This is a genomic window from Massilia sp. MS-15, assembly GCF_020176695.1.
GTDB classification, from domain to species: Bacteria; Pseudomonadota; Gammaproteobacteria; order Burkholderiales; family Burkholderiaceae_D; genus Telluria; species Telluria hydrophila.
Genome location: NZ_JAIWIA010000047.1, coordinates 1 through 47,012 on the forward strand (window position 1 = coordinate 1; position 47,012 = coordinate 47,012).

General features: G+C 67.8%; 38 protein-coding genes, 1 tRNA gene, 1 other RNA gene and 1 riboswitch. Of the genes, 11 read left to right on the plus strand and 29 right to left on the minus strand.

Features of this window, described 5'->3' with window-relative positions; translation table 11 throughout:
- Positions 1–331 precede the first annotated feature (331 nt).
- A complete protein-coding gene (locus LCI23_RS17545; protein WP_224947743.1) occupies positions 332–586 on the plus strand; it encodes an AlpA family transcriptional regulator in 255 nt (84 codons plus the stop codon).
- Here LCI23_RS17545 and LCI23_RS17550 read toward each other — a convergent pair.
- The gene (locus LCI23_RS17550) at positions 583–1,440 is read right to left on the minus strand and encodes a nucleotidyl transferase AbiEii/AbiGii toxin family protein (RefSeq protein ID WP_224947744.1); all 858 of its coding nucleotides are present in this window, start codon (positions 1,438–1,440) and stop codon (positions 583–585) included. The two genes, LCI23_RS17545 and LCI23_RS17550, sit on opposite strands and share 4 nt — an antisense overlap.
- On the minus strand, positions 1,437–2,042 hold the full coding sequence (locus LCI23_RS17555; protein ID WP_224947778.1) for a type IV toxin-antitoxin system AbiEi family antitoxin domain-containing protein: 606 nt from the start codon (positions 2,040–2,042) through the stop codon (positions 1,437–1,439). The genes LCI23_RS17550 and LCI23_RS17555 overlap by 4 nt, the downstream gene beginning before the upstream one ends.
- Before the next feature lie 203 nt (positions 2,043–2,245).
- Between LCI23_RS17555 and LCI23_RS17560 the strand changes: the two genes are divergently transcribed.
- Positions 2,246–3,982 carry a methyltransferase domain-containing protein gene (locus tag LCI23_RS17560; protein WP_224947745.1) on the plus strand — a complete coding sequence of 579 codons (1,737 nt, stop codon included), beginning with the start codon at positions 2,246–2,248 and terminating at the stop codon, positions 3,980–3,982.
- Positions 3,983–4,042: 60 nt separating this feature from the next.
- Here LCI23_RS17560 and LCI23_RS17565 read toward each other — a convergent pair whose 3' ends face one another.
- From LCI23_RS17565 to LCI23_RS17580, 4 genes are all read right to left on the minus strand, one after another.
- Entirely contained in the window at positions 4,043–5,269 is a 1,227-nt protein-coding gene (locus LCI23_RS17565) for a site-specific integrase (RefSeq protein WP_224947746.1), read from the minus strand.
- A 177-nt stretch (positions 5,270–5,446) separates the two neighbouring features.
- Positions 5,447–5,536 (minus strand) — tRNA-Ser (locus LCI23_RS17570).
- A gap of 48 nt (positions 5,537–5,584) precedes the next feature.
- Positions 5,585–7,630, minus strand: a complete 2,046-nt coding sequence (locus tag LCI23_RS17575) for a bifunctional diguanylate cyclase/phosphodiesterase (protein ID WP_224947747.1) — start codon at positions 7,628–7,630, stop codon at positions 5,585–5,587.
- Between the two features lies 1 nt (position 7,631).
- Positions 7,632–8,804 (minus strand): EAL and HDOD domain-containing protein, encoded by a 1,173-nt coding sequence (locus LCI23_RS17580; RefSeq protein ID WP_224947748.1) that lies wholly within the window; start codon positions 8,802–8,804, stop codon positions 7,632–7,634.
- Positions 8,805–9,060: 256 nt separating this feature from the next.
- Here LCI23_RS17580 and LCI23_RS17585 point away from each other — a divergent pair, with 256 nt between their 5' ends.
- From LCI23_RS17585 to LCI23_RS17600, 4 genes are all read left to right on the plus strand, one after another.
- A complete protein-coding gene (locus LCI23_RS17585) occupies positions 9,061–11,127 on the plus strand; it encodes a carbon starvation CstA family protein (protein WP_224947749.1) in 2,067 nt (688 codons plus the stop codon).
- On the plus strand, positions 11,127–11,333 hold the full coding sequence (locus LCI23_RS17590) for a YbdD/YjiX family protein (RefSeq protein ID WP_224947779.1): 207 nt from the start codon (positions 11,127–11,129) through the stop codon (positions 11,331–11,333). The genes LCI23_RS17585 and LCI23_RS17590 overlap by 1 nt, the downstream gene beginning before the upstream one ends.
- 198 nt (positions 11,334–11,531) lie before the next feature.
- A complete protein-coding gene (locus LCI23_RS17595; protein ID WP_224947750.1) occupies positions 11,532–14,378 on the plus strand; it encodes a response regulator in 2,847 nt (948 codons plus the stop codon).
- 1 nt (position 14,379) lies between these two features.
- Positions 14,380–16,542, plus strand: coding sequence for a bifunctional diguanylate cyclase/phosphodiesterase (locus LCI23_RS17600; protein WP_224947751.1), 2,163 nt, complete (start codon positions 14,380–14,382; stop codon positions 16,540–16,542).
- Positions 16,543–16,555: 13 nt separating this feature from the next.
- Here LCI23_RS17600 and LCI23_RS17605 read toward each other — a convergent pair whose 3' ends face one another.
- Positions 16,556–18,973: a penicillin acylase family protein gene (locus LCI23_RS17605; RefSeq protein ID WP_224947752.1), complete on the minus strand. Its 2,418-nt coding sequence runs from the start codon at positions 18,971–18,973 to the stop codon at positions 16,556–16,558.
- Positions 18,974–19,123: 150 nt separating this feature from the next.
- Here LCI23_RS17605 and LCI23_RS17610 point away from each other — a divergent pair, with 150 nt between their 5' ends.
- Entirely contained in the window at positions 19,124–19,408 is a 285-nt protein-coding gene (locus LCI23_RS17610) for a hypothetical protein (RefSeq protein ID WP_224947753.1), read from the plus strand.
- Here the strand turns inward: LCI23_RS17610 and LCI23_RS17615 are convergent.
- The 10 genes from LCI23_RS17615 to LCI23_RS17660 all read right to left on the minus strand — a co-directional run bounded on the left by LCI23_RS17615 (position 19,308) and on the right by LCI23_RS17660 (position 29,399).
- On the minus strand, positions 19,308–20,219 hold the full coding sequence (locus tag LCI23_RS17615; RefSeq protein ID WP_224947754.1) for a DUF2334 domain-containing protein: 912 nt from the start codon (positions 20,217–20,219) through the stop codon (positions 19,308–19,310). The genes LCI23_RS17610 and LCI23_RS17615 overlap by 101 nt on opposite strands.
- Entirely contained in the window at positions 20,206–21,336 is a 1,131-nt protein-coding gene (locus tag LCI23_RS17620) for a glycosyltransferase family 1 protein (RefSeq protein ID WP_224947755.1), read from the minus strand. Before LCI23_RS17620 ends, LCI23_RS17615 begins: the two co-directional genes overlap by 14 nt.
- Before the next feature lie 99 nt (positions 21,337–21,435).
- A complete protein-coding gene (recR, locus tag LCI23_RS17625) occupies positions 21,436–22,026 on the minus strand; it encodes a recombination mediator RecR (protein WP_224947756.1) in 591 nt (196 codons plus the stop codon).
- A 13-nt stretch (positions 22,027–22,039) separates the two neighbouring features.
- Positions 22,040–22,366: a YbaB/EbfC family nucleoid-associated protein gene (locus tag LCI23_RS17630; RefSeq protein ID WP_121561271.1), complete on the minus strand. Its 327-nt coding sequence runs from the start codon at positions 22,364–22,366 to the stop codon at positions 22,040–22,042.
- Positions 22,367–22,407: 41 nt separating this feature from the next.
- Positions 22,408–24,597, minus strand: a complete 2,190-nt coding sequence (locus LCI23_RS17635; protein WP_224947757.1) for a DNA polymerase III subunit gamma/tau — start codon at positions 24,595–24,597, stop codon at positions 22,408–22,410.
- 62 nt (positions 24,598–24,659) lie between these two features.
- Positions 24,660–26,135, minus strand: coding sequence for a methyl-accepting chemotaxis protein (locus tag LCI23_RS20645; protein WP_224947758.1), 1,476 nt, complete (start codon positions 26,133–26,135; stop codon positions 24,660–24,662).
- 232 nt (positions 26,136–26,367) lie between these two features.
- An RNA gene (gene ffs / locus LCI23_RS17645) (signal recognition particle sRNA small type) lies at positions 26,368–26,466 on the minus strand.
- Between the two features lie 51 nt (positions 26,467–26,517).
- Positions 26,518–27,204, minus strand: a complete 687-nt coding sequence (locus LCI23_RS17650; protein ID WP_224947759.1) for a type 1 glutamine amidotransferase domain-containing protein — start codon at positions 27,202–27,204, stop codon at positions 26,518–26,520.
- Positions 27,205–27,280: 76 nt separating this feature from the next.
- Positions 27,281–28,765 (minus strand): 4-hydroxy-3-polyprenylbenzoate decarboxylase, encoded by a 1,485-nt coding sequence (gene ubiD / locus LCI23_RS17655; RefSeq protein ID WP_224947760.1) that lies wholly within the window; start codon positions 28,763–28,765, stop codon positions 27,281–27,283.
- A 385-nt stretch (positions 28,766–29,150) separates the two neighbouring features.
- The gene (locus tag LCI23_RS17660) at positions 29,151–29,399 is read right to left on the minus strand and encodes a hypothetical protein (RefSeq protein WP_224947761.1); all 249 of its coding nucleotides are present in this window, start codon (positions 29,397–29,399) and stop codon (positions 29,151–29,153) included.
- Between LCI23_RS17660 and LCI23_RS17665 the strand changes: the two genes are divergently transcribed.
- Complete coding sequence (locus tag LCI23_RS17665; RefSeq protein ID WP_224947762.1) at positions 29,398–30,168, plus strand: transglycosylase SLT domain-containing protein; 771 nt, start codon at positions 29,398–29,400, stop codon at positions 30,166–30,168. The genes LCI23_RS17660 and LCI23_RS17665 overlap by 2 nt on opposite strands.
- Positions 30,169–30,349: 181 nt before the next feature.
- On the opposite strand, the gene nusB is transcribed toward LCI23_RS17665, so the two are convergent.
- The 3 genes from nusB to ribBA all read right to left on the minus strand — a co-directional run bounded on the left by nusB (position 30,350) and on the right by ribBA (position 32,498).
- Positions 30,350–30,820, minus strand: coding sequence for a transcription antitermination factor NusB (gene nusB / locus LCI23_RS17670; RefSeq protein WP_224947763.1), 471 nt, complete (start codon positions 30,818–30,820; stop codon positions 30,350–30,352).
- 24 nt (positions 30,821–30,844) lie between these two features.
- Entirely contained in the window at positions 30,845–31,324 is a 480-nt protein-coding gene (gene ribH / locus LCI23_RS17675) for a 6,7-dimethyl-8-ribityllumazine synthase (protein WP_224947764.1), read from the minus strand.
- A gap of 67 nt (positions 31,325–31,391) precedes the next feature.
- Entirely contained in the window at positions 31,392–32,498 is a 1,107-nt protein-coding gene (gene ribBA / locus LCI23_RS17680; protein WP_224947765.1) for a bifunctional 3,4-dihydroxy-2-butanone-4-phosphate synthase/GTP cyclohydrolase II, read from the minus strand.
- Positions 32,499–32,858: 360 nt separating this feature from the next.
- On the opposite strand from ribBA, the gene LCI23_RS17685 reads away from it, so the two are divergent.
- The gene (locus LCI23_RS17685; RefSeq protein ID WP_224947766.1) at positions 32,859–35,525 is read left to right on the plus strand and encodes an EAL domain-containing protein; all 2,667 of its coding nucleotides are present in this window, start codon (positions 32,859–32,861) and stop codon (positions 35,523–35,525) included.
- 95 nt (positions 35,526–35,620) lie between these two features.
- On the plus strand, positions 35,621–38,545 hold the full coding sequence (locus LCI23_RS17690; RefSeq protein ID WP_224947767.1) for a pitrilysin family protein: 2,925 nt from the start codon (positions 35,621–35,623) through the stop codon (positions 38,543–38,545).
- Between the two features lie 32 nt (positions 38,546–38,577).
- Here the strand turns inward: LCI23_RS17690 and LCI23_RS17695 are convergent, their stop codons facing one another.
- The 9 genes from LCI23_RS17695 to glyA form a co-directional block, all read right to left on the minus strand.
- Positions 38,578–39,225, minus strand: coding sequence for a riboflavin synthase (locus LCI23_RS17695; RefSeq protein ID WP_224947768.1), 648 nt, complete (start codon positions 39,223–39,225; stop codon positions 38,578–38,580).
- A 4-nt stretch (positions 39,226–39,229) separates the two neighbouring features.
- Positions 39,230–40,384, minus strand: a complete 1,155-nt coding sequence (gene ribD / locus LCI23_RS17700; RefSeq protein ID WP_224947769.1) for a bifunctional diaminohydroxyphosphoribosylaminopyrimidine deaminase/5-amino-6-(5-phosphoribosylamino)uracil reductase RibD — start codon at positions 40,382–40,384, stop codon at positions 39,230–39,232.
- A 63-nt stretch (positions 40,385–40,447) separates the two neighbouring features.
- On the minus strand, positions 40,448–41,005 hold the full coding sequence (locus LCI23_RS17705; RefSeq protein ID WP_224947770.1) for a GspH/FimT family pseudopilin: 558 nt from the start codon (positions 41,003–41,005) through the stop codon (positions 40,448–40,450).
- Positions 41,002–41,481, minus strand: coding sequence for a type IV pilin protein (locus LCI23_RS17710; protein WP_224947771.1), 480 nt, complete (start codon positions 41,479–41,481; stop codon positions 41,002–41,004). Before LCI23_RS17710 ends, LCI23_RS17705 begins: the two co-directional genes overlap by 4 nt.
- Positions 41,482–41,492: 11 nt before the next feature.
- Entirely contained in the window at positions 41,493–42,269 is a 777-nt protein-coding gene (locus LCI23_RS17715) for a pilus assembly protein (RefSeq protein WP_224947772.1), read from the minus strand.
- Positions 42,270–42,276: 7 nt separating this feature from the next.
- Positions 42,277–43,212: a PilW family protein gene (locus LCI23_RS17720; RefSeq protein ID WP_224947773.1), complete on the minus strand. Its 936-nt coding sequence runs from the start codon at positions 43,210–43,212 to the stop codon at positions 42,277–42,279.
- Entirely contained in the window at positions 43,209–43,724 is a 516-nt protein-coding gene (gene pilV, locus LCI23_RS17725) for a type IV pilus modification protein PilV (protein WP_224947774.1), read from the minus strand. The genes LCI23_RS17720 and pilV overlap by 4 nt, the downstream gene beginning before the upstream one ends.
- Before the next feature lie 239 nt (positions 43,725–43,963).
- Positions 43,964–44,422 (minus strand): transcriptional regulator NrdR, encoded by a 459-nt coding sequence (gene nrdR, locus LCI23_RS17730; RefSeq protein ID WP_224947775.1) that lies wholly within the window; start codon positions 44,420–44,422, stop codon positions 43,964–43,966.
- A gap of 50 nt (positions 44,423–44,472) precedes the next feature.
- The gene (glyA, locus tag LCI23_RS17735; RefSeq protein ID WP_224947776.1) at positions 44,473–45,720 is read right to left on the minus strand and encodes a serine hydroxymethyltransferase; all 1,248 of its coding nucleotides are present in this window, start codon (positions 45,718–45,720) and stop codon (positions 44,473–44,475) included.
- Positions 45,721–45,810: 90 nt separating this feature from the next.
- Positions 45,811–45,927: riboswitch (ZMP/ZTP riboswitch) on the minus strand.
- A gap of 133 nt (positions 45,928–46,060) precedes the next feature.
- On the opposite strand from glyA, the gene LCI23_RS17740 reads away from it, so the two are divergent.
- The gene (locus LCI23_RS17740; protein ID WP_224947777.1) at positions 46,061–46,810 is read left to right on the plus strand and encodes an SDR family oxidoreductase; all 750 of its coding nucleotides are present in this window, start codon (positions 46,061–46,063) and stop codon (positions 46,808–46,810) included.
- Positions 46,811–47,012 lie beyond the last annotated feature (202 nt).

A 47,012-nucleotide genomic window follows, 5' to 3' on the forward strand; every position in this document is an offset into this window, starting at 1 on the left:
GGGGATGCATTACCCAAGTTGGTCGTTGTGCAGTAGAGGTGCGAAGTGGGTTTAAGCTCGCAACAGGTTAACAATCTAAGACATCAGTCTATCCTGCCCGAAGAACCAAACCCTCAAAGGCAGTCCTCAATGCATTCGATTCGCATGCGAACGGCGCCGAGACCGGGATTTGCGCAATACCTCAGCATTCACCGGGAGGCAAACTGCCGCTCAGCGCCTGCACCAGATGACCCTGCCAGGCGCTCTTACGCATCTGCGAAGCGACGCAATACTGAATCAATTTGGCCGGCGCGACCATAGGCAACTTCTCAGTTCACACTTGGAGGCATACATGGATCAGCAAGCGATTGACACCGCTATCGAGCGTCGCGCGTCAAGCAACCGTGCCGACATTCGGTTCATCAGGTTGAAGGAGGTGATAGCGATCTGCGGGAAATCGCGCAGCAGTGTGTACGACGCGATAAAGAGGGGCGCTTTCCCAAGGCCGGTAAAGCTCCAGGGTCGATCGGCGGCATGGATCAAGAGCGAAGTCGAGCAGTGGGCCGTGCAGTGCATTCGTGCTAGCCGCCGAGACTGCAACTCCTAGCCTGCCGCCCCACTGTCGAGTAAGCCCAAGAGTCGCCGTAGTTCCGCTGTCACTTCTGCTAAGTCCGGCGCCATGAGTTTGCTCTTCGAGAGAAATGCTCGCCACTGCTGCTGTTTGGATGGACTCGCCGCAAAAGCGTCAGACAGTCCGAGCGGCGCGGCCTGGGGCACCTCAGTTCTCCGGCGGGCGAACGTGGCCTGGACCGCCTGACGGAGAATAGCCTCATCGATCTCGGCATAGATCGCAAGGAACCACAGGTCGAAGTAATCCTTCAGGCGCGTGTTCGCCATACCCAAGCTGACGATCGCTTCATACTTTTCGGCGATGACGGTGTACATTGGATAGGCACGCAACGATGGTGGCGCGACATCCTCCAAAAGCGCTGGAAACTGCACGAGTTCCGCTGCAGGCGTCACGGCATCGCCGTATCCAACGTCGATCTGCACCGAGCAGCGCGCACCATCCAGTGTGCCGAGCAGTGTAACTCGCACGCCTTCATAGTTGGCTTCCTTGCGAATCCGCGCCGCGTGCACGCTGCCCCGGTCGAAGACCATCCCGTCATCGGATGGCTGAACACAGACCTGCTGAAAGACCTCGATCAGGTCGTCAAGCTCGGAAGACCCGAAGCCAAGCAAGTCGATATCCCGGGTTGGCCGGTGCGGCTGGTCGAACCACAGGTCGAAGAGAAGCGCCCCCTTCAGCATGAACTGATCGGCCCAGGGCGACACGCTCAAACGGTACAGCAGCCGCTCGAGCGAATACCGCGTCAGGATCAGGTTGAAGTCCGTCCTGTCGGCCCGTGCGCGGTTCAGAAGCCGTGCGCGAACCGATGCGGCACGATTCGCTGCTTTCATGCCGCCCCCACAGCTTCCAGATACGGACGCATGACGTTTGCTACCCTGCAGATCTCCGCATAGCGCCACAGTTCGTCCATTGTCGCCCGCTTATCGTTCCAGGCTTCGCGCAGGGCTTCGAGCGCAACATCGAGGCCAATCTTGTTGCGGAACTTGAAACAGTCAGCAACCGTCTTCGCCACGCTGAACACGCGCACCTGGGCGCCAGCGATGTCTGCAATGTCGACGCCCTCGGTCATCGCCGGTCCCGACATGCGGACTACCCGTAGCGGCGGATAATCGAAACGCGGAGCACGAGCCTTGTGCGGTATGGCGAGCCAGACGTCGGATGACTGCTGCGTGGTCAGATCATGAAAACGCAGCGCGGAAAGCAGGCATAGCACGCCGCTTGCGCTGCGTGTCGTTACCTCGGCAAAGCTCTCGTACTCGGACGCAGAGCGGTCGGGCAATGTGTACAGGCCTCGGCCGAGTTTAAGCAGCCGGCCTTCGTCGGTCAGCGAGGCCAGCAGTGCACGCGATGCACCGGCACTGTCCACATCCCGTGTACGCAGTATGCCTTTGGACCGGGCAAGCTCAAGAATTCGTTCAGCTTGTTGACTCATGAAGCCAGTGTACACAAAACATCGGCACTTATCCATATATGCCGACATTTTGTTCAATATCTCCTATTACGGAGTGCCTGAACCGGATGCAGACTGAAGGCATCGCATCCATTGGATTTGCATACGATTGCAAACATATCGATTGCTCTACGGCAGCATGCTTCGGCATACAATTGATGAGTCGACAAAATATACTGAAGGTCATGCAGACCATTCCTCACTACGATCAGAACGCCGAGCAGCTTGTCTCCCAGTACGAATCGCTGAGCTTCGAGCATGTGCACCCTGCCCTGCTGGATCTGCTGCCACCGCCCGGCGCGACGATTCTTGACGTCGGCGCCGGTTCCGGAAGGGACGCCGCCTGGTTTGCGGCCAAAGGATACGATGTCGTTGCAGCCGAGCCCTCGGAAGCGATGCGTACGCTGGCGCGCCAGCGTCATCCTTCGCCACGCATTCACTGGGTGGCTGACAGCCTGCCGGACTTAGCCCAGGTACGCCGGCTGGGACTTACCTTCGATCTGATCCTGCTCTCTGCGGTCTGGATGCACGTTCCACCGGCTGCACGCCAGCGTGCCCTGCGAAAGCTGGCGACGCTGCTGTCGCCAAATGGACGCATCGCCATCAGCCTTCGCATCGGTCCACCCGATACCGATCGCGCTATGTACGAGGTGACGCTGCCGGAGCTGACGGCGATGGCCCAGCAGTTCGGCCTCAGGCTGGTACACACCGACGACAGCCCCGACAGGCTGGGCCGGCCGGGCATTTCGTGGACGACTGCGGTCCTTGGGCTACCGGATGATGGCTTGGGCGCACTCCCGCTGCTGCGCCACTTGATCCTCACCGACGGGAAGTCATCGACCTACAAGATTGCACTGCTGCGCATCCTCGCCAGGATCGCCGATACCGCGGCCGGAGCTGCCCGCCACGAACCGGACTTCGTTGTCCTGCCAATGGGCCTGGTGGCGCTCTTTTGGCTACGCATGTACAAGCCGCTCATCGAGGGTGGGCTTCCTCAAATGCCGCCCAACCGGGCCGGGAACGCACCGGGATTCGTCACCAACAACTTTACGGCCTTGCGTCCGATTCGCCCGGTGGAGCTCCGTGCGGGGATGGCGTTCTACGACGACACAGCGCGGCACCTTCACGGCAGCCTGTGGGAGATCTCCAGGCTGATACGCGAAATGCCGGTCAAGTACCTGCGCTGGCCGGCGAGCGACGAGAACATCTTCCACATCAGGCACCAACGCCGTACATCGACCCCATCGAGCCTGCGCATCGATGACCCTTTCCTGTGGAGCTTCGGCGAATTTCATGTTCCGCTCCAGATCTGGGATGCGCTCAGCCACTACAACGTGTGGGTCGAGCCGGTCCTCGTTGCGGAATGGGTGCGCCTGATGGAGTCCTACGCGGGGCAACTTGGCCCGGCACTCGGCCAAACTGCGTATTCGCTGCTTGCCTGGGCAGATCCCGAGCGCGACACCAGCTTCGCGCGTGCCGCCGTCGAACGGCTTCGCACGCGAGGCAAGTCCATCTACTGCGTCTGGTCGGGCCAGCGCCTGCGGGATGAGTACGACATCGACCATTGCTTTCCCTTTGCCGCGTGGCCCTGTGGAGATGCCTGGAACCTGATGCCCGCATCGAAGCGGATCAACAACGAGAAGTCGAACCGCCTGGTCACCCAGACCGGACTGGAACGCGCCAGCGATCGCATCACCGAATGGTGGGAAGAGGCCTTCCTGTCGGCGGGAAGCGAGGCGCGTCACCGCTTCTTCCTCGAAGCCGAGCAAACCCTGCCGATGCTGGAGACTGCCGCTTCTCCGGCAGACCTGATCGATGCGATGAAGGTACAGCGCATTCGCTTGGCAAAGGATCAGGGTTTGCGCCCATGGGAGTCAGGCGCAATCAAAGAGCAGCTTGTACTTAGCCCTGACTACACTTGACTGGCACTGCGGCGCAGCTGACTACGTCATGACGTAATTCTCCAGAGTGTCGAAAGCCACTCACCCGCGTTCTTGCGCGATTAACGCCGCGGTTTGGTCGCTTGCGCAATAGTCGGCCCATGCCTGCATCAGGATCATACGCTTGTCGAGCAGGTCTCCGCGCCTGTATGCCGCCTCCACCCTGTCCGGCAGGTTGTGCGCCAGTGCGTGTTCGCATACCTCACGCGGGAACGAGTTGCCCTCCCACTCCGCGCACCAGTCGCGGAACGTCGAACGGAAACCATGAACAGTAATGTCACTGCGCTCCATTCGCCGCAGAACGGCCGTCAGGCTCATGTCCGACAACGTCGTTTTCGCGTCTCGCCCTGGAAAAACAAAGCCCCCACGGCGCTTCAGCGCACGCAGGAGAGCTATCGCACCGGTGGACAGCGGAACGCGGTGCTCCTTCCCTGCTTTCATGCGCCCGGCGGGGATGGTCCACAGCTTCGCTTCAAGGTCGATCTCATCCCACGTCGCGCCGCGCACCTCACCCGACCGGCACGCCGTCAGGATCGCGAACTCGATCGCACGAGCCGAGACGCCATCGCGTTGCCGCAGCTCCGTCATGAAGCTGCCCACTTCACGCCATGGCAGCGCGGGATGGTTCTTCACCGGTGCGATCTTGTTCGGATTGGCGAGCAGGTTTTCCAGGTGCCCGCGCCAGCGCGCCGGATTTACGTCATGACGTAGTTTGCGCGTGGCCGCCCAGTCCAGGATGCTCTCGATGCGTCCGCGCAAGCGTGTCGCGGTTTCAGTCTTTGTTTTCCAGATAGGGCTGAGCACTTTCACGATCAGGTCCGTGTCCACGTCGGCCACCGGCAACGAGCCGATGACAGGGCTGGCATACATGGCGAGCGTGGTCTCCCACTGCGCCGCGTGTTTGGCACTCTTCCAGCTGCCACGGTGCGCGTCGATGTACGATGCAGCGCATTCGTCGAAGCTCACGCCCTTGGCCTGGCGCTGCGCATGCTCGGCGCGGGTTTTATCCCGTTCTTCCAGCGGGTCGCGCTTATCCAGCAAAAGCAGCCGGCATGCACGCGCCTTCTCACGCGCGAGCGCCAGGTCGACGGTGATGCATGATCCAAGGCCCATCTCGCGACGTCGGCCGGCGAGATCGTAGCGGAAGATCCAGCTTTTGGAACCGCTCCGGGACACCTGCAGCCATAATCCGCCGCCGTCGCCGTAAAGCCCTGGGCGCGTCACGGAACGCACCTTGATCGCAGAAAGCTTGTTGATCGTGTAGCTCATCGGTGTACCCACCTTTCGACCACATTCTTCACTCTCAAACCTACCCACCGCCCTACCCACTCAGACGAGCGGGATGCAGGTAGATTCTAGTGGACGTCGGTGGACACCGATTTTGACATTTCTCCTATGAGGAGACGAAAAAAAGCCCCAACTTGTGGGGCTCTTGTTCAGTATGCTTGGCGGAAGCGGTGAGATTCGAACTCACGAACGGGTTCCCCCGTCGGCAGTTTTCAAGACTGCTGCCTTCAACCACTCGGCCACGCTTCCCTTGAGGAACCGGCATTATACATAAACCATCCGCGCCGGATAGCAGATTCAGGCCACCAGCAGCCAGTTCTCGCGCAGGCTGCGTTCGAAGTCGTCGGCCGGCAGCGGCTTGCTGTACAGGTAGCCCTGCACTTCGTCGCAGCCCGATTCGCGCAGGAAGGACAGCTGCTCCACCGTCTCCACCCCTTCCGCGATCACGCGCAGCCCGAGCTGCTGCGCCATGCTGACGATGGTGCCGGCGATCGCGCAGTCGCTCGGGTCGCCCGGGATCCCGGTGGTGAACGAGCGGTCGATCTTGAGGGTGTCGATCGGAAAGCGCTTCAGGTAGGACAGGCTCGAATAGCCGGTGCCGAAATCGTCGAGCGACAGCGCCACGCCCAGCTGGTGGATATCGTCCATGATCGCCGTCACGCGCTCGAAGTCGTGCATCAGGGTGCTCTCGGTGATTTCCAGCTCCAGCCAGGAGGCGTCGAGCCGGTAGCGCGCCAGCGTGGCCGCCACGCGCGCCGGCAGCGAAGCGGTGAACTCGCGCGCCGACACGTTCACCGCCAGCCGGAACGGCGGCAGCCCGACGCGCTGCCAGAGCGCGGCCTGGGCGCAGGCCTGTTCCAGCACCCATTCGCCCACCTGCACGATCAGGCCGGTGCTCTCGGCCAGCGGGATGAATTCGCCCGGCGGCACGATGCCGCGCGCCGGGTCCAGCCAGCGCACCAGCGCCTCGGCGCCCACCAGGCGATCGGTGCCGATCTCGAACTTGGGCTGGTAATACAGGATCAGTTCGCCGTTGCCGAGCGCCTGGCGCAGCCCGGATTCGATGCGCATGCGGTCCTGCATGCCCTGGTTCATGTCCTGGCTGTAGAAGGCCACGCTGCGGTCCGGGTCGGCGTCGAGCTGCTTGGCGCGCTCCATCGCGATGTCGGCCAGGCCGAGCAGGGTCTCGGCTTCGTTGCCGTCTTGCGGGTAGACGCTGATGCCGATGCTGGCGCCCACGCGCAGGTCGTGGCCGCCGATCAGGAAGGGGGCGTCGAGCGCGGCCTGCAGTTTCTGCGCCACGGTGGTGGCCTCGAAATGCTGGCGCATGTCGAACAGGCCCACCGCGAATTCGTCGCCGGACAGCCGCGCCACCACGTCCTCGTCGCGCAGGGTAGCGCGGAAGCGCTGTGCCACTTGGCGCAGCAGCTCGTCGCCGATGCGCCGGCCGAGGGTGTCGTTGATGCGCTTGAAGCGGTTCAGGTCCACGAACAGCAGGCAACCCGCGGTCTCGTTGCGCTGGGCGACGATCAGGGCCTGGTCGACCAGGCGCGCGAACAGCGTGCGATTGGGCAGGCCGGTCAGCTCGTCGTAGTAGGCCAGGTGGTGCAGCCTCTCCTCGGCCTGCTTGCGTTCGGTGATATCGGTGAGGTAGGCGATCAGGCCGATCGGTCGCTCGGCCAGGTCGCGCAGCGGCGAGAGCGACAGGCTGGCCCAGAACACCTCGCCCGATTTTTTCCGGCGCCGCACCTCCATCATGCGCCCGCCCTGCTCCACGAAGCTGTCCTCGAAACCTTCGTCCTCGTCGGCGTACAGGAACAGGATATTGCGGCCGATCGCTTCCAGCGCGGTATAGCCGAACAGTTCCTCGGCGCCGCGGTTCCAGCTGGTGATGTAGCCCATCTGGTCCATGGTCAGCACCGACTCGTGGATCTGGTCCAGGATCTGCGACTGGTGCGCCAGCTGCGCTTCCATCTGCGCGTAGGCGTGGGTCGAGCGCACCGCCAGCGAATGCACCTGCAGCAGCGAAGCGGTCAGGTGGGCCAGGCCGGCCAGCTGGCGCGCGTCCTCGGCCGAATAGGCGGCGCGTCCGGCCACCTCGTAGATCCCGAACTGCTCCGCGCTGCCGGCCACCGCCTGGCGCAGTAGCGGCCCGCTGCCGGCCGGCGCGCCAATGCCGGCGCCCGGCAGGAAGCGCCCGACCGGACTGGCCAGCAGCGCGGCCGCGATCCGGCCCAGTTCCGCATGCAGGGCCTCGCCGCGCAGGCGCAGGACGGCGTCGCACACGGCGGTCGAACCGCCGACGAAATTCACTGCTGCGTCAACTGGTGCGACCTCGTGCATGTCAGACGTTCCGCCCTACCTGGATCGCCCAGTGATAGGCCTGCAACTGGCTGTACCACCAGTCCGCCGCGTCGATCTCTGCCTCGTCGAGCGCCGCTCGGGCCGGATGGGCTTCGGCCAGCCGCAGCCAGCGCCCGAGGACGCCGCCGCGCGCCAGCAAGGCATCGGTGACGTGCGGCGGCAGGTGCAGGTCGGCGACGATCTCGCGCATCGGCATGTGCAGCAGGCGGTCGAGCAGCGAGAACACGCCGGTCATGTAGGCCAGGTCGCACTCGTCGCGCTCGCCGCCGTCCTGCCTGCACAGCGATTCGAGCTGGGCGCCGCGGCGCGCCGCCAGCGGCAGCAGCAGGTTGGGCAGGCCATCGGGCTGCTGGCGCGCGTACAGCAGCAGCTGCAGCCAGCGCTGCAGCTGGCGCCGGCCGAGCAGGCTGATGGCCTGGTGGAAGCTGGTGATGCGGGTGCTGACCGCGAAGGCGGCCGAGTTCACCAGCTTCAGCAGGTGGTAGGACAGGGTCGGATCCTGCTTCAGCTGCAGTTCGATCTCGCGCGAGTCGGCGTCGCGCGACAGCAGGCCGAGCAGGGTCAGGATGCGGCGGCGCGAGCTGCCGTCCTGGTTTTCCCCGGCGGCCAGGGCCGGGTCCTGCGGATAGGTGCCGCAGAACCAGTCGAAACCGGCCATCTCGCTGTCGGCGAAATGGCGCGCGGTATCGACGCCACGTGCCAGGTGCGGGCCGAACAGGGCCGCCAGACGTCCCGCCGGCAGCGGCGCGCGGGCGCAGTCGTGCGCGACGGTACGCAGCGCGGACGGTGCCGCCACGCCGGGCGGCAGCGGGCCGTCCAGCCACAGGCGGTAGCCGAGTTCGTGCAGTTCAGTGAGCCGGCGCGCGACGCCGTCGAGGGCGAGGACGCTGGCCGCCACCACGAAGCCGACGCGGTTGGCCGGCAGCAGGGCCAGCACCGGCGGCGTCAGCGCGGCGGGGTCGTCCAGCAACAGCAGGGCGTCGAGCGGCGCGATCGCGGCCAGCAGGTCCGGCGCGCCGAACATCGCCTGCAGGCGCCGCGGCAAGCCCTCCCCCGCTTCCAGGCGCAGGCACAGGGCCACCCACTCGTTCTGCCCATTGGCGACCGGGTCGATTGCTACCAGTGGAAATGGGGCGGGGTCCAGCGCGGCCATTGGATGGGCTCTCAATAGTATTTGGGCAATCTTATGCGACCGATTATGAGAACGCAACTATTTTGTTTCTCCACGGATACTTCCTGTCAATGCAGGAAAATAACCATGACGCGGACGGCGCAGGCGCCGCATCCTGGGCGCGTAATCATGCGCTTGCGGTGCTGATAATCGTGCAACATACTGCAAGCCAGGCTGTCCAATCTGCGGCGGCCGGCAGGCCGTCCCAGCCTGTCGCTGCCATCTTCGGAGGAGCACCATGAAACAACTGTCGAGTACGCTCGGCTGGATTGCGCTGGCGGTCCTCGGCGCCTTTTCGCTCGGCTTCGTCGCGGTCAAGCGCGGCGAGACCATCAACGCGATCTGGATCGTCGCCGCGGCCGTCTGCGTCTATCTGATCGCCTACCGCTTCTACAGCCGGTTCATCGCCTACCGGGCGCTGGGCCTGGACCCCAGCCGCCAGACCCCGGCCCACAAGTACAACGACGGCCTCGACTACGTACCGACCAATAAGTACGTACTCTACGGGCACCATTTCGCGGCGATCGCCGGCGCCGGCCCGCTGGTCGGCCCGGTGCTGGCCGCCCAGATGGGCTACCTGCCGGGCATGATGTGGATCCTGGCAGGCGTCGTCTTCGCCGGCGCCGTCCAGGACTTCATCGTGCTGTTCATGTCCACCCGCCGCGACGGCCGCTCGCTGGGCGACCTGATCAAGTCGGAGATGGGCGAGATCCCGGGCCTGATCGCGCTACTCGGCTGCTTCATGATCATGGTGATCATCCTGGCGGTGCTGGCCCTGATCGTCGTGAAGGCGCTCACCGGCTCGCCATGGGGCACCTTCACGGTCATGGCGACCATCCCGATCGCACTGTTCATGGGCCTGTATTCGCGCTTCGTGCGCGTCGGCCGCATCGGCGAAGTCTCGCTGATCGGCTTCGTGCTGCTGATGCTGGCCATCGTCGGCGGGCAGTGGGTGCACGATTCGCCGACCTGGGGCGCGGCCTTCAATTTCACCGGCACCCAGCTGACCTGGATGCTGATCGGCTACGGCTTCGTGGCCTCGGTGATTCCCGTATGGCTGCTGCTGGCGCCGCGCGACTACCTGTCGACCTTCCTCAAGATCGGCACCATCGTGGCGCTGGCGATCGGCATCGTGATCGTCGCCCCCGACCTGCGCATGCCAGCCGTCACCAGGTTCATCGACGGCAGCGGCCCGGTCTGGTCGGGCAACCTGTTCCCCTTCCTGTTCATCACCATCGCCTGCGGCGCCGTGTCCGGCTTCCACGCCCTGATTTCCTCGGGCACCACGCCCAAGATGATCGAGAACGAAACCCACGCCCGCTTCATCGGCTACGGCGGCATGCTGATGGAATCCTTCGTCGCCATCATGGCGCTGGTGGCGGCGGCCACCATCGACCCGGGCGTCTACTTCGCCATGAACAGCCCGGCCGCGCTGCTGGGCACCACCGCGCAATCGGCCGCGGCCGCCGTATCGCAGATGGGTTTCGTGATCACGCCGGAAACACTGGACCAGATGGCGCGCGACGTCGGCGAACACACCATCATCTCGCGCGCCGGTGGCGCCCCCACGCTGGCGGTGGGCATGGCGCACATCCTGTCGAACGTGATCGGCGGCCAGGCCATGATGGCCTTCTGGTACCACTTCGCGATCCTGTTCGAAGCGCTGTTCATCCTGACCGCGGTGGACGCCGGCACGCGCGCCGGCCGCTTCATGCTGCAAGACCTGCTGGGCGCCTTCTCGCCTTCCCTGAAGCGCACCGAGTCGCTGCCGGCCAACCTGCTGGCCACCGGCCTGTGCGTGGCGGCCTGGGGCTACTTCCTGTATCAGGGCGTGGTCGATCCGCTGGGCGGCATCAACACCCTGTGGCCGCTGTTCGGCATCGCCAACCAGATGCTGGCCGCGATCGCGCTGATCCTCGGCACCTGCGTGCTGTTCAAGATGAAGCGCGCCCAGTACGCCTGGGTGACCATCGTGCCCACCCTCTGGCTGCTGGCCTGCACCCTCACCGCCGGCTGGCAGAAGATCTTCGACGCCAACCCGAAGGTCGGCTTCATGGCCCACGCCAGGAAGTTCCAGGAAGCGCACGATGCCGGCACCGTGCTGGCCCCGGCCAAGACGGTGGAGCAGATGGAGCGCATCATCTTCAACGACTACGTCGACGCCGCGCTGGCCGGCTTCTTCATGGTCGTGGTGCTGGCGGTGCTGGTGTACGGCATCCGCACCGTGCTGGCGGCGCGCGCCAGCAGCGGCCCGACCGTGAAGGAAACCCCGTACGTGGCCATGCCCACGCCACAGGTGTCATGATGTTCGGCGCCCTGCTCGACGCCGGCAAGCAGGCCGGCAAATACCTGGGCCAGAGCATGCGGCTGATGGTCGGCCTGCCTGAATACGACACCTACCTGGCGCACATGGAACGCACCCATCCCGACCAGACGCCGATGAGCTACGAGGAATTCTTCCGCGAGCGCCAGGAAGCCAGGTATGGCGGCAAGCGGGCCACTTGCTGCTGAAGCAAGGCGGCCCGCATCCACGATGAAGGGGCGCTGCGGCGCCCCTTCCGCCATGCGCGGCAAGGCGGCGCTTTGATATCTCTCAATCTCCCCCCTCCCCCCTGAACGTATATTTTTTTCTTGCGGGAACTTGCACTCCGCAAAGGAAGCCCTGCGTCGTCCGGCGCCGGGCCGTTCCTGCCGTCCTGCGGGATCAGCATGCCGACTTTCGCGCGTTCCAGCCTGAACCAGAAGCTGACCACCATCTCGCTGTTCTCCACCGCGACCGCGCTGGTGTTCGTTTTCACGGTGCTGGCGGCGGCCTCGGTGGCCAGCCAGCGCCGCGACGCCGCGGCCCAGCTGTCGGCCCTGGCCGAGGTGATTGCGGCCGGCAGTGCCGACCACCTGCTGCTGCGTGACCGTCCGCGCGCCCAGGCCGCGCTGGCCGCGCTGGCCGGCAAGCGCGACATCTCCGCCGCTGCCCTGTACGACCGCCACGGCCAGGTCTTCGCCCAGTACCGTGCCGGCGCCAGCAACCGGCCCATCTCCCCGGTGCTGGACGGTATCGACGGCGCCGCCCTGGCCGCCGCGAACGCCGCCGGCCAGCACCTGCTGGCGCGCCACCTGCGCGTGTACCAGCTGGTAGCGAGCCCCGGCCTGCAGGTAGGCGTGGTGATGATCGAGACCGACCTGGCGGGAGCCTGGACCGAGATCGTGGCCGGTCTGGCGCTGATGGCCCTGGCCATGGGTGTCGCGCTGGTGGTGGCGGTGGCCATGGCGGGACGTTTTACGCGCAGCATCGCCGAACCGGTGTCCCGGCTGATCGGGACGGCGCGCCAGGTCTCGGCCAGCCAGGACTACAGCCTGCGCATCGCGCACACGCGCAGCGACGAACTGGGCCAGCTGATCGACAGTTTCAATACCATGCTGGCCCAGATCGAGGACCGCGGCGCGGCCCTGCTGCAGCACCGCGACGAACTGGAGCGCCAGGTCGGCGTGCGCACCGCACAGCTGGAAAAGGCGAAGAACGCCGCCGAAGCGGCCAGCCGCGCCAAGAGCGCCTTCCTGGCCACCATGAGCCACGAGATCCGCACCCCCATGAACGGAGTGCTGGGCATGACCGACATGCTGCTCGCGACCGGGCTCACCGAGGTGCAGCGCAACTATGCCAGCCTGGTCAAGCGCTCGGGCGAACACCTGCTGGTGATCATCAACGACATCCTCGACTTCTCCAAGATCGAGGCGGGCAAGCTGGCCATCGAGTACCTCAACTTCAACCTGTGGGACCTGCTCGACGAGCTGCACAAGGTCTATGCGCCGCAGGCCGCCGCCAAGGACATCGGCTTCGACTTCGACATCGCCAGCGACATCCCGGTGGCGATCTGCGGCGATCCGAACCGGTTGCGCCAGGTCCTGGCCAACCTGCTGGGCAATGCGGTCAAGTTCACCGGGCAGGGCCGGATCCAGGTGCGCGTACGGGTGACGCGCGAGGATGCGCAGCAGGTCACGCTGCGCTTCGAGGTGCACGACACCGGCATCGGGATCGCGCGTGCGGCGCGCGCGCACCTGTTCGAGGCCTTCGCGCAGGCCGACGCGTCGACCACCCGCCGTTATGGCGGCACCGGCCTGGGGCTGGCGATTTCCAGGCAACTGGTGGAACTGATGGGCGGCGCGATCGGCGCCGACAGCGCCCCTGAACAGGGTGCGGTATTCTGGTTCACGCTCGGCTTCGACAAGCGCCGCGTACATCCGGATGCGGCGCATGCGCCCGGCCAGCGCCCGCGGCCGCTGGCCGGCCTGCGCGTGCTGGTCGTGGATGAACACGAACACAGCCGCACCGAGCTGCTGGGCCAGCTGCAGGGCTGGGGCGCCAGCGCGCACGGCGCCGCCAGCGCGGTGCTGGGCCACGACAGCCTGCTCGGCGCGGCGCGCGCCGGCCAGCCCTACGACGCCGCCGTGATCGACATGGAGCTGCGCGACACCAGCGGCCTGGCGCTGGCGGCTTCGCTCAGGTCCGACCTTCCGGCCGGCCTGCACCCACCCACCCGCCTGGTGCTGCTCAGCCCCGGACGGCTGGCGGCGGACCCGGTGCAGCGCCGCATGGCCGGCGTCGCGTACCAGCTGGTGAAGCCGGCGCGCGCGGCCGACCTGGTCGCCTGCCTGACCGCCGGCGCTACCCGCTCCCCCCTGCCACCCGCGGCGCCGGCCGGCATCGCCGCAGCCGCCGATCCCCGTCCGGCAGGACCGGGCCGGGCGCCGCGCGTCCTGCTGGCCGAGGACAACCCGGTCAACGTGGAAGTCGCGAAGGCGATGCTGGAGAATTTCGGGCTCGAGGCGCACTGCGCCGGCAATGGGCAGGAAGCCCTGGATGCGCTGCGCGCCGGCGGCTTCGATGCGGTGCTGATGGATTGCCAGATGCCGGTGATGGACGGCTTTGCCGCCACCGCCGCCATCCGCCGCCAGGAGCGCGAAGCGGGCCACGCCGCGCCGCTGCCGGTGATCGCGCTCACCGCCAACGCCCTGCAGGGCGACCGCGGCGCCTGCCTGGCCGCCGGCATGGACGACTACCTGTCCAAGCCCTTCACCCGGCAGCAGCTGGCGGCCGTGCTCGGACGCTGGGTCGCGCTACCGCTTGCCAGCCCTCCGGCGGAGCTGGCGCCGCACCCGGCGCGCGATGCCGGAGCGGGACCAGCGCCGCGCTGCGCCGCCGTCAGCCGCGCCGCGCTGGACAATATCCGCGCGCTCAGCTGCGACGCCGGCGCGGACCTGGTGCAGAAAGTGGTCCAGGCCTACCTGGCCGAAGCGCCGCGCCAGCTGGCCGCGCTGCGCCAGGCGCTCGGCGGGCCCGATGCGGCGCTGCTGCGGCGCCTGGCCCACAGCCTGAAGTCGGCCAGCGCCAACGTCGGCGCCCTGCGCCTGGCCGCCCTGTGCCGCGAGTTCGAACTGCTCGGACGCGCCGGCACGGAGGCGGGCCAGGCAGCCATCCTGGCCGTCCTGGCCGACATGGAACGCGAATTCCAGGCAGTGCGTACCGCGCTGCATGCCATGCTTGAAAAGGAAACCTGATATGCCTGCTCCAACCATGCGGCGTGGCACGGTGCTGGTCGCCGACGACGATCCGGTGATGCGCATGCTGATGCGCGAAATGCTGGCCCAGGTCGGGCTGGAGGCGGTCGAGGCGGCCGATGGCGCCGCCGCGGTGGAACTGGCGCGCCGCCACCCGCCCGACCTGATCCTGCTGGACGTGGAGATGCCGCGCATGGACGGCTTCGCGGCCTGCGCGGCGATCCGGCGCAGCGCCAGCGCAGCCGGCGCGGATGGCCGGGGCGAAGGCGGCGGCGTGCCGATCGTGATGGTCACCGGCAGCGACGACCTGGAGGCGGTGACGCGCGCCTACGAGGCCGGCGCCACCGACTTCGTGTCCAAGCCGATCAACTGGCCGATCCTCGGCCACCGCGTGCTGTACGTGCTGCGCGCCAGCGACGCCATCGCGCGCCTGCGCCTGGCCGACGCGCACAACCGCGCGGTGCTGGCCGCGATCCCCGACAGCTTCTTCCGGCTCGACCGCGACGGCTACTACCTCGACTATGCGCCCGGCCTGGAACAGGAAGCCGCCCTGTCCGCCGCCTGCTCCCCCGGCACTTCGTGCGTGCCGTGCGCGGGCCGGCACATCACCGAGGTCCTGCCGGCCCCGGTCGCCGCGCGCATGCTCGGGCAGATGCGCGCCGTGCTGGCCACGGGGGAACTGCGCTCGGTCGAGTACGCGCTGGAACGGGACGGCGCGCTCCAGCATGTCGAGGCGCGCCTGGTCGCCACCGGCGCGTCGCAGGTGCTCGGCCTGGTGCGCGATATCAGCGAGCGCAAGCGCGCGGAAGAACAGATCCGGCGCCTGGCCTACTGCGACGGCCTGACCGGCATCCCGAACCGCCAGGCCTTCCTCGAAACGCTGGAGCGCGAGCTGCAGCGCTCCAGGCGCGCCAAGCGCAAGTTCGCGGTGCTGTTCATGGACCTGGACGCCTTCAAGCGCATCAACGACACGCTTGGCCACGATGCCGGCGATATGCTGCTCAAGCTGGTCTCGGAACGCCTGCGCGACACCATCCGTCCGCGCGACCTGGTGGCGCGCGCCGATGGCGAAGCGCAGGGAGCGGCCGAGCTGGCGCGCCTGGGCGGCGACGAGTTCACCATCCTGCTCCCGGACCTCGAACGGGCCGAGGATGCGCTGAACGTGGCCAGCCGCGTGCGCGAAGCGATGCGCCGGCCCTTCGCCCTCGACTGCCACGAGATCTTCGTCACGGCCAGCATCGGCATCTCGCTGTTCCCCGAAGATGCCGAGGATAGCGGCTCGCTGCTCAAGTTCGCCGACACCGCGATGTACCACGCCAAGAACTGCGGCAAGAACAACGCCAAGCTGTACAGCGCCGCGCTGACCATGCAGATCATGCGCCAGGTGAAGCTCGAGGTGGGGCTGCGCAAGGCCCTGCAGAACGGCGAGCTGTACCTGCTCTACCAGCCGCAGCGCGACGTGCGCAGCGCCGACATCGTCGGGGTCGAGGCGCTGGTGCGCTGGCGCCATCCGGAGCGCGGCCTGGTGTCGCCCGCCGAGTTCATCCCGCTGGCCGAGGACACCGGCCTGATCGTGCCGATCGGCGAATGGGTGCTGCGCACCGCCTGCCGCCAGGCGCGCAGCTGGCAAAAGCTGGGCGGGCGGACGCCGCGCATCGCGGTCAACCTGTCGGCGCGCCAGTTCAAGGACGAGAACCTGGCGCAGATCGTGCACTCGGCCCTGCTCGACGCCAGCCTCGATCCGCGCCTGCTGGAGCTCGAGCTGACCGAAGGCACCCTGATGGACGATGCGCTGGCCACCCTGGCCACGCTGGAGCAGCTGCGCGCGATCGGCGTCCAGCTGTCGATCGACGACTTCGGCACCGGCTACTCGTCGATGAGCTACCTGAAGCGCTTCGACCTGCGCACGCTGAAGATCGACCGCAGCTTCATCCACGGCCTGCCGCAGGATGCGCAGAACGCGGCCATCACGCGCGCCATCATCGCGATGGCGCACGGGCTCAGGATGGCGGTGGTGGCGGAAGGCGTCGAAACCGGCGAGCAGCTGCGCCTGCTCGAGGAGTATGGCTGCGACATGGTGCAGGGCTACTACCTGGGCCACCCCGCACCGGCCGATGCGATCGCCGGCATGCTGTCCGCCCGGCTGCCGCTGGCGGCGAAATGAGCCGCGCCGCGCTTCAGCGCGCCGGCAGCAGGCGCAAGGTATGGCGCGCATGCCCGGGCAGCAGGGGTACCGGCCGGCCGGCCGCCCATTCGGCATGCCCGGCCAGGAAGAAGGGCGAGAGCGGATGGCCGCTCTGCCCGCCGGGCATGTTGTACAGGCCCTCCTCTTCGCGCCCGGGCGACACCGTCAGGCGCTGCGACTGGCCGAAGGACGGCCCGGCCACGCGCGGCATGTGGGCGTCGCCCGGCAGCTGGTCGGCGGGCGCGCCCAGGAAGCGCTTCAGGGCCGGCACCGCGATGCTGACCGGATGCGCGATCGCGGCCGTGTTGCGCCGCCCCCAGCTGGCCCCGGCCAGCGCCTGGCCATCCTGCGTCAGCTCGGCGATCACCCGGTCCACCGCCGCCAGCTCGAGCGCGCGCCAGTCGGCGTAGGCGGGCGGCAGCCAGGCGGCGGGCCGGGCATCGAGCAGGCGCGCCACCACCTCGGGCCAGCGGCTGGTACCGGCCACCGGACCCGACTTGGGATCCTCCGCCTGCTGCGCGGCGCGCGCGCCGCCATACAACAGATCGTGCAGCGCCCACATATAGCCGCGCGCCAGGCGGTAGCCGACCGAGTCGACGCTGGCGCGTCCATCCCAGCTGCGCTCCAGCAGGCGCCGGAACTCGGCGCGCTGCGGGTGGCCGGCCAGCGCGGCCTGGTCGAGCGCGGCCAGCGCCCGCCCGCGCCAGGGAGCGATGAACAACGCGCGGTCGTCGAGCGCCACGTCGAAAGCGCGCGCCACGCCGACCCCGGTACCGAGCGCGCGCAGGCCGTCGGCCAGCTGGCGGTTGCGCGCGCCGATGTCGAAGCCGCCGTCGCCGATCAGACCGGCACCCGCACCCATCAGCTGGCGGCTGTTGGCGGTGCTGAGCTGGCCGTCGCCCGGGTTCAGCACGCGCGGGTAGCGCTGCGGCGGCAGCAGCGCGCTCCAGGTGGGCACGCCCGCTTCCAGCGGGAAGCTGGCGGCCGGCGCCGGCGTGCTGCGCTGCGGCAGCGGGCCGGCGATGGTCCAGCCGATATTGCCGGCCGCGTCGCCGGCCACGAAGTTCTGGGCCGGGATGCCATCCACGTTGGCGAGCGCCAGCGCTTCCTCCACGCTGGCGGCGCGTTCCAGCGCCAGGTGGCGCAGGTTGACCGCGGCCGGATCGTGCGCGATCCAGTGCACGGCGTAGGCGCGTCCGCCCGCTTCGCGCACCGGGCCGAGCGAGGTCTCGCGCACGGGGAAGCGTTCCGGCGCCGCGCCTTTCACCGCGATCAGCTCCACGTGGGTCGTCGGCGTCTCCCAGCCGCCCGGCAGGCGCAGCTGTCCAGGACGGGATGGATCGCGCCCGAGCACCACCAGGTCGAGCAGGTCGGCATAGCTGTTGGTAAACGCCCAGGCCACCTGACCATTGCTGCCGACGATGATCGACGGCGGCGCGCCCGGCAGGCTGACCCCGGCCAGGCGCCGCTGGCCGCCCTGCGGATCGGGAAAGCGCAGCGCCAGCCGGTACCAGATGTTGGGCAGCTGCAGGCCGAGGTGCATGTCGTCGGAGACGATCGCGGCGCCGCTGGCGCTGCGGCTGCCCGCCACGGCGTAGTTGTTGCTGCCGACCGCATCGACGAAGTCGGCGCCGGCCAGACGCTGTGCCTGGCCGGCAGCCATGCCGGCAGCCGCGCCCCACCAGGCCGGCGCGGTGGCGGGGATGGGCACGGGCCCAGGCGCGGCGGCGCCCGGCATATCGTCCAGTGTATGGTCCCACCGGCTCGTCTCCGGCAGCAGGAAGGCCAGCTGCTGCGGGGTGCTGTGCGCGCGCAGCCAGCCGCGCGCCAGCTCGCGCTCGGCCTGGCTGTCCTGCAGGTCGATGTACATGGCCCACACCACCAGCAGCGAATCGGCCGCGCGCCAGGGGCGCGCCTCGGTCCCGGTCAGCAGGTATTCGAAGGGCCGGGCGCGTAGCGCGCCCAGGCCATCGTTGACGCCGGCGACATAGCGCTCCAGCAGGGCCCGCTCTTTCGCGTCCAGGCGCGCCAGCGCCGCGTCGGCGCGGGCGCGGAAGCGGTGCAGGCGGCGCGCGCGGTCGAGCGGCAGCGCGCGCGGACCGAATAGCTCGGCCAGCTCGCCGGCGGCGGTACGGCGCAGCAGGTCCATCTGGAAAAAACGTTCCTGGGCATGGACGAAACCGGTGGCGTAGGCGACGTCGGCGCGGCTGCTGCCGCTGATCAGGGGCACGCCGGCCGCGTCGCGCGCTATCGTCACGGGGCCGTCCAGGCCGGGCGCCCGGCGCTCGCCTTCGAGCTGGGCCAGGCTGGCGCGCAGGGTCAGCCAGGCGGCGGCCAGCGCCAGCACGACCAGCACCAGCAGCCCGGCCAGGGCACGCAGGGTCCAGCTTTTCCAGCGGCGCGCTTGCATCGTATCCCCTCCTTTTTTGGAAGAGTATCTTGCCAGAAAAACAGTCGGCGCGGACCGGGGTCAAGCACGATTGGCACGCAGTCAACGGACATTGCGGCGCCGTCCTATACTGGAAGCGGGCCGCCAGGACGGCGGACAGAGGAGTCAATCATGAATTTTTCGAAGACAGCGGTGCTGGCCATGACGATGGCGCTGGCGGCCTGCAGTACGCCGCAGCAGCGCGCCGAGCGCATGCAGGCCGAAATGGCGGAGCTGATGACCATTTACGGTCCGGCCTGCTCACGCCTCGGCTACGCCGAGAACAGCGACCAGTGGCGCCATTGCGTGCTGCAGCTCAGTACGCGCGAGGAACTGCGCCAGACTGGTCCGACCTACTACGGCGGCTGGGGTGGACGCTACTGGCGGGGCGGGGGCTACTGGGGTCCGTACTGGTAAGCAGGCGCTGCGCGAAAGCGGCCTTGGTCAGCGCCGTGCGCTGCGCCAGCATACGCTCGACCGTGGCCTGCGCATGGCGCAGCAGGCGCGGATAACGCAGGTCGGGCGGATGCAGGCTGAGGCGAACCAGGGGCCGCCGCGCCAGCACCAGGGCCAGCAGGTCGGCCAGCACGGGCGAAGCCAGCCGTCCGCTGCGGTTGCGCGCCGCATACACGAGCGAGGGCGAGAACAGCGTTGCCGGATCCTGCGCGCCTGCGTGGGCCGCGCGGCGCAGCGGGTGGAAATGCCGGAAGCTGGTGGTGTAGTCGAAATCGAAGCCGCGCAGCGCCTGCCAGGCGCCCTCCCCCATCAGCCAGGCCGGCGGCACGAAGCCGCGCACCGGCCAGCCGCGCGCGGCGAACCAGTCGAGTCCGCACTGGATGCGGCGCGCCGCTTCGGCCGCGCTCAATGCCGCGAATTCGCCTTCGCGGCTGTAGCTGCCGCGCAGGAAACGCTCAGCCAGGCGAGTTGCGCGCGGGGCGGTATCGAGATGGGTGAAGCCATGCAGGGCCAGTTCGTCGCCGCGCGCCAGCGCCTGCGCCAGGCCTGCCTCCATCCGGACCGCGTCGCCGCCGGGGCGGTGGTAGTGCGGCACCACCAGCCAGGTGAGCGGAATGTCGGCCACCTCGCGCACGGCCTCGGCCAGGCGGGCGCAGGCGTCCCAGGTGGCGGGGGCCACGTCGTGGATCGACACGCATAGCGCGGCCGCGCGCGTATCCACGGCGGCGTGTGCGGTGTCGCGTTCCGCCCCTGCGGATTCAGTCGGGAACACAGATACGCTCCGGCGCGGGACGCACATCCGCCCGCGTCGCCAGCAGGCTGCCGTAGCGGTGCATCAGCTGCGGAAAGACCTGGTTCCAGTCGTAGCCTTGCGCCTTGCGCCGCGCCTGCGCGCCCAGACGCGCCAGGTCGCGGCCATACATGGCCTCGATCGCGCCGGCCAGGCTGGCGGCGTCATCCGGACGGGCCAGCAGGCCGGTTGTTTCATCCACCAGTTCGGCAACCCCGCCGCCGTCCGCGCCCACCACCGGCAGGCCGCAGGCCATGGCTTCCAGCACGATCAGGCCGAAGGTCTCGCAATCGCCCGGATGCACCAGCAGGTCGCAGCTGGCCAGCACGCCGGCCAGCGCGCGCTGGTCGCGCCGGAACGGCATGAAGCTCAGCTGCGGGTGGCGCGGCAGCGCATTCCCTCCACCCACCAGCAGCAGGTGGTAGGGCGGGCCCAGGCGGCGCACCGCCTCGATCAGGGAGCCCAGTTTCTTGTCGGCCGTGAAGCGGCCGGCATAGACCAGCAGGCGGGTGTCCTCCGGCAGGCCCAGTTCGCGGCGCAGGCTGGCGCGGCGCCGGTCCGGATGGAACACCTGGCTGTCGATGCCGAGGGGCTGGTGCAGGACCTGGGTCACGCCCATCTCGGCCAGCTGCCGCACCATCAGCCGGCTGGGTGCCAGCACGGTGTCGAATTCGCGGTACAGGTGGGCCAGGTAGCGGCGAGTGCCATGGAACAGGGTGTCGCCGAAGCGGTTGCGCACCAGGCGCGGCAGGTCGGAGTGGTAGAAGGCGATGGCGGGGATACCGAGCTGCTGGCGCAGCCGCAGCGCGGCCCAGGCGCAGTGCCCGGCGTCACCCGCTTCGATCAGGTCGGGGCGGGCTGCGCGCAGGCGGCGCGCGGCGGCGGCCACCGACAGTGGCATACGGTAACCATTGATGCCCGGCAATGACACGGCGGGGACCCGCACCAGGCCGGGACCGTCGTCCTCGCCCACGTTGGGGCTGAGGATCGTGTGCCGCGCCCAGCCGAAGCGTGCGAGCCAGCGCGCCTTGGCATTCAGGTAGGTGCTGACACCGCCACCTTCGGCGGCATAGAACATCGTGATGTCGACAAGATGCATGGTGGATCCGCTGAAAGTGCCACGATAGCAGCGGCCCACCACCCGGGCTTGCGCGCACGCAGCCTGGCGGGTTCTGCTACCGGGTCGTCTTGCAGGGGATTATGCGCTGCGGCGATCGAGCATGGCGCGCGCTATCGTACCGGCGTCGACATACTCGAGCTCGCCCCCAACGGGGACGCCGCGCGCCAGCCGGCTGACCTTCAGGCCGCGCGCCTTCAGCATCTCGCTGATGTAGTGGGCGGTCGCTTCGCCCTCGTTGGTGAAATTTGTGGCGAGCACCACTTCCTCGACCACGCCATCGCCGGCGCGGCCGACCAGCTTGTCGAGGTGCAGGTCGCGCGGGCCGATGCCGTCCAGCGGCGAGAGCCGCCCCATCAGCACGAAGTACAGGCCCTTGTAGGTCAAGGTCTGCTCGATCATCATCTGGTCGGCAGGGGTTTCGACGACGCATAGCAGGGCCCGCTCGCGGCTCTCGTCGGCGCACAGTTCGCATACCTCGGTGTCGGAGAAGGTGTTGCACATGGCGCAGTGGTGCACGGTGTCCACCGCCTGGTAGAGCGCGCGCGACAGCATGGCCGCCCCTTCGCGGTCATGCTGCAGCAAATGGAAGGCCATGCGCTGCGCCGACTTGGGACCGATGCCGGGCAGGCGCCGCAGCGCCTCGGTCAGGAAGTCGAGCGACCTGGACATGGCGAATTCCCGCTTAGAAAGGCATCTTGAAGCCGGGCGGCAGCGGCATGCCGGCGGTCAGGCCGCTCATCTTCTCGCTCGCGGTGGCTTCGGCCTTGCGCACGGCGTCGTTGAAGGCGGCCGCGACCAGGTCTTCCAGCATGTCGCGGTCGTCGCCCAGCAGCGAGGGGTCGATGGTGACGCGCTTGACGTCGTTCTTGCAGGTCATCACGACCTTGACCAGGCCGGCGCCCGACTGGCCTTCGACTTCGATCTGGGCCAGCTGCTCCTGCGCCTTCTTCATGTTGTCCTGCATGGCTTGCGCCTGTTTCATCAGGCCTGCGAGCTGGTTTTTCATCATGGTCGGTTTCTCCAATAAGTTCCGGATGGGTTAAGTATTTCTCAGGCGGCTGCCGGCTTCACCGAGCCGGGCACGACGAAGGCGTCGAACGTGCGTTCCATCGCCTGCACGAAGGGATCGGCGGCCACCAGGGCTTCGGCCTGGCGCTGGCGCTCCTCGCGCGCGGCCTTGGCCTCGGCCGCGGCGGTGTACCAGACCGGGCCGATCTCGGTATCGAGGTTGATCCGCACCTGCGGAAAATGTTCCTGCAGGGCGGCGCCGAGCTTTTCACTGTTGCCGCTGGCGCGCAGGGTATCGACCGGCACCCGCAGGCGGAAGGTCGCGGCGCCCTCGTGCGCCACGCAGTCGATCAGCTCGGTCTGCAAGGCCAGCTGCTGGGCCACGCCGCGCAGCGGCAGGTTGGCGGCCAGCGCCGGCCAGTTGCCGTCCCAGCCGATGGCGGGTACCGGCGTGACGACGTAGGCGTGCGGCGGCGCGGCCGGCGCGCGCGCCTGCACCGGCGCGTTCGCCGCCTGCGGCGCACCGGTCACGGCGGGCGCATCGGCGGCCACGGCGGTATCGTCGGAAAACTCGGTGACCCAGGACGGCGGCTCGTCCTCGGCCGGCGCCGGCCGCATGCGGGCCTGGGGCGCCTGCCGCTGCGGCTGGGCCGCCTGCGGTGGCGCCGCGTCCCATGGAGGACTGGCGCCAGGTCCGGGCCGGGCGGCCGCAGCATCCTGCTGCGCGGCGGACGGGCCTGGCGCGGACGGCGGCGCGGACGGCGCCGGGGCTGCTGGAGCGGTGGCGGGGATGGCAGCCGGTGCGCTGGCGGGCGGCGCCTCGGCGCGCGGCCTGGCGCTGCCGCCGCCGTTGCGGCCGGACGCGGCACGCGCCGCTTCCAGCGCCGCATTGATCGCGGCGCGCGCCGAGCTCATGGCAGGAGCCGGGCTGGAGGCAACTGGCGCAGGCTCCGGCGCTGCCTGGGCCCGCGCCTGCGGTGCGGCTGGCGGCGCTTGACGCGTCGGAGCCGGCACCGGCGCCGACGCCACCGCATGGCTGGCCGCGGCCACCGCCGCCGCGCGCGCCGCCGGGGCTGGGGCCGGACTGGCGCCGGCAGCCGCAGCGGGAGCCACCGCCTGCTCGGCACCACCCTGCCCCGGACGGAAAGCGAGCATGCGCAGCAGGGTCATGGTGAAACCCGCGTATTCGTCCGGCGCCAGGCCGATCTCGTTGCGGCCATGCACCGCGATCTGGTAATACAGCTGCACTTCCTGGGCGTCGAAGGCCTGCGCCAGGCGCAGGATGTCGTTCAGTTCCGGCAGGTCCTGGGGCACCGCCGAGGGCACCGACTGCGCCAGCGCGATCCGGTGCAGCAGGGTGCCGAGGTCCTGCAGCGCGCCGTTGTAGGACAGGCTGCGGCTGGCCATCTCGTCGGCCACCGCCATCAGGTCGGCACCGTCCTGCGCCAGCAGTGCGTCCAGCAGGCGCACCAGGTAGGACTGGTCGAGCGCGCCCAGCATGCCCTGCACGGCTTCCAGCGTGACCTGCCCGGCGGCATAGGCGATCGCCTGGTCGGTCAGCGACAGCGCATCGCGCATCGAACCGTGGGCGCCTTGCGCCAGCAGGCGCAGGGCCGGCTGCTCATAGGTGACGCCTTCCTGACCGAGGATGTTTTCCAGGTGGCCGACGATGTGGCCGGGCGGCATCTGCTTGAGGTTGAACTGCAGGCAGCGCGACAGCACCGTGACCGGGATCTTCTGCGGGTCGGTGGTCGCGAGGATGAATTTCACGTGCGGCGGCGGTTCTTCCAGCGTCTTCAGCATCGCATTGAAGGCGTGGTTGGTGAGCATGTGCACCTCGTCGATCATGTAGACCTTGAAGCGCGCATTGCTCGGCGCGTACACCGCCTGTTCCAGCAGCTGGGCCATCTCGTCGACCCCGCGGTTGGAGGCCGCGTCCATCTCGATGTAGTCCACGAAACGCCCGGCGTCGATCGCGCGGCAGGCTTCGCACTGGCCGCAGGGCTCGGGCGTGATCCCGCCCTGCCCGTCCGGGCCCACGCAGTTGAGCGACTTGGCCAGGATGCGCGACAGCGTCGTCTTGCCAACCCCGCGCGTGCCCGTGAACAGGTAGGCGTGGTGCAGGCGGCCCGTTTTCAGCGCATGGGTCAGGGCACGGACGACGTGCTCCTGGCCGACCAGCGTGTCGAAGTTCCTGGGACGGTATTTGCGGGCGAGGACTTGATAGGACATGCCGCGATTTTACCGCAGTTGAGGCCCGGGGCGAATTTTCCCCGGCGTGCCTACAGACAATATCAGCGGGCCGCGAGGGCCGGACGGGCGGCGGCGGCCAGCTGCAGCCCCGGCGCCGGCTCCCCCAGTCGGAACACGCTGACCACCTCGGCCAGCTGGCGCGCTTCTTCTTCCAGCGCATCGGCCGAGCTGGCGGCGCCCTCCACCAGGCGCGCATTGTCGCGCGTGGCGGCGTCCATGGCGCCGATCGCCTCGCCGATGGCGGCAATGCCGCCCGCCTGCGCCCGACTGGCGCTGCTGATGCCGGAGATCAGGGCCGAGACCTGGCGCACGCTGTCCACCACCTGTTCCATGGTGGTGCCGGCCTGGCGCACCAGCTCGTTGCCCGCCGCGACCTCGGCCACCGATTCGCCGATCAGCGCCTTGATCTCGCGTGCCGCCACTGCCGAGCGCTGGGCCAGGTTGCGCACTTCGCCGGCGACGACGGCGAAGCCGCGCCCCTGCTCGCCGGCGCGGGCCGCTTCGACGGCTGCGTTCAGCGCCAGGATATTGGTCTGGAAGGCGATGCCGTCGATGACCGTGATGATGTTCGCGATCTTGCGCGCCGAGGCATCGACCGCCGTCATGCGCTCCACCGCGCGGCCGACCACGGCGCCGCCCCGCGCCGCGACCTCGGCGGCATTGCCGGCCAGTTCGCTCGCGGCGCTGGCGCGGTCGGCGTTCTGGCGCACGGTGCCGGTCAGCGCGTCCATCGAGGCCACGGTGGCATGGATCGACTCGGCCTGGGCCCGGGTGCGGGCGGCCAGTTCGGCATTGCCGGCGGCCATCCGGACCGCGGTGACGCTGGTCGCCTGCACGCTGCGCTGGACGCTGGAGAGCGCCTGCTCGAGCATGCTCACCACCTGGCGCAGCGCACGCCCGCTGTCGCTGCCGGCAGGCAGGCTGTCGGCGCGCAGGTCGATCCGGCCGCCTTCGTTCGCCATCGCGGCCACGCTGGCGCGCAATTCGGCCGACTGCAGTGCCTCGCGCCGCAGCATCCCGGCCAGCACGCACAGCACCGCCGTCTCCGCCACTACATAGGCGGCATGCACCAGCACATTGGCAAGGCCAGGCTCGGCCAGGCAACGCACGCCGAAGCCGAGTTCCTGCAAATAGTTGAACGACAGGTGGTGCACGGCCGCGGTGGCGGCGGCGGTGACGATCACGGCCCAGTCGCGGTAGACCAGCAGGAAGGCCAGCAGCACGAAGATCCCGAAGTGCAGCTCGCTGCGACCAGCCGCCTGGTGGATGTGCAGGGCGCAGAACACCATCATCGCCACCCCGACCATCAGGCGCGTCGGCCGGCTGCCGCCGCGCACGAGCATTGCCAGGGTGGGCAGCAGGGCTGCCGGCAAGCCGACCAGCACGGCCCAGGACAGGGTGTCGTGCAGGCTGGACAAGGCCAGTCCCAGGACAAACAGAATCCACAGGATGGCGCACATCAACCGGTCGGCCTTCCACTGAGCCGCCTTCAATACATCGTCAACGCTGTACGGCACCACACTTTCTCCTGGCAAAGACAAAACCACTATTCAATCAGAATAGAAATTTCTTAGAGGAAATTGTAAACCGTGCGCGAGACAAGAGGGGTTCATGCGTGACGAATAACAACACCTGGACCGATTGAACGACAGGCGATCGAACGGATGGCAGCCGCCTGGATGGCTGGCGATGCTAGAGCAAGGACGCTGGCGAAGGGAGAAGAGAAAAGAAGAAGACCGGAGAAACGAAAGAGGCGAGCCTGATCTGCGGCACTTGCGGTGAACGGCTTTGGCTGCTTCGTTCCCGACCTGACCAGGTAAACCATGCCGCAATGCGCAGGGGCCCGCCAGCGGCCATTATACCCGACCCCATGGTTTTTGGGGCCGGATCTTGCAAGGACTAGGCGCGATCCTTCAGCAGCGCCAGCAAGGCACGCGCGGCCTCTTCGGACGATGCAGGATTCTGCCCCGTGACCAGGAGGCCGTCGGTCAGGACATGGGGCTGCCAGTCATCCGTCTTGCTGTACTCGCCGCCGTTTTTCACCAGCATGTCCTCGACCAGGAAAGGCACGACCCCGGTCAGGCCCACCGCCTCCTCTTCGGTATTGGTAAAGCCGGTCACGCGCTTGCCCTTGACCAGCAAATCGCCATCCACGCCCCTGACGCGCGCCAGTACGCCGGGGGCGTGGCACACGGCCGCCACCGGCTTGCCGGCCGCGATCATGGCCTCGATCAGGCGAATCGACTCGGCATCCGTGGCCAGGTCCCACAGGGGGCCGTGGCCGCCAGGATAGAACACGGCGTCGAACGCTTCCGCGCGCACGCCCGACAGGGTCACCGTCTGCGCCAGCGCCTGCTGGGCCTGCGGGTCGGCGCGAAAACGCCGGGTCGCCTCGGTCTGGGCGTCCGGTTCGTCGCTCTTCGGGTCGAGCGGCGGCTGGCCGCCCTTGGGCGAGGCCAGCGTCAAGCGCGCGCCGGCATCCTTGAACACATAATAGGGCGCGGCGAACTCTTCCAGCCAGAATCCGGTTTTCTTGCCGGTGTCGCCGAGGCGGTCGTGCGAAGTCAGCACCATCAGGATGTTCATCCAGCCTCCAATGCAGGTTCGTTGGGAAAAGGGCAGTCTAGCCGCCCCCTGCCCCGCACGACGCACGGGAGCCGGACTACAGGCCCAGCGTGCCCCAGATGTCGTCCACGCGCGCCTTGACTTCCGGCGTCATCGCGATCGGCACGCCCCATTCACGGTTGGTTTCTCCCGGCCACTTGTTGGTGGCGTCGATCCCCATCTTGCTGCCCAGGCCACTGATCGGCGAAGCGAAGTCGAGGTAGTCGATCGGCGTGTTGTCGACCAGGACCGTGTCGCGGGTCGGGTCGACCCGGGTGGTAATGGCCCAGATCACTTCCTTCCAGTCGCGCACGTCGACATCCTCGTCCACCACCACGATGAACTTCGTATACATGAACTGGCGCAGGAAGCTCCACACCCCGAACATCACGCGCTTGGCGTGACCCGCGTACTGCTTCTTCATCTGCACCACCGCCATCCGGTAGCTGCAGCCTTCCGGCGGCAGGTAGAAGTCGGTGATCTCGCTGAACTGCTTCTGCAGCAGCGGAATGAAGACTTCGTTCAGCGCCACGCCCAGCACCGCCGGCTCGTCGGGCGGCTTGCCGGTATAGGTCGAGTGGTAGATCGGATCGCGCCGCATCGTGATGCGGTCGATGGTGAACACCGGGAAGCTGTCCTGCTCGTTGTAATAGCCGGTGTGGTCGCCGTACGGACCTTCGAGTGCGTGCTCGAAGCCGGACGGGTGGTTCGCGTCCGGGTAGATATGCCCTTCCAGCACGATCTCGCTTGACGCCGGTACCCGCAGTTCGCTGCCAATGGCCTTGGTGAGCGCGGTGCGCTGGCCGCGCAGCAGGCCGGCGAACTGGTATTCGGACAGGCTGTCCGGTACCGGCGTGACGGCGCCCAGGATGGTGGCCGGGTCGGCGCCCAGCGCCACCGCCACCGGATAGGGCTTGCCCGGATTGGCCAGCGCATGCTCGCGGAAATCGAGGGCGCCGCCGCGGTGCGCCAGCCAGCGCATGATCACCTTGTTGCGGCCCAGCACTTGCTGGCGGTAGATGCCCAGGTTCTGGCGCTTCTTGTGCGGTCCCTTGGTAATGACCAGGCCCCAGGTGATCAGCGGCGCGACGTCGCCCGGCCAGCAGTGCTGGATCGGCAGGCGCGCCAGGTCCACGTCCTGCCCTTCCCAGACGATCTCCTGGCAGGGGGCGCCGCGCACTTCTTTCGGCGCCATGTCCCACACCGCCTTGACGAGCGAACCCAGGCCCATGATGTCCTTGAAGCCCTTGGGCGGCTCCGGCTCCTTCAGGCGCGCCAGCACGTGGCCGATCTTGCGCAGTTCACCCACGTCCTCGGCGCCCATGCCGAGCGCCACCCGGCGCGGGGTGCCGAACAGGTTGCCCAGGACGGGAATCGTGTGTCCCGCCGGCTGCGCAAACAGCAGGGCGGGGCCTTCGGCGCGCAGGGTACGGTCGCAGATTTCCGTCATCTCGAGGTGGGGCGAGACCGGTACACCGACCCGCTTGAGCTCGCCCATGCGCTCGAGTTGCGCCATAAAATCCCGTAAATCTGAATATTTCATCAAGTTTTGATCGTTATCTCGTCAGTAGAAGCTGGTTCAAGGCAGCATGCCAAGTAGCTGATTTTGCAAGACTTTTAAAAATTTCGGCTTGGCAATCAGACCTAAAAGTAATAAGAGCGGATCGTGCTAGGGTTGACTTGGTATAAGCGAGCCACTAGAATCCGTCCTACTTGATGAGGCAGGCAAATCTTTCCGACACGATTTTAGCTGTTCTCATGCATTCACGGGGTCGGGGCCCCACATGACATTTTTGAGGAGTGTTTTCACTGGGCGTCTGCCCAATCCCCCGAGACAGTTGTTGAGCCACTGGTTCCACCCGCCTGGGTTTCAAAGCAGCCAGCTGTAGCAAGGCAATGACGGCGTTAGTCGGCCGCGACGCGGCGACCTACGATATTTCTGATGCACGGCAATCAGTTACCCGACACAGCGCGTATTTGTTTACACGCCGTGACAGGAGTCCTTTTTGCCGCGACAAGGGGAATTCGATGATCCATCGTTTCATCACGAACGCAAGGTTCGTGCAATCCATGGCCAGCCAGCCAATCACGTGGTCTTCCGTGAGCAAAACGGCACGTGGTGTCTTGAACACCGCACGCAACACCCTGAGCATTTTCGGTCTTTCCGCAGTTGCCATGCTGGCCCTGCTCTTTACCAACGAAGACCTCGCCAAGCGTGTCTCCGATGTGCTGGATCCACAGCCTGCCGTGGTCGCCGCGGCGGATACGGCCCCGGTCGTGGTGGCGCCGGTCACCGCGCAGGCGTCGGCCCCGGCCGCGTCGAAGCCGATCGATAGCCAGTACATCGGCAACAGCAAGCAGCAGCAATGGGTCACCAACTGGCTGAGCAAGCGCTACCGCGTCGCCAGCGACGCCGCCAACATGCTGGTCTCGACCGCCTACATGACGGCGCATGAGGTCAAGCTGGATCCGCTCCTGATCCTGGCGGTGATGGCGATCGAATCCGGCCTGAACCCCTTCGCCGAGAGCGCGATGGGCGCCAAGGGCCTGATGCAGGTCATGGCCAAGGTTCACCATGACAAGTTCGAAAAAGTGGGTGGCCAGCAGGCGGCGCTGAATCCGGCTGCCAACATCAAGGTCGGCGCCCTGATCCTGAAAGACTACGTCAAGCGCACCGGTTCCGTCGAAGGTGGCCTGAAGACCTATGTCGGCGCCGCCGACCTGGAAAGCGATTCCGGCTATGGCGCCAAGGTGCTGGCCGAGTACAAGCGCCTGAAGATGGTGGCGCGCGGCCACAAGGTGCCGACCAGGAATCCGCCGGCACCGGCTGCACCGGCCCCGACCGTCGTCGCGAAGCAGTCGCCCGCCGCCAGCCCGGCCACCGAAGCGCCGGCAGCCGCCCCGGCCAAGGCCGAGATCCAGTCGGAAGCGCTGGCGACCCTGTAAGCCGGACGGACACACTCCTCACCGACAGCCACCGCCTTGTGCGGTGGTTTTTTTGCGTTGGAGAGGCGGCCCTGATCACAGGGACGATGGACGCGCGCACGGCAGCCGTGCAACGACCAATAGACAAAAAAAACCACTGGCATGGCCAGTGGCTTCTATATAGATAGAGGAAAGCTTGCGCTCAGCGGCGCGCGTCCGCCCCCACCTCGTCCGGACGCAGGTTTGAAGCCAGCTTGTCCAGCACGCCGTTGACGTACTTGTGGCCATCGATGCCGCCGAAGGACTTGGTCAGCTCGACCGCCTCGTTGATGACCACCCGGTAGGGGATCTCCGGATGGTTCTTCAGCTCGTAGGCGCCCAGCAGCAGGACGCCATGCTCGATCGGCGACAGCTCGGCGATGCCGCGGTCGATCAGCGGAGCGATGGCTTCGCGCAGCTCGACCGAGGTGGCGATGGCGCCGTTCAGCAGTTCGCTGAAGAATTCGCCATCGGCCTTGTCGAAGCCGTGCGCGCCGCGGATGTTGGTCACGACCGTGCGGGCCGGTTCATTGTTGAGCAGCCATTGATACAGGCCCTGCAGCGCGAACTCGCGCGCGCGGTGGCGCGGGGTGCGGTTCTTGCTCGGGTTGGCATGCGTGGTCTTGTCGGTCATGTGTTTACTTCCTTATTCTCGCTGTTACTCTTCCTCAGCCTGCAGCTCTTCCAGCGCGAACAGCAGGTTCGACATCTCGACCGCGACGCGCGCCGCCTCCAGGCCCTTCTCGGCCATGCGGGCCTCGGCCTGCTCGTCGTTCTCGGTGGTAAGGATCGCGTTGGCGATCGGCATGCCGTAGTCGAGGCCGATGCGGGTGATGCCCGCGCCCGATTCGTTCGAGACCAGCTCGAAGTGGTAGGTCTCGCCGCGGATCACCGCGCCCAGCGCGACCAGCGCGTCGAACTGCTGGGTCTCGGCCATTTTCTGCAGCGCCAGTGGCACTTCCAGCGCACCCGGCACGGTGATGTGGAGGATGTCCTCGTCGGCCACGCCCAGGCGCTTCAATTCGGCCAGGCAGGACGACAGCAGGCCGTGGCCGATGTCGGCGTTGAACCGTGCCTGCACGATGCCGATGCGCAGGCCTTCACCCGCCAGATTGCTTTCAAAAGTTCCTACCGTCATGGCTGACCTCTTCTTCTCGATTGGTATGTAGCTATATTAGTGTGATTTCGCGTGCGGGCGCGCCGCATCACGCGCTCGGCTGCGGCAGGTAGCCCGTGACTTCCAGGTCGAAGCCCGTCATCGACGGCATCTTGCGCGGGTTGGCCAGCAGCTGCATCTTGCCCACGCCCAGGTGACGCAGGATCTGGGCGCCAATGCCATAGGTGCGCAGGTCCATCGAGGCCGCGCGGGCGGTCCTGGCGCTGGTCTCGCGCGGTGCGAACTGGGCGAACAGCTCGTCGGCGGTCTCGCCGCAGTTCAGCAGCACGATGGCGCCGCTGTCGCCGGCCTGCACCGTCTTCATGGCCGAGGCCAGGTCCCAGGAGTGGGTCGAGGCGCAGTTGCCGAGCACGTCGAGGATGGACACCGGCTGGTGCACGCGCACCAGGGTTTCCTTGTCGCGCGCGATCTCGCCGTGCACCAGGGCCAGGTGAGCCGCGCCGCTCGGCTTGTCGCGGAAGGCGAGCAGCTTGAACTCGCCGTAGGGCGTGTGCAGCTGGCGCTCGGCCACGCGCTCGACCAGGCTTTCGTTCTGGCTGCGGTAGTGGATCAGGTCGGCGATGGTGCCGATCTTCAGATTGTGTTCCCTGGCGAATTCCAGCAGGTCCGGCAGGCGCGCCATGGTGCCGTCTTCCTTGATGATCTCGCAGATCACCGAGGCTGGGGTCAGGCCGGCCATCTCGGTCAGGTCGCAGCCGGCCTCGGTATGGCCGGCGCGCATCAGGACGCCGCCCTTCTGGGCGCGCAGCGGGAAGATGTGGCCCGGCTGCACCAGGTCGTCCGGCGTCGTGCCCTTGTTCACGGCCACCTGGATGGTGCGCGCGCGGTCGGCCGCGGAAATGCCGGTCGTCACGCCCTCGGCCGCTTCGATCGACACCGTGAAATTGGTGCCGAACGACGTGCCATTCTTCGACGTCATCATCGGCAGGGCCAACGCGTCGCAGCGCTCCTCGGTCAGCGTCAGGCAGACCAGGCCGCGCGCATGACGGATCATGAAATTGATCGCTTCCGGTGTGACGAAGTCGGCGGCAAGCACCAGGTCGCCTTCGTTTTCACGGTCCTCTTCGTCGACGAGAATGACCATGCGCCCTGCGCGCAACTCGGCAACAATTTCCTCGGTGCTGGAGATAGACATACGGGATTTCCTTGAAACGGGGGGATTTTTGCTTAATCCGCTATTTTAAAGGATTTACCGCCTTTCAAGCGATGGCGGATGTTTGTCACAGCACGAGACCGCCGATTCGTCAATCATTGTTGCCATCAGGCAACAATGCAAGATAGCGATGCATGTCAGGAAATATATTTGTTAAGCTCTAATTTCCTGCACGCAACGAATCAACCTCTGTGTCGTTAACTCGATTATGATAAAAATACTACGACTAAAAATGTCGTTGCGGCTATTTGCTGACGGCACTGCCGTCCCGACCGGAGTTGCCATGATGTTACTTCGCCCTGTAGATAGTCGCTGCGCGGCCCCGATAGAAAGGTGGCACCGATGGCCACGATCCTGATCGTCGACGACAGGCCAAGCAACCGCGCCTTCCTGCATGCGCTGCTGGGCTATACCGGCCATCGCCTGCTGGAAGCGGAAGACGGCGCGGGAGCGCTGGCCCTGGTGCGCGCCGAACTGCCCGACCTGGTCATCACCGACCTCCTGATGCCGGTCATGGATGGCTATGAACTGGCGCAGAAGATCCGTGAAGATGCGCGCCTGCGCGACATCCGCGTGATCTTCTTTTCCGCCGTCTACGCCGAACGCGAAACCCAGGCGATGGCGGCGCGCTGCGGCGTCGCCACCGTCCTGCCCAAGCCGGCCGATCCGCAGGACATCCTCGATGCCGTGCAGGCCGAACTGGGCGTGACCGCCGGCACCACGCCATTGCCCGCGGCGCCAGAAAATGACCGCGCCCTGCCCTTCGACCTGAGCGCGCGCCTGAGCGAGCTGGAGCGCATGTGCCTGGCGCTGATCGGTGAGCGGAGGGTCGAGACCCTGGCCGCCTCCTTCCTCGACGCCGCCCGGCGCGTGCTGCACGCCGACTGTGCCGCCCTGTGCCTGCTCGAGCGCGACGAACGCAGCGTGCGCCACCTCGACACCTGGTCGCTCGACAGGGGTTTGCTGGCCGCGCACGCGCTCGACGAGACCCACCTGCCCGGCATGCTGCTGCGCGCCCGCGCCCCGCTGCGCCTGGCCAGCGGCGACCCGGCGCTCGACAGCCTGCCGGGCTGCCACCCGCCGCTCGGCAGCTTCCTCGGCTTGCAGGTGCATGACCTGCAGCATCCGCACGGCTGGCTGTACTGCGCGCGCAGCCCAGGCGGGCCCGCCTTCAGCGACGAGGAAGAGCGCTGGGCCAGCGCCCTCGCCGCCCAGCTGGCGGTGGCCTACGAGAACCTGAACCTGTACGACGTGGTGCAGCGCCACGCCGCCCAGCTGCAGCTGGAGGCGCTGGCGCGCGCCGACGCCGACGCCGCCCTGCGCGAGAGCGAGCACCGGCTGGAACTGGCGCGCCAGGTGTTCGACAGCACCCAGGAAGGCATCATGATGACCGATGCCGACGCCAACATCGTCGCGGTCAATCCCGCCTTCGAGGACATTACCGGCTACCGCGAGGCGGACGTGCTGGGCCACAACCCGCGCGTGCTGCGTTCGGGGCGCCACGACGCCACCTTCTACCGCGACATGTGGCACTGCCTGGAAAAGGACGGACAATGGCGCGGCGAAATCTGGAACCGCCGCAAGAACGGCGAGGTCTATCCCGAGCGGCTCAGCATCAGCGCCGTGCGCGACGAATCCGGCCGGCGCACCGCCTACGTCTCGGTGTCGAGCGACCTGTCGGCGCTGAAGGCGGCCCACCACCAGCTCGACTTCCTGTCAAACCACGACGCGCTCACCCTGCTGCCGAACCGCTCGCTGTTCAACGACCGGCTGCAGCAGGCGATGGCGGCGGCGCGCCTGGGCGAGGGCCAGCTGGCGCTGTTGCTGTTCAACGTCGACCGCCTGTCGCGTATCAACGACAGCCTCGGCCATGCGGCCGGGGACGCCGTGCTGCGCGAGGTGGCGCGCCGGGTCGGCGAGATCGCCGGTCCCACCGACACCCTGGCGCGGCTGTCCGGCGACGAGTTCGTGCTGCTGCTCACCAGTTGCCAGGACAATGAGGACATCATCCTCGCCGCGCGCCGCCTGATCGACGCCATCGCCCAGCCGCACGTGGTGGGCGGGCACGACATCGTGGTCACGGGCAGCGTCGGCATCAGCATCTTCCCGCGCGATGGCGGCGCGCCGGGCGACCTGCTGAAGGCCGCCGACGCCGCCCTGGGCGACATGAAGCGGTCGGGACGCAATGGCTTCCGCTTCTTCAAGGGCGAGATGAATGCCCAGGCGCTGCGCTGGCTGGCCCTGGAAACCCGGCTGCGGCGCGCCATCGAGCGCGAGGAGCTGGCGCTGCACTACCAGCCGCAGATCTCGCGCATCGACGGCAGCGTGGTTGGCATGGAAGCCCTGCTGCGCTGGCGCAGCGAGGAAATCGGCGCGGTGCCGCCGGGCGACTTCATCCCGCTCGCCGAGGATACCGGCCTGATCCATCCGATCGGCGAATGGGTCATCCGCCGCGCCTGCTTCCAGAACAAGGCCTGGCAAAATGCCGGCCTGACGCCGGTGCGGGTGGCGGTGAATGTCTCGGCCAACCAGTTCAAGTCCGGCGCGGTGTGCGCGATCGTGCGCAAGGCCCTGGCCGACAGCGGCCTGGCGCCGCGCTACCTGGAAGTGGAGCTGACCGAAAGCGTGATGCTGGGCGACAGCGCCGCCGCCGAGGCGCAAATGGCCGAGCTGCGCGCAATGGGCGTCTCGCTCTCGCTGGACGACTTCGGCACCGGCTACTCCTCGCTCGGCTACCTGTCCCGCTTCCCGCTCGACAAGCTCAAGATCGACCAGACCTTCGTGCGCAACATCACCACCGAGGGGCGCAGCGCGGCCATCGCCCAGGCCACCATCGCGCTGGCCCAGGGCCTGTCGCTGTCGGTGGTGGCCGAGGGCGTGGAGACGGTGGGCCAGCGCGATTTCCTGGGGCTGATCGGCTGCGACGTGATGCAGGGCTACCTGTACAGCCGGCCGGTGCCGGCGCACGAGATGGCCCAGCTGCTGGCCAAGGGACGCGTCGCCGTGTGAATGGCTATCCATGTCCCTGAGCCTGTGTACCTACGCAACAGTTTCCTCGGGCACGCACGGTAAAATGCGTGCTCGCCCACAGAATTGGATCTTCGATGAGCAAGTATTTCGTGCGCGGCCTGTGCATGGTCGCCATGCTGGTCGCGCACCCGGCGCTGAACGCCAAGCCGCCGGCCGCGGCGGCGCGCGCCACCGCGGCCGCCTCCGCTATTGCGCCACTGCGCCTGGACGCCCCGATTCCGGTCGGACCGCAGGTCAAGGTGGGCAAGCTCGCCAACGGGCTGACCTATTACATCCAGCGCAATGCGCGCCCGGAACGCAAGCTCGAGCTGCGCCTGGTGGTCAAGGCCGGTTCCATCCTCGAGGACGAGGACCAGCGCGGCCTGGCCCACTTCGTGGAGCACATGGCCTTCAATGGCTCGACCCATTTCCACAAGCATGAGCTGGTCTCCTACCTGCAGAGCATCGGGGTCGGCTTCGGCGCCGACCTGAACGCCTACACCTCCTTCGACGAGACGGTCTACATCCTGCCGATCCCGACCGACAAGCCGGAACACGTGGCCAAGGCCTTCCAGGTGCTGGAAGACTGGGCCCATGGCCTGCGCTTCGACCCCGATGCGATCGAGAAGGAACGCGGCATCGTGCTCGAAGAGCTACGCCTTGGCAAGGGCGCCTCGGACCGCATGGGCAAGCAGATCATGCCGGCGATCTTCAACGGCTCGAAATACGCCGAGCGCCTGCCGATCGGCACCGAGGAGGTGCTGCGCAGCTTTCGGCCCGAGGCATTGACGCGCTTCTACCGCGACTGGTACCGTCCCGACCTGATGGCGGTGGTGGTGGTCGGCGACATCGAGCCGGCCCGCGCCGAGCAACTGGTCAAGTCGCATTTCGCGCGCCTGAAGAATCCGGTGCCGGCGCGCCCGCGCCCCTATGCCGAGATCCCGGCGCGCCAGGCCACCGAAGCCCTGGTCGTGACCGACCAGGAAGCCACCGGCAACGCCGTGCTGATCCGCTATCCGGTGCAGCCGGTGGTCGAAGCCGGCACCATCCGCGCCTACCGCGACGACCTGGTGCAGGCCTTGTTCTCCAGCATGCTGAACCAGCGCCTGCAGGAGCTGTCCCAGCTGCCGGAACCGCCCTACATGGGCGCCAGCAGCTCGCTCGGCAAGCTGACCCCGCGCTACCGTTCCTATAACGCCTCGGCCGCGCTCGGTCCGCGCGGCGCCGAAGCGGCCCTCACCGCCCTGGTCGAGGAGAACGAGCGGGCGCGCCGCTTCGGCTTCAGCGCGGCCGAGCTGGAGCGGGTCAAGAAGAGCCTGATGCGCAATTACGAGCAGGCCTGGAACGAGCGCGCCAAGAGCGACTCCGCCACCTACGCGGCCGAATACATCCGCAATTTCCTGCAGCAGGAGGCGATTCCCGGCATCGACACCGAATACCGCTACGTGCGCGAACTGGTGCCCGGCATCACGCTGGAAGAACTGAATGCCTATGCGCGCCGCACCATCCCGGCCGATTCCGGCAAGCTGGTGCTGTACACGGGCGTTACCCGGCCCGACACGCCCCAGGGTGCCCAGCTGCTGGGTACGGTGGCCAGCGCCGAGCGTGCCCGGCTGCATCCGCACGACGACAAGGCGGTGGCCACGCGCCTGATGGAGCGCCCGCCCAGGGCCGGCACGATCGTGTCCGAGACCCATGACAAGGCGCTCGGCCTGACCCGGCTCGAACTGTCGAACGGCGTCAAGGTAATCCTGAAATCCACCGACTTCCGCAACGACCAGGTCTTGATGAGCGCCGCCCGCTTCGGCGGCCAGAGCCTGTTCGGCGACCAGGACATCCTGAATGCGCGCTTCGCCAACGCGATCGTGGCCAGCATGGGCGTGCGCGAGTTCAGTCCGCTCGACATGCGCAAGATCCTGGCCGGCAAGGCGGCCCAGGTGAACGTGGGCCTGGCCAACTACACCGACGTGGTGGTCGGCGCCTCGGGCGCGACCGACATCGAGACCATGCTGCAGCTGACCTGGCTGAAATTCCAGGGCGTGCGGCGCGACGAGGACCTGTTCAAGTCCTACGTCGGCAAGCAGGTCGAGCAGGCCAGGAACCAGACCGCCCAGCCCGGCGCGCGCTTCGGCGACGCTGTCATGGAGGCGCTGTACAACAAGCACCCGCGCGCCCCGCGCACCTTGCGCGCCGAGGAGTACGAGCAGATCGACCTCGACCGCAGCATCGACATCTTCCGCGAGCGTTTCTCGTCGGCGCGCGATCTTGGCTTCATCCTGGTCGGCAGCTTCGACCTGGCCGCCATCAAGCCGCTGCTGGCGACCTACCTGGGCAGCCTGCCGACACCGGAACTGACCGTGGCCTACCGCGACGTCGGCCTGCGCCCGGCGCAGGGCGTGGTCAAGCGTGAAGTGCGCAGCGGTTCGGAACCGAAGAGCACGATCTCGCTCACCTTCACCGGCATGGCCGAGTTCAGCGAAGCCGAGCAGCTGCGCCTGTCGGCCCTGCTCGAAGTGGTGAACCTGCGCATCATCGACGTGCTGCGCGAAAAGATGGCTCTGATCTACGGCGGCGGCGCATCTGGCGTGTTGAGCAAGATCCCCTACGGGAACTATTCGATCGGCGTGACCCTGCCGACCGGCCCGGAACACGTGGACAAGGTGATTGCGGCGACCTTTGCCGAGATCGAGAAGCTGCAGCAGGACGGGCCGGACGCGGCCGATCTCGACAAGGTGAAAAGCAACTGGATCCAGAACCACCGCCGCTCGCTGCGCGAGAACGGCTACTGGCTGGGCCACCTGCAGACGGCGCTCAGCGAAGGCACCGATCCGGCCGCGATCCTGCAGGTGGAAAAACAGGTGCAGGCGCTGTCAGGCGCCGACATCCGCGGCGCGGCGCGGCGCTACTTCAACCAGCAGAACTACGTGCAGGTGGTGCTCAACCCCGAAACGCAGGCGGCGACGACGATGGCGGCCTCGGGCGTCCAGGCCGCGGCGCCGGCCCCGCTCCCGGGAGGCTGAGGGTGCGGGCGGGCAGCCGCCCCGCCCCGTTCCTATCCCTGCGCCTGCACCGACAGCATGCGCTCCACGTAGCGCGCGATCAGGTCGATCTCCAGGTTCACACGCGATCCGGCATGCAGGTGCTTCAGGGTAGTCACCTCGATCGTGTGCGGAATCAGGTTGATCGAGAAGCGGCAGACCTTGCCGCCGGCCGTGCCACCCTCGACATCCTCCACATCCTCAACCCGGTTCACGGTCAGCGACACGCCGTTCACCACCACCGAACCCTTGTAGGCCAGGAACCTGGCCAGTTCCCAGGGCGCGTCGATGACCAGTTCGCGCGATTCACCTACCGGTTCGAAGCTGTGCACCGTGCCCAGGCCATCCACGTGGCCGGACACCAGGTGCCCGCCCAGGCGCTCAGCCAGGGTCAGCGCCTTTTCCAGGTTCACTTCACCCACGGCATCCAGGCCGGCGGTCTTGTTCAGGCTTTCGCGCGAAACGTCCACGCTGAAGCTGCGCCCGTCTTTCTCGACCACGGTCATGCAGGCGCCATTGATGGCGATCGAGTCGCCCAGCGCGACGTCGGCCAGCGGCAGCGGGCCGGCGTCGACTGCCAGCCGCACGCCGGCGAACGAGCCGCCCACCAGGGGGGTGACCGATGTGATCTTGCCGACTGCGGCGACGATTCCAGTAAACATGCACTTATTCCTCAGGGTTGATAGCGGTGGCGGCCGGGGCGAACCTGGCCAGGATGCGGATGTCCTCGCCGACCCGCGCCAGGTCGTGGAAGCGCAGCCTGCGCTGCTCGGCCAGGCGCGCCAGCGGCGGCAGCGCGAACATGCCCATGCCCGGCCCGATCAGGCTCGGGGCCAGGTAGACCAGCAGTTCGTCGACGCAGCCTTCGCGCAGCAGCGAGGCGTTCAACCTGGCGCCGGCTTCGACGTGCACTTCGTTGATGTCGCGCCGGCCCAGCTCGCGCATCAGGGCCGGCAGGTCGACCTTGCCGTGCGGGTTCGGCAGCAGGATCAGTTCGTGGCCGGCGGCGCGCAGCGCCGCCTCCTTGCCAGGGTCCGCGCTGGCGGCCACGATCCAGCATGGGGCGCCCTGCAGGATGCGGGCGCCGGGCTCAATTTCCAGGCGGCTGTCGACGATCACGCGGCGCGGCGGCAGCGGGGTATCGATGCCGCGCACGGTGAGCTGGGGATCGTCGGCCTTGACGGTGCCAATGCCAGTCAGGATGGCCTGGGCGCGCGCGCGCCAGGCATGGCCGTCGGCGCGCGCCTCGGGGCCGGTGATCCACTGGCTTTCGCCATCGGCCAGCGCGGTGGCGCCATCCAGGCTGGCGGCCACCTTCAGGCGCACCCAGGGCAGGCCGCGCTGCATGCGCGAGAAGAAGCCGATATTCAGTTCCCGGGCCCGTTCGGCCAGCAGGCCGGCGCTGACCGCGATGCCGGCCGCTTCCAGGCGGGCCAGGCCGCGGCCGGCCACCAGCGGATTCGGATCGGTCATGGCGGCCACCACCCGTCCCAGCCCGGCCTGCACCAGCGCATCGGCGCAGGGCGGCGTGCGTCCGTGGTGGCTGCATGGTTCCAGCGTGACGTAGGCGGTGGCGCCGCGCACGTCGGCACCGCGCGCCGCGGCATCGCGCAGCGCCTGGACCTCGGCATGGGCCAGTCCGGCCGGCTGGGTATGGCCGGCGCCGATCACCACGCCGTCGCGCACGATCACGCAGCCGACCCGCGGGTTGGGCGCCGTGAGGTACATGCCCTTCCCGGCCCAGGCCAGCGCCAGTGCCATGCCTTCGCTGTCGCTGGCGATCCTTGTCTTGTCGTTCGCTGCCGTGTTCGGTTCTGCCATTGCCTCGTCCAGCCATTCAGCCATTCAGCCATTGCCGCGCTGGCGCTCGCCCTGCCTGCCCTGCTAGGGCGGCGCGCGCATGCCGTCGCAGCCATCGTCGCGTGCCGGATTGCATATCCGCACGCGCCCGAGCATGTTGATCTTGATTCGCCGGATCTGCCCGCCGTGGAACAGCGACAGGGTGCCGGGCCGGGATGCGCCGCTGTTCGTGTCGCTGCAGCTGCGCCCGGCGCCATTGTAGGCGATGTACTGCGGCGGCGCTGACTGGGTGAAGGAAAAGCCGATCCGCATTCCCTGCGGCAGCGGACCATGCACCGCCAGCACCTCATCGAGCGGTCCTGGCGCACGGTCGCCGTCGCGATCGATGAATACGGTCCAGCCCCGGCTCCAGTCGGCGCCCTGCGGGTCCTGCGGCATCAGCTTGACGCGCTGGTTGCGGGCAATCGCCTGTGCCCGGGTATGGGCGACCGCGTCCAGCAGTTCGCCGGACGCGGCGCGCAGCTGCTGGGCGCGCACCAGGGCCTGCAGGTCGGGCGCGGCCATGGCGAACAGGCCCGCCGCAATGCACAGCACGACCGTCAGTTCGGCCAGCGTGGCGCCGCCGTGGCGGGGGCGCTTCATGGCCAGCACCGCGAAGCAGGCGCGCCGGCGCCGCTGGCACCCTGCGCGCCGGTGCTATCGAGACTCAGTACCCCGCATTCGGGATCGCTGAAGTCCGTATCGACGTTCTCGGTGCCGGGACGGGCGCGCAGCGCGATGCACTGGCTGATCTCGCGCCCGGCGCAGGCCTGGCCATCCAGCTCGTAGGCGCTGTCCTCGGGGCGGGCGCCGATCCACCAGTGGAAATCCAGGCTGTCGGGCTCTTCCGAATCCCTGGAAAAGGCGACATAGGTATGGTGCAGGGCGCGGTACTGTTCTTGCCGCTGCATCGCCTCGACCAGGGCCAGCTGCGCCTCGACCCGGCGCGTGCGGACCAGGTAGCGCGCGTAGTCCGGATACGCCATCGCGCCCAGGATGGCGACGATGGCCAGTACCACCAGCAACTCGATCATGCTGAAGCCGGACTGGCGCTGCCTGTTGCGCTGCAAGTGCCACATGTTCCCTCCTCCTAGCCGCCCGCCGCGGCGAGATCCTGCCAGTTCGCGATTTCGCGCCAGCCGACGCGCAGGCCCGGTCCGCCCGGACTGCCGCGCACGGCAGTTGGTGCTGGTGCTGGTGCTGGTGCTGGTGCTGGTGCCGGCGCCGCCGCCGCTCCGGCCGGCTCCTCCTGCCCCTCGTCCGCCCCGCCCGCCCCGCCCGCGGGCGCTGGGGCTGCGGCCAGCAGCTTGCGGTAATAGGCCTGCAGCGCCACTTGCGTGGTGTCGGCCTCGCCGAAGCCGAGCGCGCTGATGCGGTAGAGCAGCGTGTCCGGCGCCGACGGCATGCGCTCGATCAGATAGCGTGGCGCCTGGGCCGCGAGCGCGGGCATCGCGGCGCCGGTGAAGCTGCCGAGCGCCAGCGCCGGACCGGACTCGTCCGCCAGTGCGGCCAGGATCTCGCCGCTGTGCGCGGCCTGCGCACACAGGCCCTCGTAGGGGGCGCCGCCCACGCAGCCCGGGGCGAAGGCGGCTGCGCTGGCCGCACCGGCGCCGGCCAGCGCCGCGGCGCGTGCCGAAGACGGATCGAGCCCGCCTTCGATGTCGCGCTCGGCATCGGCCAGTGCCGCCATGGCGGCCTGTAGGGCCAGCATGCGGTCGCGCTCGTGCCCGGCCGCGCGCGCGCCGCTGAGGGCCGTGCGGGCGGCGGCGACGCAGGTCATCAGGATGGCCAGCATCAGCAGCAGGGCCGTCAACAGCGCGATCCCGCCTTGCCGGCGGCGCGTGGATGGCCCGTGGGAAGCCGCCATGCCGTCCTCACCTGGCGCGCGCCGGCAGCGCGATGGTGGTGCCGAACACCTTGCGGTAGCGCGGCGCCGCGCCACCAGCCAGCTCGGCTTCCCGCAGGCGCACGCCGGGATCGCCCTCGTCCGCCAGCGCGCCGTAGTCCGGCCCGAACAGCTCGTGCACGAACGCACCCGCCGACGCCAGCGGGCTGGCCGGGCCGTGGAGCAGCAGGGCCACGCGCACGCTCGCCACCTGCTTCCAGTGGGTGCGCCGGCGCAGGTCCTGCTCGCGCTCGGCCACAGTGGCCCCGGCCAGCACCAGGCCCGCATCGAGCTCGTCCAGGGCGCTGGCGTTCAGGTAGCGTTCCGGGGCACCATCGGCACCGGCGTCGAGGCCATACAGCACCTGGAAGCCGTCGACCGCGCCCACCACGGCATCGGAGGACCAGGCGCTGGCGCCGCGGTACTTGCAGCGCAGTTCGGCCTCGCCCTGGGCATTGCGCGCCACGTAGAAGATGCTCCAGCCTTCCTCCATGCGGTGCACGCTGAAGCCAGCGCAGTCGAGTGCGCTGCCGTCGCCGTTGGGCGGCGCGCCCGCGCCCGGGAAGCGCACCGCCAGCACGTCGCTGCCGTTCACCGCGGCGGACGTTGCATTGTCGAGGCCGAAACCACTGTGCGGCACGCGATGCGCATCCAGGCCGGCCAGGGGCGCCGGGGCGGCCGGGTCGGGACCGGCGCCGCTGCCCTCCCAGTCGGACGCCGCCGACTGGCGCACGGCGCGCGCGATCGCTTCCAGCGCGTAGCGGCCGGCGTCGTCCATCGCCGCCGTCTCGGCCTGGGCGGCAAAGGCGCGGCTGGCCCAGACGAACAGGCTGCCGGCGCCGAGCAAGACGCCGAGTCCGACCCCGAGCGCCACCAGCAGCTCGGCGATGCCGAGGCCGGCCTGGCGCGGCGGAGTCGCCTTCATGGCAGCACACCCACGAAGCCGGGCGCCTCGTCGGTGCCGTGCCAGCCCAGCTTGACCACCGGCAGCGCACCCGCGTCGCCGTCGCAGTTCCAGCGGTAGCGCCCGGCCACGCTGTCCCAGGGCGCGCCGTCGCGGCAGACCAGGATGCGGCCGCGCGGAAAGTGCGCATGCACGGCCTGGCGCATCTCGTGCAGGTCGAACTGCGCCAGCTCGGCCGGGGTGCAGGCAGCGGCGAAGCAGCCGGCGGCGGCCAGCGGCGCGCCGTCCGCCGCGTCATAGGAAAAACCGAGATAGGGATTGGCGCCATCCGGCAGGCCCGCCACCGCCGGATTGACCTGCATGCGCGCCGCCAGCGCCGCCGCCAGCTGGGCCGCTTCGGACCTCAGCGCCGACTGCTGGCGCGTGCGTTCCGCCCCGAGCTGGGTGGCGCCCGCACCGACCACGCCCACCGCCAGCACCAGCAGCGCTACCAGCACCTCGACCAGCGTGAATCCTTGTCCTTGCACCCGCACGGCGGCCTCCCTTGGGTCTGTACCGGGAATGCGGCGGCGCCTTGCAGCGCGCGCCGACTGCGAGCTGCGAAGTTATCAGGCAGGCGGGAGCCAGCCATGAGCTGCTGCAAGCGTGTCTGGGGAACTGCGGGGCAGGCGTAGCCGGCCTTGCCCGAGCGCGCGCCGCAGTGGAATAAGCGGCGCGGGGGTGGCGGTTGGCGGGCGGGTTGGCGGGCGGGTTGGCGTGCGGGTTGGCGTGCTTATTTGCGCGGATGGCCGACTTCGGCCAGCGCTTCCTGGAACTCGGCCAGGTCCTCGAAATTCTTGTAGACCGACGCGAAGCGGATGTAGGCGATCTTGTCGAGCCGCCTGAGTTCCTGCATCACCAGTTCGCCCACGTAGCCGGTATCGACCTCGCGCCGGCCGCTGGTCAGGAGCTTTTCCTCGATCGTGGCGACCGCGGTGTCGATGGCCTCGGCGGCCACCGGGCGCTTCCTCAGCGCCAGCATCAGGCTGCCGCGCAGCTTGTTCGACGAGAACTCGGTGCGGCTGCCGTTCTTCTTGACGATGATCGGCATCGACAGCTCGATGCGCTCGTAGGTGGTGAAGCGCTTGTCGCACCTGGTGCAGCGCCGGCGCCGGCGAATGGCATCCGCCTCCTCCGACACGCGGGTGTCGAGGACCTGGGTATCTTCATGCTGGCAGAACGGACATTTCATGGCGCCGGATCCCGTAGGGGCCGCGCGGGTAGCGGCGGCCCCGGTTTGCCTTACTTGGCGTAGACCGGATACTTGTCGGTCAGCTGCTTGACTTCCGCCTTCACGCGCGCGATGGTGGCGGCGTCATGCGGGTTGTCCAGCACGTCGGCGATCAGGTGGCCCACCTTGACCGCGTCTTCTTCCTTGAAGCCGCGGGTGGTGAAGGCCGGGCTGCCGAGGCGGATGCCGGAGGTGACGAAGGGCTTCTGCGGGTCGTTCGGGATGCCGTTCTTGTTGCAGGTCATGTGCGCCTGTCCCAGGATCGCTTCCGCTTCCTTGCCGGTCAGGCCTTTCGCGCGCAGGTCGACCAGCATCACGTGCGACTCGGTGCGGCCCGAAACAATGCGCAGGCCGCGCTCGGTCAGGGTGTTGGCCAGCGCGGCAGCGTTCTTGACCACCTGCTTCTGGTACTCCTTGAACTCCGGCATCAGCGCTTCCTTGAAGGCCACGGCCTTGGCGGCGATCACGTGCATCAGCGGACCGCCCTGGATACCCGGGAAGATGGCCGAGTTGATCTGCTTCTCGTACTCGGCCTTCATCAGGATGATGCCGCCGCGCGGGCCGCGCAGCGACTTGTGGGTGGTCGAGGTGACGAAGTCGGCGTGCGGCACCGGGTTCGGGTATTCGCCGGCGGCGATCAGGCCGGCGTAGTGGGCCATGTCGACCATGAAGTAGGCGCCGACTTCCTTGGCGATGCGGGCGAAGCGCTCGAAGTCGATGCGCAGGGCAAAGGCCGAGGCGCCGGCGATGATCATCTTCGGCTTGTGCTCGCGCGCCAGGGCTTCCATGGCCTCGTAGTCGATGTCTTCCTGCTCGGTCAGGCCGTAGGAGACGACGTTGAACCATTTGCCCGACATGTTCAGGGCCATGCCGTGGGTCAGGTGGCCGCCTTCGGCCAGCGACATGCCCATGATGGTGTCGCCGGGCTTGAGCATGGCGAAGAACACGCCCTGGTTGGCCTGCGAACCCGAGTTCGGCTGCACGTTGGCGGCTTCGGCGCCGAACAGCTGCTTGAGGCGGTCGATCGCCAGCTGCTCGGCGACGTCGACGTATTCGCAGCCACCATAGTAGCGCTTGCCCGGATAGCCTTCGGCATACTTGTTGGTCAGCTGCGAGCCCTGCGCTTCCATCACCGCCGGCGAGGTGTAGTTCTCCGACGCGATCAGTTCGATGTGGTCTTGCTGGCGAAGGTTTTCGTTCTGGATCGCATCCCACAGTTCCGGGTCGATATTGGAAAGCGTATGATCTTTTGCAAACATGTAAAACTCCAATCGAGAGAAATACCAGGCAACGGGCAGCGGCGGGACCGGCAGGCGCACGGGCAGCCCGCGATACGTCACGTACCAGTCGGTGGCTGCCCAGGCGAACGGCGAATGGCATCTCACGTTCCCCGGTGGATGTCCACCTTTGCCGCGCAGGCAGGCAAGGCTGCTGCGCGCGGCGTTTCGCCAGTTACGTGAGACGTAGGTGGGCAGATTGTATGTGATCCGGGCCGTTTCGGGCAAGGAAAGCGCTGTCGTCCTGGCAAGCCGGGGCGGCCCAGCGCGCGCATGGCCATTTCGGCTACAATTTTCCGTTCTTCCGCTCCCGGGATCCACCATGATCGTCTTCATCACCGGCGCTTCGGCCGGCTTCGGCGCCGCGATGGCGCGCACCTTCGTCCGTCACGGCCACCGCGCCATCCTGGCCGCGCGCCGCAGCGAGCGCATCGTGGCGCTGGCGCGCGAACTGGGCGATGCCGCCCTGCCGCTCACGCTCGACGTGACCAGCCGCGCCTCGATCGAGGCGGCCCTGGCGGCGTTGCCGGAAGGCTGGCGCGAGATCGACGTTCTGATCAACAATGCCGGCCTGGCCCTGAACACCCTGCCGGCCCATGAAGTGCCGCTGGAAGACTGGGAAACCATGATCGCCACCAACTGCCAGGGCCTGGTCAGCATGACCCGCGCCGTGCTGCCGGCGATGGTAGCCCGTGGCAGCGGCCTGGTCATCAACCTGGGTTCGGTGGCCGGCCACTATCCCTACCCGGGCGGCAACGTGTACGGCGCGACCAAGGCCTTTGTGGAGCAATTTACCCTGAACCTGCGTGCCGACCTGGCCGGCAGCGGCGTGCGCGCCACCAACCTGGCACCGGGCCTGTGCGGCGGCACCGAGTTCTCGAACGTGCGCTTCAAGGGCGACGACGCGGCCGCGGCCAAGGTGTACGAAGGCACGGTTCCCCTCACTGCCGACGATATCGCGAATACCGCCTACTGGATCGCCACCCTGCCGCCGCATGTGAACGTGAACAGCATCGAGCTGATGCCGACCTGCCAGGGCTTCTCGCCCTTTGCCATCAAGCGCCAGGGCTGACGTATTCCGGCAAACGTGGCTTGCCGGGAAGTATCGGGCCAGCGGTAGTTGTGAGAAAGTGTTACAGTCATTGGCGTTTCGACCATGTTTCACGTCTACTACCGCTCAGCAATGCTGCCTTTTCCGAAAGGCATGCTTTGCTTCGTCCTATATGTGCGCATGCGTACATAAAGAAGCCTAAAATCGCGTAAAATATTTCCTA

Bases quoted from the DNA above. Each gene is read 5' to 3' on its own strand.
- LCI23_RS17705 (WP_224947770.1), bottom strand. From the start codon at position 41,005: ATGAAGCGCCCCCGCCACGGCGGCGCCACGCTGGCCGAACTGACGGTC.
- LCI23_RS17545 (WP_224947743.1), top strand. From the start codon at position 332: ATGGATCAGCAAGCGATTGACACCGCTATCGAGCGTCGCGCGTCAAGC.
- LCI23_RS17600 (WP_224947751.1), top strand. From the start codon at position 14,380: ATGCCTGCTCCAACCATGCGGCGTGGCACGGTGCTGGTCGCCGACGAC.
- LCI23_RS17665 (WP_224947762.1), top strand. From the start codon at position 29,398: ATGCTGGCCCTGCTCTTTACCAACGAAGACCTCGCCAAGCGTGTCTCC.
- LCI23_RS17715 (WP_224947772.1), bottom strand. From the start codon at position 42,269: ATGGCGGCTTCCCACGGGCCATCCACGCGCCGCCGGCAAGGCGGGATC.
- LCI23_RS17635 (WP_224947757.1), bottom strand. From the start codon at position 24,597: ATGTCCTATCAAGTCCTCGCCCGCAAATACCGTCCCAGGAACTTCGAC.
- LCI23_RS17610 (WP_224947753.1), top strand. From the start codon at position 19,124: ATGAATTTTTCGAAGACAGCGGTGCTGGCCATGACGATGGCGCTGGCG.
- LCI23_RS17685 (WP_224947766.1), top strand. From the start codon at position 32,859: ATGGCCACGATCCTGATCGTCGACGACAGGCCAAGCAACCGCGCCTTC.
- nrdR (WP_224947775.1), bottom strand. From the start codon at position 44,422: ATGAAATGTCCGTTCTGCCAGCATGAAGATACCCAGGTCCTCGACACC.
- LCI23_RS17590 (WP_224947779.1), top strand. From the start codon at position 11,127: ATGTTCGGCGCCCTGCTCGACGCCGGCAAGCAGGCCGGCAAATACCTG.
- LCI23_RS17555 (WP_224947778.1), bottom strand. From the start codon at position 2,042: ATGAGTCAACAAGCTGAACGAATTCTTGAGCTTGCCCGGTCCAAAGGC.
- ubiD (WP_224947760.1), bottom strand. From the start codon at position 28,765: ATGAAATATTCAGATTTACGGGATTTTATGGCGCAACTCGAGCGCATG.
- LCI23_RS17720 (WP_224947773.1), bottom strand. From the start codon at position 43,212: ATGAAGGCGACTCCGCCGCGCCAGGCCGGCCTCGGCATCGCCGAGCTG.
- LCI23_RS17595 (WP_224947750.1), top strand. From the start codon at position 11,532: ATGCCGACTTTCGCGCGTTCCAGCCTGAACCAGAAGCTGACCACCATC.
- LCI23_RS17690 (WP_224947767.1), top strand. From the start codon at position 35,621: ATGAGCAAGTATTTCGTGCGCGGCCTGTGCATGGTCGCCATGCTGGTC.
- LCI23_RS17575 (WP_224947747.1), bottom strand. From the start codon at position 7,630: ATGCACGAGGTCGCACCAGTTGACGCAGCAGTGAATTTCGTCGGCGGT.
- ribD (WP_224947769.1), bottom strand. From the start codon at position 40,384: ATGGCAGAACCGAACACGGCAGCGAACGACAAGACAAGGATCGCCAGC.
- LCI23_RS17620 (WP_224947755.1), bottom strand. From the start codon at position 21,336: ATGCATCTTGTCGACATCACGATGTTCTATGCCGCCGAAGGTGGCGGT.
- LCI23_RS17740 (WP_224947777.1), top strand. From the start codon at position 46,061: ATGATCGTCTTCATCACCGGCGCTTCGGCCGGCTTCGGCGCCGCGATG.
- LCI23_RS17605 (WP_224947752.1), bottom strand. From the start codon at position 18,973: ATGCAAGCGCGCCGCTGGAAAAGCTGGACCCTGCGTGCCCTGGCCGGG.
- LCI23_RS17630 (WP_121561271.1), bottom strand. From the start codon at position 22,366: ATGATGAAAAACCAGCTCGCAGGCCTGATGAAACAGGCGCAAGCCATG.
- LCI23_RS17710 (WP_224947771.1), bottom strand. From the start codon at position 41,481: ATGTGGCACTTGCAGCGCAACAGGCAGCGCCAGTCCGGCTTCAGCATG.
- glyA (WP_224947776.1), bottom strand. From the start codon at position 45,720: ATGTTTGCAAAAGATCATACGCTTTCCAATATCGACCCGGAACTGTGG.
- recR (WP_224947756.1), bottom strand. From the start codon at position 22,026: ATGTCCAGGTCGCTCGACTTCCTGACCGAGGCGCTGCGGCGCCTGCCC.
- LCI23_RS17695 (WP_224947768.1), bottom strand. From the start codon at position 39,225: ATGTTTACTGGAATCGTCGCCGCAGTCGGCAAGATCACATCGGTCACC.
- ribH (WP_224947764.1), bottom strand. From the start codon at position 31,324: ATGACGGTAGGAACTTTTGAAAGCAATCTGGCGGGTGAAGGCCTGCGC.
- LCI23_RS17560 (WP_224947745.1), top strand. From the start codon at position 2,246: ATGCAGACCATTCCTCACTACGATCAGAACGCCGAGCAGCTTGTCTCC.
- LCI23_RS17660 (WP_224947761.1), bottom strand. From the start codon at position 29,399: ATGGCAACTGCGGAAAGACCGAAAATGCTCAGGGTGTTGCGTGCGGTG.
- LCI23_RS17585 (WP_224947749.1), top strand. From the start codon at position 9,061: ATGAAACAACTGTCGAGTACGCTCGGCTGGATTGCGCTGGCGGTCCTC.
- nusB (WP_224947763.1), bottom strand. From the start codon at position 30,820: ATGACCGACAAGACCACGCATGCCAACCCGAGCAAGAACCGCACCCCG.
- LCI23_RS17565 (WP_224947746.1), bottom strand. From the start codon at position 5,269: ATGAGCTACACGATCAACAAGCTTTCTGCGATCAAGGTGCGTTCCGTG.
- ribBA (WP_224947765.1), bottom strand. From the start codon at position 32,498: ATGTCTATCTCCAGCACCGAGGAAATTGTTGCCGAGTTGCGCGCAGGG.
- LCI23_RS17650 (WP_224947759.1), bottom strand. From the start codon at position 27,204: ATGAACATCCTGATGGTGCTGACTTCGCACGACCGCCTCGGCGACACC.
- LCI23_RS17580 (WP_224947748.1), bottom strand. From the start codon at position 8,804: ATGGCCGCGCTGGACCCCGCCCCATTTCCACTGGTAGCAATCGACCCG.
- LCI23_RS17550 (WP_224947744.1), bottom strand. From the start codon at position 1,440: ATGAAAGCAGCGAATCGTGCCGCATCGGTTCGCGCACGGCTTCTGAAC.